Genomic DNA, 51,106 nt, shown 5'->3' with positions numbered 1-51,106 from the left:
CGACATCCACGCCCACCATCGGCTTTGTGACAGAAACCGGCATTGCCATTGAAAATTCTCCGGGCTAAGGTTTGAACACTTGAAGGGTTCTCCCAGAGACGCAGGCTTGTTCCTATCGTCGGTTTAGGCCAGATGCATTCTTTATCGGCGCTTGGGTGAAAGGAGGAGGGGCGAAATCTCCCACGGTCTGTACTGCGGCTAACAGTCAGAATCGAGCCTTGTCCCTCCTCCTCCCTTCAAGTCCTACCATACAAGCGAGCTTGCTCGCGATAGCGGAGGGTCAGCTTGCATCAATGCCGGATGTGTCGCCGCCATCGCGAGCGAGCTCGCTCCCACATTTGAACTGTGCAGTCATCAAGACCAGGCTGGATGTGGGACAATACCCGCCACTTTTTGAGCCACCCCGAATCGACCCGCCCATGACTGCCCCTCGCGCCCCAAAACCTGTCCGCCAGAAGCCCAAGCCCGCCATCGAGGCCAAACCTGTGGTGCCGCGGGAGAAGGCCAGCCTCCACCCGCGCAACCGCCACCAGGGCCGCTACGACTTCCCGGCGTTGATCAAGTCCACGCCTGAATTGGCCAGGTTCGTGATCCTCAATCCGTACGGCAAGGAGAGCATCGACTTCGCCAGCCCCGACGCGGTGCGGGTGTTCAACCGGGCGCTGCTCAAATCCTTCTATGGCATCGCCCATTGGGACATTCCAGCCGACTACCTGTGCCCCCCAGTGCCTGGTCGCGCGGACTATGTGCACTTCCTCGCCGATCTGCTCGCCAGTCATAACGACGGCGAAATCCCTCGGGGAGCGGCGGTGAAGGTGCTGGACATCGGCACTGGCGCCAACTGCGTCTATCCGTTGATCGGCTACAGCGACTACCGCTGGCACTTCCTCGGCTCGGAGATCGACCCGACCGCCATCGCCTCGGCCAAGGCCATCGTCCAATCCAACGGCTTGAGCAAGGCCATCCAGTTGCGCCAGCAAGCCAACCGCAAGCAGATCCTCCTGGGCCTGCTGGAGGACGGCGAACGGTTCGACCTGACGATGTGCAACCCGCCGTTCCACGCCTCCCTGGAAGAAGCCACCAAGGGCAGCCAGCGCAAGTGGCGGGCACTGGGCAAGGCCGATCCGAAGCGCAAGCTGCCGGTGCTGAATTTTGGCGGCCAGGCCGCGGAGTTGTGGTGCGAGGGTGGGGAAGCCCGGTTCGTGACGCAACTGGTCGGCGAGAGTGCCCAGGTGGCCGGACAAGTGTTGTGGTTCAGCACCCTGGTATCGAAGGCGTCGAACCTGCCGGCGATCCAGGCGGCGTTGAAGAAAGCCGGTGCGCTGCACAGCCACGTGGTGGAGATGTCCCAGGGCCAGAAGCAGAGCCGCTTCGTGGCCTGGACCTTCCAGACCGAGGCGCAGCAACAGGCGTGGCGCCAAATGCGCTGGGTCCGCAAAGATTAGAAGGACATTGCGCTAGCGTAGGAGCTGCCGAGCGAAGCGAGGCTGCGATCTTTTGATCTTTCGCTTGAAATTTAACAGCCAGGGGAAAGATCGCAGCCTCGCTCCGCTCGACAGCTCCTACGGGCGGTTTCCCAAGGCAATAAAAAACCGTGCCCGGATCGCTCCGAGGCACGGTTTTTTTACAGCGATCTTACTTGTTGACCGCGTCGGTCAGGCCTTTGGCCACAACCAGCTTGATCACTTTCTTGGCAGCGATTTCGATGGCAGCGCCAGTCGAAGGGTTACGGCCGGTACGGGCAGGACGCTCGGTGACTTTCAGCTTGCCGATACCTGGCAGAGTGATTTCGCCGCCGTTTTCCAGCTGATCGGCAACGATTTGGCCCAGTTGGTCCAAAGCGTTACGCGCGGTGGTTTTTGGCGCGTCGATAGCTTCAGCGATGTCAGCGATCAGTTGGTCTTTAGTAAGAGCCATGTAGTGTTCCTTCCCTATCAAATTCATATGGATTGCAGAGTGCAGTGTCAGCCATCGAGCCCGATCTCTCTGGATCAGGCACCCTCGGCAATCACCACGACGGATCGGGGTAATAGATGCCGAAAACCGGGTTTGGTTCGACCTGACAGATGCTGAATGCACGCTTAACGCAGTGACTTCGCGTAAGACCGGGCAAAACTAGCACAACGCCTCTGAAATATCCGCCTCTAGCTACCCATTTGGTCAGCTTTCTTGCACTAAAACGTTAAAAAAATGCATATAGGCAGTCGGACGGGCCTGAAAGGGCCTTTGCCGGGTTCCAAAACCAGTGATTGCGGTACACTGGGCCTTTTCGGGGAGCACGCCCTCCTCTCTTTCATCAGCCGAGAAATCCATGCCGATCCGTCATTGCATCGTCCACCTGATCGACAAAAAACCCGACGGCACCCCTGCCGTGCTCCATGCCCGCGACTCCGAACTGGCAGAGTCCACGGCCATCGAGAACATGCTCGCCGACCTCAACGAAAGCTATAACGCCAAGCAAGGCAAAGCCTGGGGTTTTTTCCATGCCGAGTCCGGGGCGCATCCGTTCAGCGGCTGGCTGAAGGAGTACCTGGACGGCGGGAAGGATTTCACCGCGTTCAGTCGAGTGGCGGTGGAACACCTGCAAAAACTGATGGAAGAGTCCAACCTGTCGGTGGGCGGCCACGTGCTGTTCGCCCATTACCAGCAGGGCATGACCGACTACCTGGCCATCGCCCTGCTGCACCACAGCGAAGGCGTGGCGGTGACCGATGAATTGGACGTGACCCCGTCCCGCCACCTGGACCTGGGCCAGCTACACCTCGCGGCGCGGATCAACGTGTCGGAATGGCAGAACAACAAGCAGTCCAGGCAGTACATCTCGTTCATCAAGGGCAAGAACGGCAAGAAGGTCTCGGAGTACTTCCGCGACTTCATCGGCTGCCAGGAAGGCGTCGATGGTCCCGGCGAGACCCGCACCCTGCTCAAGGCCTTCAGTGACTTCGTCGAAAGCGAAGACTTGCCGGAAGACGATGCCCGGGAAAAAACCAAGACCCTGGTGGACTACGCCAGCAGCCAGGCCAAGCTCGGCGAGCCCATGGGCCTGGAAGAACTGTCCGAGTTGATCGACGAAGATCGCCCGAAAGCCTTCTACGACCACATCCGCAACAAGGACTACGGGTTGTCGCCGGAAATCCCGGCGGATAAACGCACCCTCAACCAGTTCCGCCGCTTCACCGGCCGGGCCGAAGGCTTGTCCATCAGCTTCGAAGCGCATTTGCTGGGCTCCAAGATCGAGTATGACGAGGAAGCCGGAACGTTGATCATCAAGGGGTTGCCGACATCGCTGACGGATCAGCTCAAGCGGCGCAATTGATGCTCGGTGGCGTACTGAAGAAAGTTCTGCTGGTCTTGCTGGTGGTGGTGGCTTACCAGAACTGGGGCAAGATCGAGCGGGTGTTCAACCCGTCGCAGAGGGTTTCAGAACAGATTCGCAACAATGCCCGCGTGGTGTTGTATGCCACCGACTGGTGCGGCTACTGCAAAGCCACCCGACGGTTCCTGGATGAGAAAGGCGTGCCGTTTCGCGAGTTCGATATCGAGAAGGACCCCGAGGCGCGCAAGGCCTACGAGGCGTTGGGTGGCCGGGGAATTCCGATCCTCGACGTAAATGGCACGTTGATTCGTGGGTACGAGCCGGAGAATATTCTCAAGGCGTTGTCTGCCATCTAGCCATCATCGCCAATCCCCTGTGGGAGCGAGCTTGCTCGCGATGGCGATGGATCTGCTTGCATCAATGCTGGATGTATCGCCGCCATCGCGAGCAAGCTCGCTCCCACAGGTCATTCGTTGCTCAGCGAGCCTCGATCCGAAACCCGAACCGCGGAAAGTGCACATGCACTACCCCGCCACGCTCATCTTCGCGACGCAGAATCAATTCTTCGCTGCCAGCAAACAATAACTCCCCGACCACCGGATCAACACCATAGTCCGTCGCGGCGATGGTCACCTGCTGCCCTGCGGTGAACCCGTTCGGCTCTTCGAACGACTCATCCGGCAGCGCTGCCGGTGTCGCGTTGCGGGCAACGTCCAGGGCTTCTTCGGCACTTATCTGGCTCGACGCGCCATGGCCGAAACCCAGCACCCGTGCCAACCATGCCGAAACGGCCGGATACGCGTCCACCAGCGGCGAGGTCACGGGGGTGCCCTTGAGGAACCACAGCGGATGGGCCATGGCGAAGTCGGCAATCGACGGTTCCCCCAACAGAAAATCGCCCTCTTCGCGCTGCAACTGCTGCTCCAGGCGCGCCATGATCGTTGGCCACTGGTGCTTGGCCTGCTCGGCAGGCAAGCGCGTGGTCGTGCCGCCACTGAACAGCCCGGCGCGGTCGCTGATGAACGCCTTGATGGCTTCAGGCGATAGCTTGGCGAAACGCACCGCCACCGATTCAGGCTGGAACACCAGGCTCACCGCATGCTGGAACACCACCGAGTCGGCCCAGGCGGCAAAGGACGCAGCCAGCATTTCCCGGCCTTCGGGGAACAGGGCCGGCGAGGCTTTTTCCTGCTCCAGCCGACGGGCGATCAGGGACGTATCGCAATAGATGTCCGCGCCAATCTGCAATACCGGCGTCTTGCGATAGCCGCCCGTCAGCGCCGTCAGGTCAGGCTTGGGCATCATTGGCGGAATGCTCGCCGAACGCCAGGACAGGCCCTTGAAGCCCAGCAACAGCCGGGCCTTTTCCGCGAAAGGAGACGTAGGGTAATGATGAAGAATCAGCTCTGACATGAGACTCGCCACTGCAGGAATGAAGTCTTGCAGCTTAGCGCGACTGACCGGGCCAGCCTACCAGCCTGATAAAGGCCTATCAGCCAGGCTGATGAAGCGACAGCGCACTGGCCACCAGGCATTCCTTGGCGCTTTTCTTGAGCTTTTTGATCAGTCGCTCCTGGCGCAGGGCCTCGCCCTTGTCGCGACAGGCCTCGGTATACACCAGGGCCACTGCCGGGCTGGACAGGAAGAAGCGCGCGCCCTTGCCGCTTTGATGCTTGGCGAAGCGCCGCACCGGGTCATCACTGATGCCGCAGTACAGCGAGCCATTGGCGGCCCGTACCAAGTAGACGAACCAGGGTTTGTCCGCTTCGGAGGGACCTTGCGCAGGCAGATCGGGAGAGAGGTCGGCGGTCGTCACAAGATGTTCAACAGGTGGGCAAAGACAAGCCGCGATCTTATCAGCGACTGGCCTGGAACGCCCGCAACCCCTTCAGCGCCTGGGCCCTGACAGCGTTGCGCACCAGCGGCGTCCACCCCAGCAGCAGGCCCTTGGCGCCCAGCGCCTGGCGGGACCAGCGCCATAGATCGAAGCTGTCATGGTGCTCGCAGATCTTGCCATCGCGAAACACGAAGCGCGCCTGGATGTCGTTGATCACGATGTTGCCGGTCTGGCTGAACAGGTACGTCGCCACCCAGTGGGCACCGCCGGTACGCTCGTCGCTGCGCACGTTATCGAAGGTCAGGGAAAAGTCCTTGGCCCGGGTCGTCAACATGCGCCACATGTCGCCGGCATCGCGTCCGCGCAGCTCGCCAAACGCCGGATCGCTGAACAACACGTCGTCGGTGTAGCAAGCGCTCATGGCGTCGGCGTCCAGGCGCTGGAAGGCCTGATAAAAACGGGTGATCAAGGCGTTGTGGGCATCACTCATGGACCGGCTCCGAAAAACGTTTCAGTAGGCCTGCACGATAATCTGCCAACGCGGGGAAAACTATCGTCATTCGCCATGAAAATGATATCAACGAAGGTCGGTGACTCTTTCGCTCTCGACCCCGACGTACAGCGCCCGGCCTGCGCCGATGCCCGCGATGATCGCCCCCAGGCCAATCAGGCCGAAGATCCAGCCGAGGGCATTCCAGCCCCCGGTCAAGTCGTGGACCACCCCCACCGCGAAAGGCCCCAGCGATGCCAGCGTATAACCGAAGCCCTGGGCCATGCTGGACAGGTTGGCGGCCACATGGGCATCCCGCGAACGCAACACGATCAGCGTGAGCGCCAGGCTGAACGTCGCGCCCTGCCCCAAGCCCAGCAATATCGCCCAGCCCCACAAACCATCGATGGGGGCGTAGAGGCAACCGAACAGCCCGCTCAGGGTCATGACCATGACGATCACGATGGCCAGGCGCTGGTCCTTGCCGCGCGTTGCCAGCCAAGGCGCCGCGAGGGAGCTGATCAATTGCACGATGACCGAGCCGGACAGCACGAGCCCGGCCTGGGTCGGGGTCAGGCCACGTCCAATCAGGATCGAGGGCAGCCAGCCAAAGACGATATAGGCCAGTGACGATTGCAGCCCCATGTACAAGGTCACTTGCCAGGCCAGGGGATCACGCAGCAAGCCGCGTACCCGGTACGCCACCTGATGGGCACCGGGTTTCTCGCCCACTTGCGGCAACCAGAACACCGCAGCCAGCAGCGCCGGGACCACCCAGAACCCCAGGCCCGAGGCCCAGCCATGGCCAAGGTGCTCGCTCAACGGCACTGTCGCCCCGGCCGCCATCGCCGCGCCCAGGCACAGCGCCATGGTGTACACACCCGTCATGGCGCCGGCCTGTCTGGCGAAGTCGCGCTTGACGATGCCCGGCAGCAGCACGCCGATCACGCCGATGCTCGCACCGGCCAGGATACTGCCGGCGAACAGCCCAACCTGACCGAACGCACTGCGCAGGACAATCCCACCCGCCAGTGTCAGCAAGATCCCCAGCACCACGCGCTCGGCCCCGAAGCGCCGCGCCAGCACTGGCGCCAGCGGGGCGAACAGGCCCAGGCAAAGCACTGGCAACGTGGTCAGCAAACCGGCCTGGGCAGCCGACAGGCCAAGGCTTCTTGACACGTCGCTGAGCAGCGGCGCCATGCTCGACAACGCCGGACGCAGGTTCAGCGCCACCAGGATCAGCCCGAGCAGCAAGAGCCAAGGCCGGCGCACCAACGCCTGGCTCTGCTGGACCTGGGCGTCGTCGGCTTCGGCGTCGATCAACAGTTCTTCGAGTTCGGCGGCGCGTTTGCACGCCGTCGAGGTGGCTGGGTCAAGCAGATCGCGGGACATGGAAAGCTCGGGTTCAGGGTTCATTGATCAACTGCCGACACAGGGCCTTGGCCTGCTCCGGGTCTTGGCGTTCGACCGCTTCGAGAATGTCGACATGCAGGTCGAACACATGCTGATGGCGGGGGACGATATTGAGGCTCTGGCGCAACTGCGCGCCGATCACGCTGGAAAAGTAACGATAAAGCTCGCTGAGCGTTGGATTGTGCGCGGCATCCACCAGCAGGCGGTGGAACACCAGGTCGCAGGCGATGTAGTGCTCCAGGTCGCCGTGGTAATGCTCGCCACTGGCCTGGAGCGCCTTGCGCAAGGCCTGCAAGTCTTCTTCGGTACGCCGCAGCGCGGCCAGGCCGATGGCCTCGACTTCGAGGATATGCCGGGTTTCCCGGGCCTGGTCCAGCGAACAGCGCGACAGCACCTTGAGGGTATCGAGGGGGTCCACCGTCGCCCGTACATAACTGCCGTCGCCCTGGCGGATCTCGATCAACCCGGAAAACGCCAGCACGCGCATGGCTTCGCGCACGGTATTGCGGCTGATACCCAGCTCGGCCACCAACTCGGGCTCGGTGGGCAAACGCTGGCCCACGACCCACACGCCATCACTGATGCGCTGGCGCAGTTGGTCCAGGGCTTGATCGACCAAGGACCGCTTAATTAATGGAGAAATGTCTGACATGGAGCTCACCCTTTCATCCAATCATAGGATGAATTTTCTGACATGTTAGTCAGCTTCATGTGGGACGGCAACCGCCTAGGGTCAACGGGAGGTAAAGAAACGAGATTTTCGATTAGTCAAAATTACCCTTTGAGGGTAATTTCAAGGACAAGGCACACCGTTCCATGGAAAAGAACACACCTCACTACGCCTTGGCGGCGATACAGGCAGATGTCAGGCGGCTTAAAGGGAAAGCTTTCACCAGCACTGCGAAGAACACTGCCCGGACGCTCGGTTTAAACGTCTCGGACATGCAGCAGGTCATCCATGGGCTTGAGCGAAAACAGTTCTACAAATCGATGCCCCCCCATGACGATCATCGAGTCTGGCATGACGTCTACCACGCCAATTCACACGGTCTGCAGGTTTACCTGAAGGTGACGTACCGCCCCAGCGGAGGCCCACCGGTCGTTTCCTTCAAGGAGGAAAACTCATGAAACACCAGCAATGCTTCAGCTGTGGCGCCCCGGAAGGCATGTTGCATTTCGAAGGTCGCGGCGAAACCATGAGCGTCAAGGGACTGGAACGCCGGGTCGATGACTTGTCTGGCTGGGAATGTCAGATGTGCGGCGAAGTCGAGCTCGATTCAAGCTGCTCGGATCGCTACGACCACGCAGGTGATGAACTGGTCAACGCGGCCAGGCGAATGATCGGCGAAGAGATCAAACGTGTCCGGCGCAAACTGCATCTATCGCAAAAGGAAGCGGTACTGCTGCTATCGGGCGGTGGACACAATGCGTTTTCCCGCTACGAGCGCGGCGAGGTAGTGCCACCCAAGGCGTTGGTCTTGCTGATGCGCCTGCTTGATCGCTATCCGCACTTGCTTGCCGATGTCCATGCCTTCGCTGAAGACGCAGACTTGCGGCAATTCAAAACGACGGTGCACAAGGAACACGAGACCCTCACGGCTTGCTGAGCGGCCCATTAAAAACAAACCCGGAACACGTCCGGGTTTATTTCACTGCCTAAGACCGGATCAATGCAGAATCTGGCTCAGGAACAGCTTGGTGCGGTCGTTCTGCGGGTTGTCGAAGAAGTCGTTCGGCGCGGCCTGTTCGACGATTTCACCCTTGTCCATGAAGATCACGCGGTTGGCCACGGTGCGGGCGAAGCCCATTTCGTGGGTCACGCAGAGCATGGTCATGCCGTCTTCGGCCAGGCCGATCATGGTGTCCAGCACCTCTTTCACCATTTCCGGGTCGAGGGCCGAGGTCGGCTCGTCGAACAGCATGATTTTCGGTTTCATGCACAGGGCACGGGCGATGGCCACACGCTGTTGCTGACCGCCGGAGAGCTGGCCCGGATACTTGTTCGCCTGCTCTGGAATGCGCACGCGCTCCAGGTAATGCATGGCGATTTCCTCGGCCTTGCGCTTGGGCATCTTGCGTACCCACATCGGCGCCAGGGTGCAGTTCTGCAGGATGGTCAGGTGCGGGAACAGGTTGAAGTGCTGGAACACCATACCGACTTCACGGCGGATCGCTTCGATCTGCTTGAGGTCGTTGGTCAGTTCCACGCCATCGACCACGATGCGACCCTGCTGGTGCTCTTCCAGGCGGTTGAGGCAGCGGATGGTGGTGGACTTGCCGGAGCCCGACGGGCCGCACAGCACGATACGCTCGCCCTGCTTGACGTTCAGGTTGATGTCTTTCAACACGTGGAACTGGCCGTACCACTTGTTGACGCCCTGCATCTGAATAATGCCTTCAGGGCTCACAGGCTGTTTGATCGCTTCACTCATAAACTACGCTCCTAACGCTTGTGGCCAGTGTCCAGCTTGCGTTCCAAATGCATGGAATAGCGGGACATACCAAAACAGAAAATCCAGAACACCAGGGCGGCGAACACATAGCCTTCAGTGGCCATGCCCAGCCATTTCGGGTCGGCGGCAGCTTGTTTCACGCTGTTGAGCAGGTCGAACAGGCCGATGATGATTACCAGGCTCGTGTCCTTGAACAACGCAATGAAGGTGTTGACGATACCCGGGATCACCAGCTTCAAGGCTTGCGGCAGAATCACCAGGCCCATGCTGCGCCAGTACCCCAGGCCCATCGCCGCGGCCGCTTCGTACTGGCCCTTGGGAATGGCTTGCAGGCCGCCGCGCACCACTTCGGCCACATAGGCCGACTGGAACAGGATCACCCCGATCAGTGCTCGCAGCAGCTTGTCGAAGTTCATGCCTTCGGGCAGGAACAGCGGCAGCATCACCGACGACATGAACAGCACCGTGATCAACGGCACACCGCGCCAGAACTCGATGAAGGTCACGCAGACCACCCGGATCGCCGGCATGTTCGAACGCCGGCCCAGGGCCAGGACGATACCCAGCGGCAGTGCGCCGACGATACCGACGGTGGCGATCACCAACGTCAGCATCAGGCCGCCCCACTGGCTGGTCGCCACGGCATCCAGACCGAAAACGCCACCGTGCAACAGGCACCAGGCAATGATCGGGTACAGCACCAGGAAGCTCAGGCCGTAGATCGCCTTGCGCGGGAAGCGCGAGATGAACAGCGGTGCCACGCCGAGCACTGCCGCCCACACGGTCAGGTCTACGCGCCAGCGCAGGTCCACCGGGTAGTAGCCGTACATGAACTGGCCGAAGCGCTGCTGGATGAACACCCAGCAGGCGCCCTCCTTCGTGCAGTCGGCACGAGTGGTACCGACCCAGTTGGCATCGAGGATCGCCCATTGCAGCAGCGGCGGTACGATCAGGTAGATCAAGTAGAACGCGAACAACGTCAGCAGCGTGTTGAGCCAGCTGGAGAACATGTTGGCGCGCATCCACGCTACCACGCCGATGCTACTGCTCGGCGGGGGCATGTCAGGTTTGAAAGTATGAGTCGTCATGCGCGTTTCCTCACCGCTCGATCAGCGCAATGCGCTTGTTGTACCAGTTCATCAGCAAGGAAATGCTGATACTGATCGCCAGGTACACACTCATGGTGATCGCGATCACCTCGATGGCCTGGCCGGTCTGGTTCAACACCGTGCCGGCAAACAACGACACCATTTCCGGGTAGCCGATACCGGCAGCCAGGGAGGAGTTTTTCGCCAGGTTCAGGTATTGGCTGGTCAACGGTGGAATGATCACGCGCAGGGCTTGCGGGATGATCACCTTGCGTAGGGTCGGACCGTTGCGCAGCCCCAGGGAGCGGGCCGCTTCGGTCTGGCCGTGGCTCACCGACTTGATGCCCGAACGCACGATTTCGGCGATGAACGCCGCGGTGTACACGGTCAAGGCGAGGGTCAAGGCCAACAGTTCAGGAATCAGAACCCAACCACCGACGAAGTTGAAACCCTTGAGCTCCGGCATTTCCCAGTGCACCGGCGCACCAAAGAGCAGCGCGCTCACGGCCGGGATCACCAGGAACAGCGCCAGGCCGGCCCAGAATTTATGGAACGGTTCACCGGTCGCTTCGAAACGCTTGTTGGCCCAGCGGGCCATCAGCACGATAGCGACAATCGCCAGCACGATGCTGATCACGAACGGCCAGAACCCTTCGGCCACCAGCGCGGCAGGCATGTTCAGGCCGCGGCTGCTGACAAAGAAGGTGTCGCCGAAGTTATGGGCGGCTCGCGGTCCCGGCATGCTCAGGAACACGGCAAAGTACCAGAACAGGATCTGCAGCAGTGGCGGGATGTTGCGGAAAACCTCCACATAAACGGTTGCCAGCTTGGCGATGATCCAGTTCTGCGACAACCGCGCCACGCCGACGATGAAGCCGAGGATGGTCGCCAGGATCACGCCGATGAACGTCACCAGCAGCGTGTTGAGCAAACCGATGACAAAGACGCGGGCATAGCTGTCCGCTTCGGTGTAGTCGATCAGGTGTTGGGCAATGCCGAAGCCGGCACTGCGTTCCAGGAAGCCGAAACCGGAAGTGATGCCCCGGTGCGCGAGGTTGGTCTGCGTGTTGTCGAACAGAAACCAGCCCAGCGAAATGACCGCCACGATGGTGACGATCTGAAATACCCACGCACGCACTCGTGGATCGCTGAGGCTGAGCCTCTGCTTAGGTGCGCCGATTGAATTTTGCATGAAGTGCCCCGCAAGGAATGGAACAGAACATCACCCGGTGGTTGGCCCACCGGGTGACAGAACCATCAGCGCACTGGTGGTGCGTATTGGATGCCGCCAGCGTTCCACAGAGCGTTCAGGCCGCGGTCGATTTCCAGCGGAGTGCTCTTGCCGAGGTTGCGCTCGAACATTTCACCGTAGTTGCCGACTTGCTTGACGATCTGCACGACCCAGTCTTTCGGCAGTTTCAGATCCTTGCCGTATTCACCGTCAGCGCCGAGCATACGAGCCACGTCCGGGTTCTTGGTGGATTTGGCTTCAGCCTCGACGTTTTTCGAGGTCACGCCAGCTTCTTCAGCATTGAGCAGTGCGTAGCCAGTCCAGCGGACGATGGCCAGCCACTCGTCGTCACCGTTACGCACGACTGGGCCCAGGGGTTCCTTGGAAATGGTTTCCGGCAGAACCACATAGTCCTTCGGCGAAGCCAGCTTGCTGCGCTGGGCGAACAGTTGGGACTTGTCGGAGGTCAGCACGTCGCAACGACCGGATTCCAGCGACTTGGCGCTTTCATCGGAGGTGTCGAAGGTGATCGGGGTGTACTTCAGGCCGTTGGCGCGGAAGTAGTCGGAAACGTTCAGCTCGGTGGTGGTACCGGCCTGGATGCAGATGGTTGCACCGTCCAGTTCCTTGGCGCTCTTGACGCCCAGCTTGTTGTTGGCCAGGAAGCCGATCCCATCGTAGTAGGTGATGAAACCTGGGAATTTCAGGCCCATGCCCGCGTCACGGGAGCTGGTCATGGTGGAGTTGCGCGAGAGCATGTCGATTTCGCCGGACTGCAGCGCGGTGAAGCGCTCCTTGGCGTTCAACTGGCTGAACTTGACCTTGGTCGCATCGCCGAATACCGCAGCGGCAACGGCACGGCAGAAGTCAGCGTCGATACCGACGATCTTGCCGGTCGAATCAGGCACCGAGAAACCCGGCAAACCATCACTCACACCACATTGCACAAAACCTTTCTTCTGCACGGCATCCAGGGTTGCACCCGCCTGAGCGAACCCGCTGACACCGAGTACTGCTGCCGCAGTCACGACTGCCAGGGTGGATTTCAGTAACTTCATTCAAACCTCCAGTTTTGCTCTTGTTGTGTCGGAGCTCGAGTCCTGTCGCACCCTTTTGAGGCATTGCCGACCCTTGTTGGCTTTTTTTAGGGTCAACCGACGTCTGGACCTTCGCTATGAGTCTAATAATGAGGATGTCCGTAAACAGTGGTCATGCCCATCTCTCACCAATCGGCCGAACGGGCTGTAGCCCTTCACGTTCGCGAAGCCCGTAGCGGCTGCTGGCGAACATTCATCACCGGATTTCTGATATCCCATGCGGCGCGTCTAACTGATAGTGTTACCGCGCAGCGTAAGAATCATCACTCAGCAACCCCATAGCAAAGCCCGTACCAGACCGCTGCGCTTAGGCCATGTAGAACACGTCAAGACAAAAACTTTCAACTTTGCGACATCTAATTAACTGAGGCACCGGGAGCGCACTGTAATCACGCACTGATTGGGCGCACCCGCACAGATTTGGAGCACAACCATGACCGACCCCTTGATTCTCGAGCCCAGCGGCACTGTTGACGCGTGCGTTATCTGGCTCCACGGCCTGGGCGCCGATCGTTATGATTTCCTGCCGGTGGCCGAAATGCTGCAGCAAAAACTGCTCACCACACGTTTCGTTCTACCCCAGGCGCCAACCCAGCCAGTCACGATCAACGGCGGCTATGAGATGCCCAGTTGGTACGACATTCGCGCCTTGAGCCCGGCGCGAGCCATTGACGAACAACAACTCGAAGCCTCGGCGCAACGGGTCATCGACCTGGTCGAAACCCAGCGAGCCAGCGGAATAGACGCCTCGCGGATTTTCCTCGCCGGTTTTTCCCAAGGAGGCGCGGTGGTCTATCACACCGCCTTCGTGAAATGGCAGGGGCCACTGGGCGGCGTGATCGCGCTGTCTACCTATGCACCGACGTTCAGCGATGAACTGCAATTGTCGGCCAGCCAGCAACGCATTCCGGTCCTGGCCCTGCACGGCCAATACGACGAAGTGGTACTCAACCCGATGGGCCGGACCGCAAAAGAGTATTTGAAGCAGCATGGTGTCACCGTGACATGGCAGGAATACCCAATGGGCCACGAAGTGTTACCCGAGGAGATTCATGACATCGGCACCTGGCTGGCCGAACGGTTGCGCTAAGAGGCCAAACGCCACGCCGGTCCTTTGACGATCCCACTACGCCGCGCCCGTTTCTTGCATTACACTGGCCGGCGTACATTCCTTAACCAATCGATGAGATGACCGTGCTCAAAGCACTCAAGAAGATGTTCGGTAAAAGCGAGGCCGAGCAACTCGTGCCTGGCTCCACTGCGCCGACCCACGGCCCGAGCCGTACCGATGCGCAACAACCGCGCCGGACGGCCCCCGTCGCACAGGCGAAAAAAGAACCCGTCGCCCAGCCTGTTACGCCCCCCGAGCCCGAGACACCACGCAACGAAGCCCCCCGGCCGCGCCGCGAACGCGCACCGAAACCGCCGGTCGTCGCCTGGAAACTCGAGGACTTCGTCGTAGAACCCCAGGAAGGCAAGACGCGCTTCCACGACTTCAAGCTAGCCCCGGAACTGATGCATGCCATCCAGGACCTGGGTTTCCCGTATTGCACGCCGATCCAGGCGCAGGTGCTGGGTTTCACCCTCGCCGGCAAGGACGCCATCGGTCGCGCCCAGACCGGCACCGGCAAGACCGCCGCGTTCCTGATTTCCATCATCACCCAGTTGCTCCAGACCCCGCCGCCCAAGGAACGCTACATGGGCGAACCACGGGCGCTGATCATCGCGCCGACCCGCGAGCTGGTGGTGCAGATCGCCAAGGACGCCGCCGACCTGACCAAGTACACCGGCCTGAACGTCATGACGTTCGTGGGCGGCATGGATTTCGACAAGCAGCTCAAGCACCTCGAAGCCCGCCATTGCGACATCCTGGTCGCCACGCCGGGCCGTCTGCTGGACTTCAACCAGCGCGGCGACGTGCACCTGGACATGGTCGAAGTGATGGTGCTGGACGAAGCCGACCGCATGCTCGACATGGGTTTCATCCCGCAAGTGCGCCAGATCATTCGCCAGACCCCACCCAAAAGCGAACGCCAGACCCTGCTGTTCTCCGCCACCTTCACCGAGGACGTGATGAACCTGGCGAAGCAGTGGACCACCGACCCGGCCATCGTCGAGATCGAAGCCGAGAACGTCGCCAGCGAAAACGTCGAGCAACATATCTACGCGGTCGCCGGTGCCGACAAGTACAAGCTGCTCTACAACCTGGTCAACGACAACGGTTGGGAGCGCGTGATGGTGTTCGCCAACCGCAAGGACGAAGTGCGGCGCATCGAAGAACGCCTGGTGCGCGATGGCGTCAACGCGGCCCAGCTCTCGGGCGACGTGCCCCAGCACAAGCGCATCAAGACCCTCGAAGGTTTCCGCGAGGGCAAGATCCGCGTGCTGGTTGCCACCGACGTGGCCGGTCGCGGCATCCACATCGACGGTATCAGCCACGTGATCAACTTCACCCTGCCGGAAGTCCCGGACGACTACGTGCACCGTATCGGTCGTACCGGGCGTGCCGGGGCCGCCGGGGTGTCGATCAGCTTCGCCGGTGAAGACGACTCCTACCAGTTGCCGTCGATCGAGGCGTTGCTGGGGCGCAAGATCAGTTGTGAAATGCCACCGACCCACCTGTTGCGACCGGTCGAGCGCAAGCGCCCTTAACCGTCTCCACAGAGCAAAAAGCGCAGCCAGGACAGGCTGCGCTTTTTTTTGCCTCGGGATATTGCTCGACCAAACTAAAAGTCCATAATGGACAAATTAGTTTACAAAGTACCCGGAGCCTCCATGCCCAGCACGCCCTATGTGATGACCCAAGCCCAAGTCAGTGAACTGCTCGGGCAAATCGACGTGCCGCACATCCTGCGCCAGCTGTTTCGTGATCTGGCGGCCGGGCAAGCGGTGCAACCGCCCCAACAATGGGTGGTGTTTCCCAAAGGCGCCGGGGACTTCATCAACTACCTGGGCGTGTTGGCGCAAGACCAGGTCTATGGGGTCAAGACCTCGCCCTATATCGTGCGCGAGCAAGGCCCATTGGTGACCGCCTGGACCTTGCTGATGTCGATGCAGACCGGCCAGCCGCTGCTGCTCTGCGACGCCGCCGAGCTGACCACCGCCCGTACCGCCGCCACCACCGCCGTCGCCGTCGATGCCCTCGCCCCGCACAACGCCAGGCGCCTGGCGGTCATCGGCAGCGGCGCGGTGGCCCAGGCGCACGTGCACTACGTCAAGAACCTGCGGGACTGGCAAGGCATCCGCCTCTACTCGCCAGGCCTGAAAACCAAGTCGGCACAGGAACGTGCCTCGCTCACCGGCCTGGACCCGCGCCTGCACATCGCCGACACCCTCGAAGCGGCGCTGCACGACGCCGATGTGGTGATGCTCTGCACTTCGTCCGCCAAAGCCGTGCTCGACCCGCGGACCTTGGACAAACCGGCGCTGATCACCTCCATCAGCACCAACGCCCCACGCGCCCACGAAATACCGCCCCAGCGCCTCAACGACATGGACGTGTTCTGCGACTATCGTCAGACCACCCCGGGCTCGGCCGGTGAAATGCTGATCGCCGGTGAACAGCACGGCTGGGAGGCGTCGCGCATCGTCGGCGACTTGCCTGAATTGCTCAGCGAACACGTGGCGCGTCCCGATTACCAACGCCACGTGTTCTTCCGCTCCATCGGCCTGGGGCTGGAGGATGTTGCGCTGGCGAATGCGCTGTACCGACTTCGCACCTGACACACCCCAGTTTCCCTTGTGGGAGCGAGCCTGCTCGCGATAGCGGTTTATCGGATAAATATATGTGGCTGACACTCCGCTATCGCGAGCAGGCTCGCTCCCACAGGACTGCACTAACACCCGGCAATGTGCTCTACAGGAGAGCTTCATGACCTCAGCAGACTTCATCATCATCGGCGGCGGCATTGCCGGTGCTTCCACCGGTTACTGGCTGGCGCCCCATGGCCGGGTGATTGTGCTCGAACGCGAGTCCCATCCGGCCTATCACTCCACCGGACGTTCGGCGGCGCTGTACTCCGCCGCCTACGGCACCCCGCAGGTGCGGGCGCTGACCCAGGCCAGCCGGGACTTTTTCGACGCCCCGCCGGCCAGCTTCTGCGAGCACCCGTTGCTAAGTCCTCGGGGCGAAATGACCGTGGATTTCACCGGCGACCCGGCCGAGCTGAACAACCAGTACCTGAGCGCCAAGGCCACGGTGCCGCAAATGCAACTGCTCAGCGCCGATGAAGCCTGTGTGCGGCTGCCGATCCTGCGGCGGGACAAGGTCCACGGGGCGATCCATGACCCGACGGCCTGCGACATCGACACCGACGCCCTGCACCAGGGCTACTTGCGCGGTATTCGCCGCAATGGCGGTGAAGTGCACACCGACAGCGAAGTGCTGGGCCTGAGCCGCGACGACCAGGGACTTTGGCAGGTGAAGACAGCCAGCCAACGCTTCACCGCCCCCATCGTGATCAACGCTGCCGGTGCCTGGGCCGATCAGGTGGCCGACCTGGCTGGTGCCCGAAAGCTGGGGCTGCAACCCAAGCGGCGTGCGGCATTCATCTTCGCCGGCCCCGAAGGCGTGGATATCCATGACTGGCCGATGCTGGTGAGCCTGGACGAATCCTTCTACATGAAGCCCGACGCCGGCATGTTCCTCGGCTCGCCGGCGAACGCCGACCCGGTGGAGCCTCACGACGTTCAGCCGGAAGAGCTGGACATCGCCATGGGCATCTACCAGATCGAAGAAGCCACCACCCTGACCATCCGCCGCCCGACCCGCACCTGGGCCGGATTGCGCAGTTTCGTCCACGACGGTGACCTGGTGTCCGGTTTCGATCCACAGGTGCCCGGACTGTTCTGGGTCGCGGCCCAGGGCGGCTACGGCATCCAGACGTCACCGGCCATGGGCCAGGCCAGCGCGGCGCTGGTGCGTGGCGAACCGCTGCCCGAAGCCCTGGCCCGTTTCGGCCTGAGCAGCGCCATGCTCTCCCCCAAGCGCTTGGGGTGAGCCAACCGGCGTGACGCATCGCCACGATTGCGGCACACTTCCCGCGCCCCTGTTCCACGGGGCGCTGACGCTGCCTGGAGCCCTGTCATGACCGCTTCGCCATCCGATCCGGCGCTGGAAAACTTCCGCACCATCGCCGACGCCATCGCCACGCTGTTCTATCCCCACGCCGAAGTGGTGCTGCACGACCTGCGCAGCCAGAAAGTCGATTACATCGCCAATAACCTGTCCAAGCGCGAAATTGGCGATGACTCGTCCCTGGAAGACATGCTCAGTGAGGACGTCAACGAACGTAACATCGGGCCGTACGAGAAACTGAACTGGGACGGACAGAAAATTCGCAGCCTCAGCAGCGTCCTGCGCGACGCCCACGGTCATCCGCTGGCGGTGCTGTGCATCAACCTGAATATTTCGCTGTTCGAGAATGCCAAGGCCGCGTTGGATTTGTTCCTGTCGCCGGGCAAGTTGATTCCCCAGCCGGATTCACTGTTTCGCGATGACTGGCAGGAACGGATCAACACCTTCCTCCACGCCTGGATGCGCGAGCGTCAGCTGAGCCTGAACCTGTTGACCCGCGATCACAAACGCGAGCTGGTGCTGGCGCTGCATGCCGAAGGCGCCTTCAAGGGCAAGAGCGCGTCCAACTATGTGGCCAATGTGCTGAACATGGGACGGGCGACGGTGTACAAGCATTTGAAGGAGTTGAAGAGCTGAGGTTTTGAGTTGCCTGGTCTGGCCTCATCGCGAGCAAGCTCGCTCCCACATTTGATCTCATTGCACACAGATATCGTGTACGACACCAATCCTCTGTGGGAGCAAGCCTGCTCGCGATAACGATCAGTCAGTCGCCATAGATATCCGACTTGAAATACTTGGCCTGGATCTCCTGGTACTTCCCATTGGCCCGAATCCCATCGATGGCCTTGTTCAAGTCCGCCACCAGTTGGGTATTGCCCTTGCGCACCGCGATACCGGCGCCCTCACCGACGTATTTCGGGTCTTTGAGTTCGGGACCGACAAACGCGTAACCCTTGCCACGGGGCATCGACAGGAAGTCTTCCAGCGGGATGGTATCGGCGAAAACCGCGTCCAGGCGACCGGACGCCAGGTCCATGTAGATTTCTTCGTTGTTGCTGTAGCGCTTGACCGTCACACCCTTGGGTTCGAGCACTTCAGTGGCGTAGCGGTCGGTGGTGGTGGCCCGTTGCACACCCACGGTCTTGCCCTTGAGGCTGGCGTACTGATCATCGACCACCGCCCCTTCCTTCATGACCAGGCGCGAGGAGGTGAAGTAGTACTTGTGGGTGAAATCCACCGACTTCTTGCGCTCTTCGGTGATGGTCATGGACGACAGCGCCAGGTCGATCTTCTTCACCTTGAGCGACGGAATCAGCCCGTCGAACTCACCCTCGATCCATTGGCACTTGACCTCCATCTGCGCGCACAGGGCATTGCCGATGTCGTAGTCGAACCCCTCGATTTTCCCTTCCGAGGTCTTGGAAGCGAACGGCGGATAAGCTGCCTCGATGCCGATGCGCAAGGTTTTCTCAGCGGCGAACAGGCTGCTGGAGGCCAACAGGCTCAAGGCCAGGCCGGTGATGAGGGGGAATTTGCTCATGATGTTCTCTCGCGGGTTGTTGTTGGTCTGGCAGAGAAAGGTGGACGCGGCTACTTGTACTTATAAATCCATACTGGACTTTAATGTACACATCGTCAATCGGCGGGCGGGGGGATGTGATGGGTGGCTGATGGCCTCATCGCGAGCAAGCTCGCTCCCACACTGGATCTTTATGCATCAAGGATCCCCTGTGGTAGCGAGCTTGCTCGCGATGACGGACTCATTACTTGCGAAAAACTACAGGGGGACTTACTGCTTCCAGCGATCCGCCGCCGCATGATCACTGTCCCGCCCTTCAACCCAGCGCGGGCCGTCGACGGTGTTTTCCTTTTTCCAGAACGGCGCACGGGTCTTGAGGTAGTCCATGACAAAGGCGCAGGCGTCGAACGCCGCCTGGCGATGAGCACTGGCGGCCGCGACGAAGACTATCGGCTCGCCCGGTTCCAGGGCACCGATGCGGTGCAGCACTTCCAGCTTGAGCAACGGCCAGCGCTGCTCGGCCTCGGTGGCGATCTTGCCCAAGGCCTTTTCAGTCATGCCCGGATAGTGCTCCAGAAACAGCCCGGACACATCAAGGCCGTCATTGAAGTCGCGCACGTAACCGACGAAGCTCACCACCGCCCCCACGCCGACATTGGCGGCGTGCATCGCGTTGACTTCGACGCCCGGGTCGAACGGTTCGGCCTGCACACGAATCGCCACGGCTCAACCTCCGGTCACGGTAGGAAAGAACGCCACTTCGTCACCGTCCGCCAGGGGCTCGTCGAGCTGGCACAGGTCTTCGTTGCGTGCGCACATCAGGTTCTGCTCTGTCAGCACCTCGGCTCCGTCGCGCTGGGCGAGCAGCGCGCGTACATCGTCGACCGTGGCGAACTCGCCTTCTACCCTGATCGAATCCACGCCGAGCGCTTCACGGTAACGAGCAAAGAACTTCACAGTGATGTTCATGATGCATCCGCCTGGAAGTGGCCGCTCTTGCCGCCGAGCTTTTCCAGCACCCGTACGCCTTCGATGGTCATGCCACGGTCGACGGCCTTGCACATGTCGTAGATGGTCAGCGCCGCAACGCTGGCGGCGGTGAGGGCTTCCATCTCCACGCCGGTCTGGCCCGACAGCTTGCAGCGGGCGACGATGCGCACCCGCTCCTCTCCTTCGGCCGTGAGCTCGACCTTGACGCTGGTGAGCAGCAACGGATGGCAGAGCGGAATCAGGTCGCTGGTTTTTTTCGCGGCCTGGATACCGGCGATGCGCGCGACGGCGAACACATCGCCCTTGGGGTGACCGCCGCTGACGATCATCTGCAGCGTGTCGGGCAACATGCGCACAAAGGCCTCGGCCGTGGCTTCACGGAACGTCACGGCCTTGTCGGTCACATCGACCATGTTGGCGCGACCTTGGGAATCGAGATGGGTCAGCACAGGGTTACTCCTGATCGGGAGCCTCGATTGTAAACCTGTGGGTCAGATTCCGGCAGGGTTGATTGTCGCACCCCACTTGCGTATCGGACTCGAAAGTCAGCGCAAAACCTTGTGGGAGCGAGCTTGCTCGCGATGGCGGCGGGTCAGACACTTATTTTTTATCTGATACACCGTCATCGCGAGCAAGCTCGCTCCCACAGTTTTTTTGTACGACCATAAAAAACCGGGCGGCTTGAAGGCCGCCCGGTTGGGTTACAGGTGGGATTCGGCGTATTCGGCCAGGATCGAGCGCGGTACGCCCTGCAGGGTGATGTGGACCCCGTTGGGGAAGTCCTTGAAGCGTTCGGTCAGGTAGGTCAGCCCGGAGCTGGTCGCGGACAGGTAAGGGGTATCGATCTGCGCCAGGTTACCCAGGCACACCACTTTGGAACCGGCGCCGGCACGGGTGATGATGGTTTTCATCTGGTGCGGGGTCAGGTTCTGGCATTCGTCGATCAGGATCAGGCTCTGCTGGAAGCTGCGCCCGCGAATGTAGTTGAGGGATTTGAACTGCAACGGCACTTTGCTGAGGATGTAGTCGACGCTGCCATGGGTGCTTTCGTCATCCATGTGCAAGGCTTCGAGGTTGTCGGTGATCGCCCCCAGCCACGGCTCCATTTTCTCCGCCTCGGTGCCGGGCAGGAAACCGATCTCCTGGTCCAGGCCCTGCACGCTGCGGGTGGCGATGATGCGCCGGTAGCGCTTGCTGACCATGGTCTGCTCGATGGCGGCGGCCAGGGCCAGGATGGTCTTGCCGGAACCGGCGGCGCCGGACAGGTTGACCAGGTGGATATCCGGGTCGAGCAAGGCGAACAGGGCCAGGCTCTGGTAGATGTCGCGAGGCTTGAGGCCCCAGGCTTCCTGGTGCAGCAGCGGTTCCTGGTGCAGGTCGAGGATCAGCAGTTTGTCGACCTGGATTTCCTTGATCCAGCCGACGAAGCCTTGTTCGTCGATGATGAACTCGTTGATGTGCACGGCCGGCAGGTTGTCGATCAATTGCACCTGGTGCCAGGTGCGGCCATGGTCCTGGCGAGTCTCGACCTTGCTCACACGGTCCCAGAAGGAGCCGGTCATGGTGTGGTAGCCGTTGGGCAACAGCGAAACGTCGTCAACCAGTTGGTCGGTGCTGTAGTCCTCCGCCGCGATCCCACAGGCGCGGGCCTTGAGGCGCATGTTGATGTCTTTGGTCACCAGCACCACGGACTGGTCCTTGTTGCGCGCGTGCAGGTCGATCAACTGGTTGATGATGATGTTGTCGTTCAGGTGTTCGGGCAGCACCAGGTTGGGTTCGGTGCGCTTGCTCATCAGGATCGAAAGCAAGCCCTTGGGACCACTTTTGCCGCGCTGGATCGGCACGCCGAGCTCTACGTCTTCCGGGGAGGCATCCCCCAGGGTCTTGTCGATCAGGCGGATCGCCTGCCGGCATTCGGCCGCAACACTGTGGTGCCCGCTCTTGAGCTTGTCCAGCTCCTCAAGCACGGTCATCGGGATGGCGACGTGGTGTTCTTCGAAGTTCAGGAGCGCGTTTGGATCGTGGATCAATACGTTGGTATCGAGTACATAGAGGATTGGCTGGTTGGAGGAAAGGCTACGTCCGTGGTCATCCATACTCGGTCACCTATGTGGGGGCCATTCGACGCAATACCGTGACAGTGCTGCGCCTCGAGGTAGCCACCGAATCCACCCGCGAGGGTTCAGGTGAACTGCACACAATCTGGGTCTTGGAAGACGCCACCTGTGTTGCAGGTTTCGGCGGTCTGACTTCTTGATACTCCAAAAACCATGACAGGAAAAAGCACTTTGACGCTTTTTTGAAGTTTATTTTTCAGAGTGACGAATAACCCTTGGCGTACCGCCGTCGCGCCGTTAAAGTCGGAAGTCCGGTTGTCATGAATCTGTTCCGGATTTTCCTCCTTCCCCAATGTTTCCGGGCCTTTCCCGGTTTCAGCGAAACGCCTCCTGACAGTCCGCCCACCCGATCCCGCTCTGCGCCGTCTGCGCCATGAGCCAGGGCATCGCCGTTTTCACCCCATCCTGCTTGGCGTTGAAATTGATCACCCCGTGGCGCCACAGCAGCATCAGGGTCAGCACACGCTGGGCGCTTTGCTCAGGCTTGAGCCGATTGCCGCTATCCTGGGGATCGATGTCCCACAGCGCCACCTGCAGGCCCTGCTGTCGGAAAAACCCTTCGGCATCGCCACGGCGCTGGCCTTGGGGCGGCCGGAACAACGGCACATAATTTTCGGGCAGCTTGCCCTTGACCAGCTCGACACTGCGCCGGACCGAGTCTTGCCAGTCCTGCCAATGACTGTGGGAACGGAACTCCCAGCCCTGCACACCTACGCACTGCCCTGCATACAACATCTGGAGACTGTTGACCGAGCGCTCTTCCAACCGCGCCTGGATGTCCTTGCCCAGCACGAAGAAGGTGCCGTTCATGTTCGCCTTGCGCAGGTAGTCGGTCAGCCACGGGGTGTTGTCCGGCACGACGTTGGCGGCGCTGTCGAAGGTCAACAGGAACAGCCGGTCGTTCATCTCCTCGCCGTTGCGCTCGTATTCGCCAAAACGGGCGATTTCACTGCTGGTTTGCGGGAAAAGCGCGGCTTTACGTAGCAGTTCATCACGATATTGCGTATGAAAGATCTGGCTCGGTGCCGCCCATTTGATGTAGTAGGAGTCGTCATCGAGATGGAACCTGCGGGCCTCTTCACGCAGGGTCGCCATGTCCTCGACCAGGTAACAGAAGGACGCATCCTGATCGCAACTGCGCTGGGCGAAGTTGTAGTTGCTCAGCAACCGTTGCCACAGCCGGGCACGAAGAGCGTCGATCGCGACCATATTGACCGTGCGCAGCCCCAGGTACTGCTTGAGCGCGATTTCGTCCATGGCATCGACGTCCAGCAAGCCCCGGGCGAACATCAGGATCTCGGCCCGCGAGGCCACGTCGAACAGCGTCGGGCTGGTGAGTTGTTCCGGCCAGGTCGTGCGGTCCAGGGTGGCGACGTCGTTGGGCGCCGCGAGGGCGCCGAAGCTCAACAGCCAGGCCGATAACACAAGGGCGATGCGCAAAAGGGATGTCTCCATAACGAAACCCGCGCGGCATCATAGCCGATCTGTGACGAGGGGATTTATCCCCGCTGGGCTGCGCAGCAGCCCCAACAAAAGTGGAATCAATCTGATTAATGAGATTGCCGTGATTCAGGCGACACGGTCCATCTGCGAGACTGCGTCATCGTTCATCGCGAGCAAGCTTTGCTCCCACAGCCCCCTCGCCACAAAAGCCCATCAATGCTCGCCCCATCCATCACCTATTGCCTCGATAGCTGGAGTCCACCCGGACAACCCCCTAGAATCGCCGAACCTTCAAGGAGACGATTGCATGCTGATGGTGATTTCCCCCGCCAAGACCCTCGATTACGAAACACCGCCGGCCACCGCGCGCTTTACCCAGCCGCAGTACCTGGATCACTCCCAGGAACTGATCGAACAACTGCGCGCACTCTCGCCGGCACAGATCAGTGAACTGATGCACGTCTCCGACAAGATCGGCGGCCTCAATGCCGCGCGATTCGGCAGTTGGACGCCAGCGTTCACCCCAGCCAACGCCAAGCAGGCGCTGCTGGCCTTCAAGGGTGACGTGTACACCGGCCTCGATGCGCAAAGCTTTGGCGAAGCCGACTTCGACTATGCCCAGCAGCACTTGCGCATGCTCTCGGGGCTCTATGGCCTGCTGCGCCCACTGGACCTGATGCAACCCTATCGCCTGGAGATGGGCACGAAGCTGGCCAATGCCCGCGGCAAGGACCTGTATGCCTTCTGGGGCACGCGCATCAGCGAATGGCTGAACGAAGCCCTGGCCGAACAAGGCGATGACGTCCTGTTGAACCTGGCGTCCAATGAATACTTCTCGGCGGTCAAGCGCAGCGCACTGAAAGCGCGCGTCATCGATACCGAATTCCGCGACTTGAAAAATGGCCAGTACAAGATCATCAGCTTCTACGCCAAAAAGGCCCGGGGCCTGATGAGTCGTTTCGTCATTGAAGAGCGTATCAACGACCCTGCGGCACTCCGCCAATTCGATGTTCAGGGTTATCGCTTCAATGCACTACAGTCGAGCCAGGACAAACTAGTGTTCTTGCGCGATCATGCTCCCGAATAAGGCATAACCTTATATCGCCCCTGATCGGGGGCTTCGATCAAGCCCCGATCTGTCATCTTAGTTCCCCGCCTGTTTCGCCAGTTTCATGACGTCAATTAATCGCCCCACTCCCCCTCTAACTTTTCTTTCACTCGACACTCGTCAGTTTTTTGCGTAGTGGCACCGAAATTTTTTATAGGTAGTGGCACAAAACCATCTACCACTCCTAACTCCCCATTAATAAAGGATGAAACGGCAAGTGCCATCATATTGAGGGCAGTGCCATCTTGGATAATATTTCGAAAAATTTCGAAAATCGCGATGAGCGGATCGGAACTATGTGAAATTGCACGGCTCATACCACCCGTAACGATTCTCACGGAGCGTGTAAGAGATGACTTACACAGGCTGTCGATCCAAGTAACCAAGTTGTCATGGCAATTTAGCGAAACGGTCGCCTATCTGGATCCATCTTATAAAGGACAGGAGATAACGCACCATTACTATCCCCTACAAGGCCAAGGCTGCGCCCCTATAACGTGCTCACCCGAGCACACAAGCTTCTGATTTTGTGGGCTTTTGCCAGGAATCGGAGGTGAGAGACTTTTTGCACGAGCGTTCTTGATTTACAGGGACTGGCTGCATAACAGGGCAGGTCATAACAACTAGGCCGCTTTGCGCACAACTTGAGTGCACTTATTTAGACACTCGGAACTTAGTATGCCTGCACACGGCACTGTGGCGCCTGCATTCCACACTTCCGAGTGCTCGATGACCGCTGAACACTATTAACTCCGGCCATTTAATGGCGTGAAAACAGAGGTAAATGCGATGCGCATTAGCATATTTGGTTTGGGTTACGTCGGTGCAGTATGTGCCGGTTGCCTGTCTGCACGGGGCCATGATGTAGTTGGCGTGGATGTCGCCAAAGACAAAATCGACATGATCAACGCCGGTAAATCGCCGATCGTTGAACCGGGTCTTGGTGAGCTATTGGCGCAAGGCATTCAAACTGGCCGACTGCGCGGCACGACCAACTTCGCCGAGGCGATTCGCGATACTGACCTGTCGATGATCTGCGTCGGTACACCGAGCAAAAAGAACGGCGACCTGGAACTGAACTACATCGAAGCGGTGTGCCGCGAGATCGGTTTTGTCCTGCGTGACAAGACCACCCGCCACACTATCGTAGTTCGCAGCACCGTATTGCCGGGCACCGTGGCAAACGTTGTCATCCCGATTCTCGAAGACTGCTCCGGCAAGAAAGCCGGCGTCGATTTCGGTGTCGCGGTCAACCCTGAGTTCCTGCGTGAAAGCACCGCGATCAAGGACTACGACCAACCGCCGATGACCGTTATCGGTGAGTTCGACACCGCCTCCGGCGACGTCCTGCAGTCGCTGTACGAAGAGCTCGATGCGCCGATCATCCGCAAGGACATCGCCGTCGCCGAAATGATCAAGTACACCTGCAACGTGTGGCACGCCACCAAGGTGACCTTCGCCAACGAGATCGGCAACATCGCCAAGGCCGTCGGCGTCGACGGTCGTGAAGTGATGGACGTGGTCTGCCAGGACAAGACCCTGAACCTGTCCCAGTACTACATGCGCCCAGGCTTCGCCTTCGGCGGCTCCTGCCTGCCCAAGGACGTTCGCGCCCTGACCTACCGCGCCGGCGCCCTGGACGTGGAAGCACCGCTGCTCAACTCGCTGATGCGCAGCAACGAGTCCCAGGTGCAAAACGCCTTCGACATCGTTACCAGCCACGACAAGCGCAAGGTCGCCCTGCTGGGCCTGAGCTTCAAGGCCGGCACCGACGACCTGCGCGAAAGCCCGCTGGTGGAACTGGCGGAAATGCTGATCGGCAAGGGTTTCGACCTGAAGATCTACGACAGCAACGTCGAATACGCCCGCGTCCACGGTGCGAACAAGGATTACATCGAGTCGAAGATTCCTCACGTCTCGTCCTTGCTCAACGCCGACTTCGACTCGGTGATCGACAGCTCTGACATCATCATCCTGGGTAACCGCGACGAGAAGTTCCGCGCGCTGACCGAAAACGTACCGGAAGGCAAGCAGGTCATCGACCTGGTCGGCTTCATGTCCAAGGCCACCAACCCGAGTGGCCGGACCGAAGGCATCTGCTGGTAAGTCTGTTTGCCGGCCGGGGCATGCCCCGGCCGGCCTTTCGCCTGCCTTAACCCATCGGGCCGCCCACAAGGCCCGCCCGAGATAGAGACGGATGCAGATTATGCACAGGCTAAAGCACGGCCTGCTTCAGGCCGCCGGTTGGCTGTTTTACTTGAGTTTATTGATGGGCATCGCCATGGCGCTGCCCACGTCCACGTTCGACTCCGAATCCAAGGACTTCATCTTCCTGATCGGCGCCGTGGGCATCTGGCGTTACTCCATGGGAGCGACGCATTTCGTGCGCGGCATGATCTTCCTGTACATCGTCTACCCACACCTGCGCCGCAAGGTCCGCAAGCTGGGCAAGGCGGCGGATCCGTCCCACGTGTACCTGATGGTCACCAGCTTCCGGATCGATGCGCTGACCACTGCCCAGGTGTATGGCTCGGTGATCCGCGAGGCCATCGACTGCGGGCTGCCCACCACCGTGGTCTGCTCCATCGTGGAAATGTCCGACGAATTGCTGGTCAAGAGCCTCTGGACCCGCATGAACCCGCCTGAGCGAGTCAAGCTGGACTTCGTGCGTATTCCTGGCACCGGCAAGCGTGACGGCCTGGCCTACGGCTTCCGCGCCATCTCCCGCCACCTGCCGGACGACCGCGCCGTGGTCGCCGTGATCGATGGCGACACCGTGCTCGCCGAAGGCGTCGTGCGCAAGACCGTGCCGTGGTTCCAGCTGTTCGGCAACGTCGGCGGCCTGACCACCAACGAGTTCTGCGAAGTGCGCGGCGGCTACATCATGAGCGAGTGGCACAAACTGCGCTTCGCCCAGCGGCACATCAACATGTGCTCCATGGCCTTGTCCAAGCGCGTGCTGACCATGACCGGGCGCATGTCGGTGTTCCGCGCCACCGTGGTCACCAACCCGGACTTCATCGCCGACGTGGAAAGCGACTCGCTGCAACACTGGCGCCTGGGCCGCTTCAAGTTCCTGACCGGTGACGACAAGTCGAGCTGGTTCAGCCTGATGCGCCTGGGCTACGACACGTTCTACGTTCCCGACGCGGCGATCAACACCGTCGAGCATCCGCCGGAGAAGAGCTTCATCAAGGCCAGCCGCAAGCTGATGTTCCGCTGGTACGGCAACAACCTGCGGCAGAACTCCCGGGCCCTGGGCCTGGGCCTGCGCCGTCTGGGCCTGTTCACCTCGGTGGTGCTATTCGACCAGCGCGTGTCGATGTGGACTTCGCTGCTGGGCTTGACCGTGGCCTTGATCGCCAGCTTCAAGTACGGCACCGCGTTCATCCTGGTGTACCTGCTGTGGATCGGCATCACACGGTTGATCCTGACCTTGCTGCTGTCGTGCTCCGGTCACCGGATCGGCCCCGCCTACCCGGCGATTCTCTATTACAACCAGATCGTCGGCGCGTTGGTGAAGATCTACGTGTTCTTCCGCCTTGACCAGCAGTCCTGGACTCGCCAGCCCACCTCACTGACCCGTGATCTCGCCAGCTTTCAACGTTGGTTCAACACTTGGTCGTCTCGGACCATGACCTTCTCCGCCGGCAGCATTTTTGTCGCCGTGCTGCTGACGATGGTCTGACCGGACTTGAATGAATTAACTAGGAAATCGCCCCTATGAACACCGCCGTGAATGTCAACGTAGTGCATGAATCCGAAGCCCAGCGCCAACATGCCCGGGTCAAAATCCCGGCCAAGCTGCGCTTCTTCGGCCCCGACCGTACGCCCATGGAAGTCAAGGTCCTGGACCTGTCCGCCGGTGGGCTGTGCTTCAACGCCGGCCAACTGCCGCTCAAGGTTGGCGAGACCTACAAGGCTCGCCTGCAGTTCGTGATCGACAACCTTGGCCTGGCCATGGACGTGGAGTTGCAGATCCGTTCCTACGACCGCCAGACCGGCCGCACCGGTTGCCAGTTCCAGAACCTGGAGCCGCGGGACATCTCGACACTGCGTCACATCATCACCTCGCACCTGGCCGGCGACATCGTCGGTGTCGGTGACGTGCTGGCGACCCTGCAACGCGACAACTTCACCAAGGCCCGCAAGCAGAAAGACGAAAACGGCGGCATGAGTGCCTTGGGTCGCCTGCGCGCCGTGACCTTCAGCCTGGGGGTCTTCGTCGTTGGCCTGGCGGCGTTCGGTTTCATCTTCAAGTCGGTGTACGGCATGTACTTCGTCAGCCACGCCCAAGCCGGCCTGGTGAACGTACCGGGCATGGCCATCACCATGCCGCGCGACGGCACCGTGCAGAGCCTGGTCAAGACCGACGGTGTGGCCGCCAAAGGCGCCCCGCTGGCGACCTTCAGCACCAGCATGCTCGACGTGCTCAAGGGTCACCTGGACGACAACCAGTTGCAGCCGGCCAAGGTCGAGGAGCTGTTTGGCAAGCAAATGACCGGCACCCTGACCTCCCCGTGCGATTGCATCGTGGCCCAGCAAATGGTCGCCAACGGCCAGTACGCCAGCAAGGGCGACGTGATCTTCCAACTGGTCCCACGAGGCACCGAAGCCAACGTCGAAGCGCGCTTCTCCTATCGCCAGTTCAACGACGTGCGCCCAGGCACCCCGGTCAACTTCCAGGTCGCCGGCGAAGACACCCTCCGTACCGGCAAGATCGTCAGCAGCACCAGCCTGAAAAGCGAAGACCTGTCCTCCGATATCCGCGTGCTGATCAAGCCTGACGAACCGCTGGACAGCGCGCTGGCCGGCCGTCCGGTAGAAGTCACCAGCGACCGTGGCCCGAACCTGAACTGGCTGATCGACAAAGCCATGGCTGTCGGTATTTAAGTCGAGGATATGCCCGTGACCACTCCACAAAACAACAATGCACCGCATTCCCTGTGGGAGCGAGCTTGCTCGCGATGGGATCGACGCGGTCTGTCTGGTACACCGAGCGGCCTGCATCGCGAGCAGGCTCGCTCCCACACAGGATATGCGTTGTGTGCTCTGGCGCTGGCAGTCAGTCTCAGTGGCTGTGCCGGCCTGCCCGACCAGCGCCTGGCCAACGAAGCGCTCAAGCGCGGCGACACGGCGCTGGCGCAGCAGAACTACCAGCAACTGGCCGACCTGGGCTACAGCGAGGCCCAGGTGGGCCTGGCCGACATCCAGGTGGACAGCCGCGACCCCGAGCAGATGAAAAAAGCCGAGGCGACTTACCGCGCCGCGGCCGATATCTCGCCACGGGCCCAGGCTCGCCTGGGTCGCCTGCTGGTGGCCAAGCCCGGTTCCACCGAAGCGGAAAAACACGAAGCCGAAGGCCTGTTGAAGAAAGCCTTCGCCAACGGCGAAGGTAACACCCTGATCCCGCTGGCGATGCTGTACCTGCAATATCCCCACAGCTTCCCGAACGTCAACGCCCAGCAGCAGATCAGCCAATGGCGCAGCGCCGGCTACCCGGAAGCGGGCCTGGCGCAGATTCTGCTCTACCGCACCCAGGGCACCTACGACCAGCACCTGGATGAAATCGAGAAGGTCTGCAAGGCTGCGCTGGCGACCACGGACATCTGCTACGTCGAACTGGCCACGGTCTATCAGAAACGCGGCCAGCCGGAACAGCAGGCCGCATTGCTCAAGCAGATGCAGGACGGTCACGCCCGTGGCGTCGTATCCGCCCAGCGCGTGGACAGCGTCGCCCGTGTCCTGGCCGATGCCAGCCTGGGCAAGACCGACGAAAAGACCGCCCAGTCGTTGCTCGAAGGCATCGCCCCTGGCTACCCCGCAGCCTGGGTCAGCCTGGCGCAACTGCTCTACGACTTCCCGGAACTGGGTGACGTCGACAAGATGATGCAATACCTGGAAAACGGCCGCGCCGCCGACCAGCCTCGCGCCGAGCTGTTGCTGGGCAAGCTGTACTACGAAGGCAAGTGGGTCCCGGCCGATGCCAAGGCCGCCGAGGCGCATTTCCAGAAAGCCGTGGGCCGCGAAGTGGCCGCCGATTACTACCTCGGCCAGATCTATCGCCGCGGCTACCTGGGCCAGGTGTACTCGCAAAAAGCCCTGGACCACCTGCTCAAGGCCGCCCGCAACGGCCAGAACAGCGCCGACTTCGCCATTGCCCAGCTGTTCTCCCAGGGCAGGGGCACCAAGCCCAACCCGGTCAACGCTTATGTGTTCAGCCAGTTGGCCAAGGCGCAGAACACCCCGCAAGCCATCGAGCTAGCCCAGACCCTCGAAGCACAATTACCGCCGGAACAACTTGCACAAGCGCAACGCCTGCTACAACAAGAGCAGGCCATTCGCGGCGCAATGAGCCCCGATACGCTGGAACTGCAAGCCCTAAAAGAAGATGACGGCGAGGAACCTCTATGAAGCTTTTGAAGCTCAATCCTTTTGTGCAGGCTGGTATTGGCCTGTCGTTTGCTCTGCTGTGGTCCTGCCCGACCCTGGCGGCACTGACCGAGAGCAAGAATTTCGGCCTGGAAGTGAAGATCACCGGCCAGTCCGAAGACGACCGTGACCTCGGCACCCAGAGCGGTGGCGACGTCAACGGTGTCGGCCTGGACCTGCGTCCCTGGGTCTACGGTGAAAGCGAAAGCGGTGCCTGGAGCGCCTATGCCATGGCCCAGGCCGTGACGTCCTCCGACATCATCGAGACCGACACCCTGCAACAGTCCGATGGCAGCACCCAGCAAACCGACAGCGGCGATCGCGAAGCCAAGAAAAGCTACCTGGCCATGCGCGAGTTCTGGATCGGCTACCGCGGCCTGACCCCCTACCCGGGCGAGCAGTTGAAGTTCGGTCGCCAACGCCTGCGCAACGACGACGGCCAATGGCGCGACACCAACATCGAAGCCCTGAACTGGACCTTCGACACCACCTTGCTGCGGGCCAACCTCGGCGTGGCCGAACGCTTCAGCGAATACCGCACCGACCTCAAGGAACTGTCCCCCAAGGACAAGGACCGCCTGCACGTCTATGGCGACGTGGGCTACCAGTGGATGCCAGGCCAGTGGGCCAGCATCCGTGCCCACCATTCCCATGACAACGGCAGCCTCGACTACCCGACCCCGGGCGAGCCCACCGACACCCTGGACAAGACCCAGAACGGCGACATCTCCTGGCTGGGCCTGGAAGCCAACAGCGATGCCTACAACTGGCGCAACACCAACACCGTCAACTACTGGGCCAGCATCACCGGCATGAGCGGCGAGCGCGACACCGTCAACCCGCTCAACGCCGACGGCACGCGCCCGACAGAAGCCAAGCACAGCGATGATGTGGACGGCTGGGCCACTGACCTGGGTATCCGCTTGCGTCTCGACCCGCAATGGCAAGTCGGTGCGGCCTATGCCCGCGCCAGCGACGAGTACCAACAGAACGGCCTGCAAAGCAACCGCTCGAACTTCACCGGCACCCGCTCGCGGGTCCACCGTTTCGGCGAAGCGTTCCGGGGCGAAATGGCCAACACCCAGAGCGCCAGCCTGTTCGGTTCCTGGCAGTTGCGTGACGAATACGATGCCAGCCTGGTGTACCACAAGTTCTGGCGCGTGGACGGCAACAAGCCCGTGGGCAGCAACGGCATCAACGCCGTGGAAAACAACACCGACGACGTGACCGGCGCGATCCTGTCCACCTCGACCCTGCCGCTGCGTGACGGTGACAAGGACCTGGGCCAGGAAGTCGACCTGGTGGTCACCAAGTACTTCAAGCAAGGCCTGCTGCCGGCCGCGCTGAGCCAGTCCATCGATGAGCCGTCGGCGCTGGTGCGCTTTCGTGGCGGTGTGTTCAAGCCAGGCGACGCCTACGGCAAAGAGGTCGATTCGTACATGCATCGCGCCTTTGTCGACGTGATCTGGCGCTTCTGATGCGAATGGCCATGGGAGTGCCCGATATGAACCGCTACCTCAGGAACAGCCAGGCGATGAAAGGTTCGATCAGCCTGTTGGTCGCAGCCATGCTGCTGGCTGGCTCGCCGGCGTTCGCCAACGTTGAACCGGCGGTCAAGCCGGGCAACGTGGTCAAGGAACTGCAACGGGCCAAGACCTACACGGTCAGCAGCGCGCCGACCGCACCGCTGGAATTGGCCAAGCCGACCCTGCCCGACCTCAAAGGCTTCACCGCCGAAGCGGCCGCGGCCAAGATCGTGCGCACCAAGCCCGGCAAGGTCAGCGTGCGCCGGATGATGCAGGAAAACGCCTTGAAGGACTTCATTGGCGGCGACAACAAGATGGCCGAGTGGGTCGTGCGCCAGCACGGTATCCCACAGGCCATCTTCCTCGACGATGGCTACATGAACCTCAAGGACCTGGCCAAGAAACAGCCCAAGTACATCATCGAAACCTCGCCGGGTGTCTACCTGGCGAGGATTCCGATCGTGGTCGGCCAGAAAGGCATCCTGGAGATCGACAAACAGACCCAGGAACTGCGCCTGTCCCAAGAGGGCGGCTCATTCCTGGTCAACGATGGCCAGATGTTCATCCGCGACACCAAGGTCACCGGCTGGCGCGAAAAGGACAACGGCCCTGCCACGTTCCGCTCGCCCAAGGAGTTCCGTCCATTCCTGCTGGCCTGGGGTGGCACCGAGACCTACATCGTCAACACCAAGATGGCCAGTTTCGGCTACGCCAACAGTAAGTCGTACGGGGTGAGTATTTCCCAGTACACGCCGAACATGGCCAAGGTCCTCAAGCGCCCGGAACCGACTGGCTGGATCATCGGTTCCGAGTTCTCGGACATGTGGTACGGCTTCTACTGCTATGAGACCCGCGACTTCGTGGTCAAGGGCAACACCTACAAAGACAACATCGTCTACGGCATCGACCCCCACGACCGTTCCCATCGGCTGATCATTGCCGACAACACCGTCTACGGGACCAAGAAGAAGCACGGGATCATTATTTCCCGAGAGGTCAACGACAGCTTCATTTTCAACAACCGCAGCTACGACAACAAACTCTCGGGCCTGGTGATCGACCGTAACAGTGTGAACAACATCATCGCCTACAACGAGATCTACAAGAACCACACCGACGGCATCACGCTCTATGAGAGTGCTGACAACCTGCTGTGGGACAACAAGGTGATCAGCAACCGCCGCCACGGCATCCGTATTCGTAACAGCGTGAACATCCGCCTCTACGAAAACGTCGCCATGGCCAACGGCCTGACCGGTATCTACGGCCATATCAAGGACCTGTCCAACACCGACCGGGACATCAAGCTCGACCCGTTCGACGCCGAGGTCTCGCTGATCGTGGTGGGTGGCGAACTGGCTGGCAACGGCAGCGGCCCGCTGACCATCGACTCGCCGCTGAGCGTCGAGCTGTACCGCGTGTCCATGCTCGCGCCGACCAAATCCAGCGGCATCACTTTCACGGGAGTTCTGGGCGAACGCCAGGATGAAATTCTCGACCTGTTGGTGCGCCAGCAGAAAGCCGTGCTGATCGACCCTGTCGAACGCCAGACCGAATTGCGGGACTGAGGATGACCTTTATGAACCCACAGATGATCAAACTCCTGGGCCTGTCCGCCCTGACTGCCGGCATCCTGGCCGCTGCAAGCGGCGCGCGCGCCGACGACATCAAGGCCCCGACCTTTACGGCCGAACCGTGCTGCAACCTGTGCCCCGCGGCTCACGATCCGAAGAACTACACCACGCGCTACCAGCAGAACTTCACCACGCTGGTGCAGGCCCAGGGCGACTGGCTGTTCCGTACCCAGGAAGACCTGCGCACCGAATTCAACACCACGCCGGCCGGCTACCAGCGCATGCAGCAGTTGCACGATGCGTTCAAGAAAAAAGGCATCGAGCTGGTGATCGTCTACCAGCCGACCCGGGGCCTGGTGAACCGCAACAAGCTCAACCCACAGGAAAAGGCCGCCTTCGACTACGAGAAAGCCCTGACCAACTACAAATCCATGCTCGGCCGCTTCGCCCAGATGGGTTATGTGGTGCCGGACCTATCGCCGCTGACCAACGAAAACCTGCCCGAGACGCTGCCGGCCCACGATTTCTATTTCCGTGGCGACCAGCACTGGACGCCGTATGGCGCCCAGCGCACGGCCAAGATCGTCGCCGAGAAGATCAAGCAGATCCCGGCCTTCGCCGACATTCCCAAGCGTGAGTTCGAGACCAAGAAATCCGGCCGCATGGGCAAGACCGGCACCCTGCACAACATGGCGGGGCAACTGTGTGGCACCAGCTATGCGATCCAGTACATGGACCAGTTCACCACCGAGCCCAAGGGCGAGGCCGGCGACGGCGACCTGTTCGGCGACTCCGGCAACCCGCAGATCACCCTCGTGGGCACCAGCCATAGTGGCAAGAACTACAACTTCGCCGGTTTCCTGGAAGAAGCCATCGGTGCCGACATCCTCAACGTGGCCTTCCCCGGCGGTGGTTTCGAAGGCGCGATGATCCAGTACCTGGGCAGCGAAGAATTCCAGAAAAGCCCGCCGAAAATCCTGATCTGGGAGTTCTCGCCGCTGTATCGCCTGGACCAGGAAACCATCTACCGCCAGATGATGGCGCTGCTGGATAACAACGGTTGCGAAGGCAAGCCGGCACTCATGAGCAGCAAGACCGCGCTCAAGCCAGGCAAGAACGAATTGATGGTCAATAGCAAGAACATGGATCTGCGTAACAGCAGCCACCAGGTCGACATCCGCTTCGCCGATACCTCGGTGAAAACCTTGCAAGCCACCCTCTGGTACATGAATGGGCGCCACGAGGATATCAAGATCGAAAAACCGGATACCTCCGACACCGACGGACGTTTCGCCTTCCAATTGCGCACCGACGCGGACTGGGCTTCGCAGAACCTGCTGGCTGTCGAAGTCCAGGGTCCCGAAGCCGGCGCAGCGCCACAGCAAGTCGAGGCGAAAATCTGCAAACGCAACGCATCTCCGCAAGCCGAACAAACGGCTCAAATCGGACAATGAGGTCTCGTCTCATGACCAGAACCATGCGCACCCGAACGTTGAAAACACTGCTGGCACCGTCCCTGCTGACCCTGGCGATGTTCGCCGGGGCCACGCAGGCCGCGGCCCCGCTGCGCCCGCCACAGGGCTACTTCGCACCGATCGAGAAGGTCAAGGTCGGCGATGCCGCCCAGGGTTGCGACGCCACGCCGACGCCCTACACCGGCTCCCTGCAATTTCGCAGCAAATACGAGGGCTCCGACAAGGCCCGCGCGACGTTGAACGTGCAGTCGGAAAAAGCCTTCCGCGACAGCACCGCCGACATCACCAAGATAGAGCGTGGCGTCAGCAAGCAAGTCATGCAGTTCATGCGTGACGGCCGCCCCGAGCAGCTGGAATGCACGCTGAACTGGCTGACCGCCTGGGCCCAGGCCGATGCGCTGATGTCCAAGGACTTCAACCACACCGGCAAGTCCATGCGCAAATGGGCGCTGGGCAGCATGGCTTCGGCCTATGTGCGCCTGAAGTTCTCCGAATCGCGCCCACTGGCCAACCACCAGGAGCAGGCGCAACTGATCGAAGGCTGGTTCAGCCGGATGGCCGATCAGGTCGTCAGCGACTGGGACAACCTGCCGTTGGACAAGACCAACAACCATTCCTACTGGGCCGCCTGGTCGGTGATGGCCACCTCCGTGGCAACCAACCGCCGTGACCTGTTCGACTGGGCTGTCAAGGAATACAAGGTCGGCGTCAACCAGGTCGATGCCGACGGTTTCCTGCCCAACGAACTCAAGCGCAAGCAACGGGCCCTGTCCTACCACAACTATGCCCTGCCGCCGTTGGCGATGATCGCCAGCTTCGCCCAGGTCAACGGTGTGGACCTGCGCCAGGAAAACAACGGCGCCCTCAAGCGACTGGGTGACCGGGTGCTGGCGGGGGTGAAAGACCCGGACATCTTCGAAGAGAAGAACGGCGAAGAGCAGGACATGAAAGACCTGAAGGTCGATTCGAAATTCGCCTGGCTCGAACCGTTCTGCAGCCTCTACACCTGCTCCGAGGATGTGCTGGAGCGCAAGCATGAAATGCAACCGTTCAAGACCTTCCGCCTCGGCGGGGACTTGACCAAGGTGTACGACCCTTCGCGGGATAAGGGTGAGAAAGGAAGCTGAGCCCACCCTCCCCGCCTGGCGGGGAATCCTGTGGGAGCAGGCTCCCACAGGGAATGTGGTTTGTTTCGAATGTAATCAACCCCCCGGTTTTCATGGGGGGGTTTGGGGGGGCTCTGGCCCTTGACTGTTGATTCAACATGGAGAGATCGGGATGGTATTTTCATCCAACGTGTTCCTGTTCCTGTTCCTGCCGATCTTTCTCGGCTTGTACTACTTGAGCGGGCAACGCTATCGCAACCTGCTGCTGCTGATCGCCAGCTACGTGTTCTATGCCTGGTGGCGGGTGGACTTCCTCGCCCTGTTCGCTGGCGTGACCCTGTGGAACTACTGGATCGGCCTGAAAGTCGGCGCCGCCGGTGTGCGCACCAAACCGGCCCAGCGCTGGCTGTTGCTCGGCGTGGGCGTGGACTTGGCCATCCTGGGCTATTTCAAGTACGCCAACTTCGGCGTGGACAGCCTCAACGCCATCATCACCGGCTTCGGTCTCAACCCGTTCATCCTGACCCACGTGTTGTTGCCGATCGGGATCTCGTTCTACATCTTCGAGTCCATCAGCTACATCATCGACGTCTATCGCGGTGACACGCCGGCAACCCGCAACCTGATCGACTTCGCAGCGTTCGTGGCGATTTTCCCGCACCTGATCGCCGGCCCCGTGTTGCGTTTCCGCGACCTGGCCGACCAGTTCAACAACCGCACTCACACGCTGGACAAGTTCTCCGAAGGCTGCACCCGCTTCATGCAGGGCTTCATCAAGAAAGTGTTCATCGCCGACACCCTGGCGGTGGTGGCCGACCATTGCTTCGCCTTGCAGAACCCGACCACGGGCGATGCCTGGCTCGGCGCCCTGGCCTACACCGCGCAGCTGTACTTCGACTTCTCCGGCTACAGCGACATGGCCATCGGCCTGGGCCTGATGATGGGTTTCCGTTTCATGGAAAACTTCAAACAACCCTACATCAGCCAGTCGATCACCGAGTTCTGGCGCCGCTGGCACATCAGCCTGTCGACCTGGCTGCGCGATTACCTCTACATCACCCTGGGCGGTAACCGCAAAGGCACGCTGATGACCTATCGCAACCTGTTCCTGACCATGCTCCTTGGTGGTCTGTGGCACGGCGCGAACATCACCTACGTGATCTGGGGTGCCTGGCACGGCATGTGGCTGGCCATCGAGAAAGCGGTGGGCATCAACACCACGCCACGCAGCATCAATCCGATCCGCTGGGCGCTGACCTTCCTGCTGGTGGTGATGGGCTGGGTGATCTTCCGGGCCGAGAACCTGCACGTGGCCGGTCGCATGTACGGCGCCATGTTCAGCTTCGGCGACTGGTCGCTGTCGGAACTGACCCGCGCCAACCTCACCGGCCTGCAGATCGCCACGCTGGTGGTGGCCTACGTCACCCTCGCCTTCTTCGGCCTGCGGGACTTCTACACCAACCGTCCGCCGGTCAAGACCAAGCCTGAAGTCAACACCGAGGCCAACGGCCCGGCCACTGCGCAACCGGGGCTGATCAAGGCGGTACCGGGCGACAACCCGGCGTCGATCCATGAACCCGGCTACACCGTGGGTGTCGAAGCCCAGGTGCAACCGGCCTACTGGACCGTGGACTGGTCGCGCTACGTGATGCGCGCCCTCGTGCTGCTGCTGTTCATCGCTTCGATTCTCAAACTCTCGGCGCAAAGCTTCTCGCCGTTCCTTTACTTCCAGTTCTGAGGGATCTGAACATGACCCGCTCATTACGCATCTTTTACATCGCACTGTTCCTGCTGATCCTGACAGCACTGGGCCTGTGGTCGATGCGCAGTTTCTTCGGCTTCAGCACCAACCCCGACGCGACCGTGCTCAACGGTCGCTGGGCCAAGGCCGTGGAAACGCACTATGACGACCAGTTCCCGATCAAGCGCCTGGGCACCAACATCTGGGCCGCACTGGACTACAAGCTGTTCAACGAAGGCCGCAAAGGCGTGGTCCTGGGCCGCGACCAGTGGCTGTACAGCGACGAAGAGTTCAACCCGATCGTCAACGAAGAGCTGAACCTGCAAGGCAACTACGCGCTGGTCGAAGGCGTGCGCCAGAAGCTCAAGGAACAAGGCATCACCCTGGTCATGGCGATCGTGCCGGCCAAGGCGCGGCTGTACCCCGAGCACCTGGGCGAAGTGAAGCCATCGAGCATTCACACCAACCTCTACCAGGATTTCCATGCTCGCGTCGCGGCCGACAATATCCTCGCGCCTGACCTGCTCGGCCCGCTGCAACAGGCCAAGCAAAGCGGCCAGCAAGTGTTCCTGCGCACCGACACCCACTGGACGCCGGAAGGCGCCCAGGTCGCTGCCGAGAACCTGGCCAAGGCCATCGCCGAACGCGCGCCGCTCAACGGCGAGCCGCAGCGCTTCGTCACCGAGCCGGCAGAAAAAATCACCCACAAGGGCGACCTGCGCCAGTTCCTGCCGCTGGACCCGCTGTTCGAAAACCTGATGCCAGCCCAGGAGCCGCTGGTCAAGCGCAACACCCGCGAAGTCGACGACCAGCCGGCCGGCGACGACGCACTGTTCGCCGATGCCCAGGTGCCCGTGGCCCTGATCGGCACCAGCTACAGCGCCAACCCCAACTGGAACTTCGTCGGTGCACTCAAGCAAGCCCTGCACAGCGACGTCGTGAACTACGCCGAAGACGGCCACGGCCCGATTCTGCCAATGCTCAGCTACCTCAAGAGCGATGCCTTCAAGAACAGCCCGCCGCAGGTGCTGATCTGGGAGTTCCCTGAACGTTATCTGCCTGTAAACAACGAAATCGGCGACGCCGACCCGCAGTGGGTCGCAGAGCTCAAGCAAGCCGGCGCTCGCCAACAGAACGTAGCCGCCAACACCCCATCCGAGACGCCCGAACGGGCGCAAAACTGAAAGAGAGGTCCACCATGACTTTCAACACTACTCCTCGCCGTCTCGCTGCTCGCTCCTTCAAGGCCGTAGCCCTCGTCGCCAGCATGAGCGCCCTCTCGTTGTCCGCCTTTGCCGGTGACTCGGCCCTGTACGGCCCGGTCGCACCAAAAGGTTCGAGCTTCGTACGCATCTACAACGCCAGCAACACCGAAGTCAGCGCCACGGTCGGCAGCACCAACCTCAACGACGTGGCGCCCCTGGCCAGCAGTGATTTCAGCTTCATGCCCGGTGGCGACTACAGCGCCAAGGTTGGCAGCCAGACCGTCCCGGTAAAACTGGCCCCCGACCACTATTACACCCTGGTCAACAACGCCAGCGGCCAGCCTCAGCTGATCGAAGAGCCGCCGTTCAAGAACAAGCAGAAGTCCCTGGTCCGCGTGCAGAACCTCAGCGACAAGGCGCTGACCCTCAAGACCGCCGATGGCAAGACCGAAGTGGTCCCGAACGTGGCGGCCAAAGGCCGTGGCGAACGTGAAATCAACCCGGTGAAAGTCTCCCTGGCGCTGTTCGAAGGCGACAAGAAAGTCGGCGACCTCAAGCCTGTGGCCCTGGAACGCGGCGAAGCCGCGGTGCTGTACGTCACCGGTTCGGGCAGCAGCCTGTCGCCAGTTTGGGTGAAACGCCCGGTGTCGACCCGCTGATGAGTTTTCCTGACTGACGCTGTGCCCTGTGGGAGCGAGCTTGCTCGCGATAGCTATCTGACATTCAACATGACTGTCGACTGATACGCCGCCATCGCGAGCAAGCTCGCTCCCACACTGGACACAGGTGTCATTCGGGTACGGAACAACAACAAGAGAGTGAAACGACAGAACGCAGTAGCTCTATAACCATTTCGATTTGTAGGAGTAACAAACATGATTCCGGTGATCTTGTCAGGTGGTAGCGGCTCACGTCTTTGGCCGCTTTCGCGTAAGCAATTCCCTAAACAGTTCCTGGCCCTGACCGGCGAACACACCCTGTTCCAGCAGACCCTCGAGCGCCTGGTGTTCGAAGGCATGGACACGCCGATCGTGGTCTGCAACAAAGACCACCGGTTCATCGTCAACGAGCAGTTGGCCAACCGCAAACTCGAAGCCCAGCGCATCCTGATGGAACCGTTCGGGCGCAACACCGCACCGGCCGTGGCCCTGACGGCCATGATGCTGGTCAACGAAGGCCGCGACGAGCTGATGCTGGTGCTGCCGGCCGACCACGTGATCGAAGACCAGAAAGCCCTGCAACGCGCCCTGGCCCTGGCCACCGTGGCCGCCGAACGTGGCGAGATGGTGCTGTTCGGCGTGCCGGCCACCAAGCCGGAAACCGGCTACGGCTACATCAAGTCGACCAACGACGCGCTGCTGCCTGAGGGCGTGAGCCGCGTCTCGCACTTCGTCGAAAAACCCGACGTCAAGCGTGCCACCGAGTTCGTCGATGCCGGTGGTTACTTCTGGAACAGCGGCATGTTCCTGTTCCGCGCCAGCCGTTTCCTCGAAGAGCTGAAAAAGCACGACCCGGACATCTACGACACCTGCCTGCTGACCCTGGAGCGCAGTGAACAGACAGCCGACACCATCACCTTCGACGAAGCCACCTTCGCCTGCTGCCCGGACAACTCCATCGACTACGCCGTGATGGAAAAAACCCAGCGCGCCTGCGTGGTACCGCTGTCGGCCGGCTGGAGCGACGTCGGCTGCTGGGCTTCGCTGTGGGAAGTCAACGAAAAAGACGCCAACGGCAACGTCACCAAGGGCGACGTGGTAGTCCAGGACAGCCGCAACTGCATGATCCACGGCAACGGCAAGCTGGTGTCGGTGATCGGCCTGGAAAACATCGTGGTGGTCGAAACCAAGGACGCCATGATGATCGCCCACAAGGACAAGGTCCAAGGCGTCAAGCAGATGGTCAACACCCTCAATGCACAGGGCCGCACCGAGACCCAGAACCACTGTGAGGTCTATCGTCCGTGGGGTTCCTATGACTCGGTGGACATGGGCGGTCGTTTCCAGGTCAAGCACATCTCGGTCAAGCCGGGCGCGTGCCTGTCGCTGCAGATGCACCACCACCGAGCCGAGCACTGGATCGTGGTCAGCGGCACCGCCGAAGTGACCTGCGACGAGAACGTGTTCCTGCTCTGCGAAAACCAGTCGACCTACATCCCGATCGCGTCGGTCCACCGCCTGCGCAACCCGGGCAAGATCCCGCTGGAAATCATCGAAGTGCAGTCCGGCAGCTACCTGGGCGAAGACGACATCGAGCGTTTCGAAGACATCTACGGTCGTTCCACCCCGGTTGAGCGCGGCGTCTCGGTGAAAACCATCGCGCAGTAACCTTGGCAAAAGAGAAGCCCCCGTCCAGCCCACTGCGTCCCCTATCCGCAGTGGGTTGGGTGGGGGCTTTTTTTTGAGTCGGGTGATGGCCTGATATCATTGCTTCAACATTGCCCGCGCCCTTCGGTAGGATGTGCCTACGGTAACGGAGGCTTCCACCATGCTTATCGGCGTCTTGCTGGTCATCACTTGGCTCATCCTGCTGTTGCGCTACCCGGCCAAGGCCTTGCCGGTCTCCCTGGCGGCCTTCATCGGGCTGGGACTGGTCGCCGCGTGGGTGCTCTGGCAGGAGAACCGCGAGACCCGCCAATTGGAGCGCCTGGAACTGCGCATCCGCTACGCCCCCGAACAATGCCCCGCCGACCGGCCGCTGTCGCTGACCCTGAAAAACAACAACGACGTGCCGCTGATCGAGCTGCGCTGGCGGGTCGCGGCCTATGCGCCCGGGGACACCATCAACCTGGCCGACAGTCCCTACGACGCTCCGCGCTACCGTGGCCCCGGCGAATTGCAAGCCGGCGCCGACTGGCAAGACTGCCTGCCGCTGCCGCCCTTGCGCCCGGGTTATCGCCCGCAGACCCTGGAGTTTCGCGCCGAACGATTGCACGGTAGCTTTTCCAACTGATTGCCCTCCCCCAACTTTTGCACAAGGACCGCGCCATGCCTGTTGCGTTGATTACCGGATGTTCCAGCGGCATTGGCCGCGCCCTCGCCGACGCCTTCAAGGCCGCGGGTTATCAGGTCTGGGCCACGGCGCGCAAGGCTGAAGACGTGGCGACACTCGCCGCGGCCGGGTTCACCGCCGTGCCACTGGACGTCAACGATGGCCAGGCCCTGGAACAGCTGGGCGAGCGGATCAACCAGCAATGTGGCGGCCTGGATGTGCTGGTCAACAATGCCGGCTACGGCGCCATGGGCCCGCTGCTGGACGGCGGCGTGCCGGCCATGCAGCGTCAGTTCGAAACCAACGTGTTCGCCATCGTCGGGGTCACTCGGGCGCTGTTCCCGGTGCTACGCCGGGCCAGGGGGCTGGTGGTGAACATCGGCAGTGTTTCCGGGGTGCTGGTCACGCCGTTCGCTGGCGCCTATTGCGCTTCGAAGGCGGCGGTGCATGCCTTGAGCGATGCCTTGCGCATGGAACTGGCACCGTTCGGCATCCGCGTGATGGAGGTCCAGCCCGGCGCGATTGCCTCCAGCTTCGCCAAGAATGCCGGTCATGAGGCCGAACAATTGATCAGCGAACAATCGCCCTGGTGGCCCCTGCGCGATGGCATCCGCGCCCGGGCCAAGGCTTCCCAGGACAACCCGACCCCCACCCACGAATTCGCCGCGGCGCTGCTCAAGGCGGTTCAACAACCCAAGCCACCCCGCTTGCTGCGTCTGGGCAACGGCAGCCGGGCGCTGCCGTTGATGGCGGGTTTGTTGCCCAAAGGGTTGCTGGAGAAGGGGTTGATGAAGCGGTTCGGGTTGGGAAAATCGCTGTAATCCACGCTGGTTTTTTTGCTGTCATGGCCAGGCTGAACGCCAATCCCTGTGGGAGCAAGCTCGCTCCCACAGGAGACTTGTGGTGTACAGCAAATCTCGCCATCACCCCGGAAAAAAATGTGGGAGCGAGCTTGCTCGCGATGGCGGAGTGTCTGTCACCCTCGATGCGGCGGAACCACCGCTATCGCGAGCAAGCTCGCTCCCACAGGGGATTTGTGGTGCACATAAATCTCGCCATCACCCACAGATGATGCAATGCCTCAGCCCTTGGCATGAGGTTCGACCACCACCGTGCAGGTCATTCCCGCCGCCAGCAGCACGCCGTCCGGCACTTCGTCCAGATGGATGCGCACCGGCACTCGCTGGGCCAGGCGAACCCAGTTGAACGTGGGGTTCACATCGGCGATCAGTTCGCGGCTTTCGGGGTTGTCGCGGTCGTAGATGCCTCGGGAAATACTTTCCACATGGCCCTTGAGCGTCTCACCGCTCATCAACTGCAACTGCGCCGAATCGCCGACCCGCACCTTGGGCAATTTAGTCTCTTCGAAGAAGCCGTAGACCCAGAAAGAATGCATGTCCACCACGGCCATTTTCGCCTCGCCGATGCGCGCATAGTCACCGCGGTGCACGTTGAGGTTGGTGACGTAGCCATCCACCGCCGCGCGAACGTCGGTGCGCGAAAGGTTCAGCTCCGCGGCTTCCAATTGGGCCTGGGCCTGCTGGTAGTCGGCCAGGGCCGAGTCGGCGATGTTGCTGGCGTCGTCGCGGTTTTCCCGGGAGATCACCAGGCTGTCCAGATCGGCACGGCGATGGGCGTTGACCTTGCGCATCTCCCAGGTGGCCTTGCGCGATGCCACCAGGGAACGCGCCTGCTTCACGGCGATGCGGTAATGCTCGGGGTCGATGCGCATCAACAAGTCGCCCTTTTTCACCAACTGGTTGTCGCGCACCGGCACCTCGACCACCTCGCCGCTGACATCGGCGGCCACATTGATGATGTCGGCCCGCACCCGGCCATCGCGGGTCCAGGGCGTGTTCATGTAATGGACCCACAGCGTACGGCCGATCCACAACGCCAGGGCCAGTACCAACAGCGTCGCCAGCAGGCTGAAAAACTTTTTCATCGCATCGATCTCAACGGTAGACCGTCAGCGCCAGCGCGCCGAACAGACAGGTGAACAGACTCAGGCGCAACAACGCCGGGTGCCAGAAGAAACGGTACAGGTCCAACCCCGACAGGAAGCGGTCCAAGGCCCAGGCCAGGCCGGCGGCGATGAAAAACATCAGGGTCATGGTGGGCATGTACACGCCATGGAAGGCGATCTCACGGGGCATGTTCAGGTTCCTGGGGAAGCGATGTGGCATGCGCCATGGCATAGCCGGCCAATGGCGATTGCGGGTCCAGCAGCGAAGTGCGGATGAAATGCAGGTAGCTCTTCACCCGGCGCAGGGCCGAGGTGTCGAAATGCGGGGCGAAGGGTTCGTCGGTGGCCTGCACGCGGCCGATGGCATGATCCACCGCCACCAACGCACGCTCCAGATTGCTCTGGCCCGGCTGGCGGAACAGCCGCACCAGCGCCCGCCCCATCACCCGAATCGCCTGGCGCCATGGCTGGCTTTCGGCATACGCCGGGTGCACCGGCAAGATGGCCTGCTCCTTGCGCAACTCAATGATCGCGTGACCGACTTCCAGCACTACGAACATCCAGCGCAGCAAGTCCCGTTGCACCCGCGGCTGCCCGGCCGCCAGTCCGTAGGCCTGATGCAGCAAGTCGCGGGTACGGCTTTCGAAACCCGAGGCCAGCCCCTTGAGCCGGCCACTGATGGCATACACCACCTGCTCGCGCAGGTCCTGCTCCAGCCGGCGCCACAACCAGCTGCTGTTGGGCGGCAAGATGATCGCCCCGGCGGCGGCGCACACCAGCATGCCGAGGATCATCGCGATGTAGTCGTTGATGAAGGCGTAAGGGTTGTAGAGCGTCAGGTTGTCCGGCACCGAGCCGGTGCAGAAAAAGATCAGCAGCCCCAGCCCGACCCCGGCGTATTGCGGCCTGGAACTGAGGAACGAACCGAACATGATGACGGGGGCGAGCATCACGCAGAGCAACGGAAAACCATCGATCAGCGGGAAGATGAAGAACATCTCGACGAAGCCGACCAGCGCCCCGAACAACGTACCGCAGGCCATCTGGAAGGCCATGCGCTTGGGGTTCGGCGTCGCGGCCGACAAGCCTACGGTGGCGGCGGCGATCATCGTCATGGTCGCGCCGCTCGGCCAGGCCGTGGCGACCCAGTAGCTACCCAGCACCAGCAGAATGAAAGCGGCGCGAACCCCCGATGCCGTGGCGGCCAGCCAGTTGGTCTGCGGCACGAACGGTTCGTCCCAGCGCTCGCGTTCGTGGCGATGTTCGGCCAGGGAGGCATGGGTCTGGGCGTAGCCGTGCAAGTCGTCGACAAAGCGATAAAGCAGCTCATAAGCGGTATGAAAGTCCAACTGCTCGCCATCGTTTGGCGCGGTGTCCTGGAACGCTGCCCGCAAGCACCGTACCTGGGCCGGCAGGCCAGTCTTGTAGTCCGCCAGCGCCGCCGCCAACCGCGCTGCGTCGGCGTCGGTCAAGGCCCTTGCGCTAAAGCCGTCCAGCAGCTCGGCAAGGTTTTGCAAACCAGGCTTGATGGCGTTCACCACATGATCCGCCGCCCCGCTGCGCAAGCGTTCGAGCAATTGGTGCAGGGCATTGAAACGGGTGGTGACCCCCATGAATTCGCTGTTCAAGCGACTGAGCCGACCATTGCGCCGACGCATGTGCGGGTCTTCGAACACCGTCACGCTGCGCAGGCTCTCCAGGCCGACGGCTTCGGCGATGAAACGCACGTTACCGGCCTCGAAGGCCTCCCGCTTGCTGCGTCCGCGCAAGCCGTCGGTGACAAACAGGGCGAACACGCCAAAGCGCTGGTACAAGGCGTTGCGCATGGCAGCGCTGGCGGTTTGCGGCAGAATCGCGGCACTGACCAGGGTCGAGCAGAGAATTCCCAGGGAAATCTCCAGCACCCGCCAGACCGCCGCCATGAACGCCCCTTCGGGGTGGGCCAAAGCTGGCAAGCCGATCATCGCCGCGGTGTAGCCAGCCAGCACGAAACCATAGGCGCGGAAGTTACGATACCGCGCCGCCCCTGCCGAACAGATGCCGACCCAGATCGCCAGGCAACCAAGGAACAGTTCGGTGTTCTGGGCGAACAGCGCGATCAGCGCCACCATCACCGCAGAACCCGCCAGGGTGCCGAGGAAACGGTAGAAGCTCTTGGCGAACACCTGCCCGCTCTGGGGCTGCATGACGATGAACACGGTGATCATGGCCGTGCGCGGTTGCGGCAATTCCAGGCGCATCGCCAGCCACAAGGTCAGGAACGCGGCAAACAGGACCTTGAAGATATAGACCCAGGTCACCCCGTCGCTGCGGGCCCAGTCGAAGAAACCACGGCGCCATTCGAGGCGATACAGCCGGCGTGCGGGGGCAAGTAAGGACATCACGACAGGCCTACTCAGCATGGTGGTTCAGGTCGGGGCTGTCGCTGCCGGCCTCCAGCCCACCGCCCAACGCCGTCACCAGATCGGCATGGGCCGTCAGGCGAGCCGCCTCCACCCGTTGTTGCACCTGTTGCTGCTTGAACAACAGGCTTTGGGCGTTGAGCACATTGAGGTAGTCCGTCAGGCCACGTTGGAACGCCACCTTGGCGATGTCGTAGGTACGCTGGGCCGCGGCCACCGATTCGGCGGCGAAGGCCTGCTGCTTGTCCATGGATTCGCGACGGATCAACTGATCGGAAATGCTCTTGAGCGCGTTTACCAGTGTCTGGTTGTAGTGCGCCACGGCGATGTCATACCCGGCGGCCGCCTCGCCCAACTGCGAACGCAGGCGCCCGCCGTCGAAGATCGGCAACGTGATCGCCGGCCCGACGTTGTAGGTGAGTTTCTTGCCGGTCAAAAACTCCAGCGCCCCGCCACCGGTGGCCATGTAGCCGAGGCTCCCCACCAGGTCGACGTTGGGATAGAAGCCGGCCCGGGCCACATCGATGCCCCGGGCCTGGGCCGCCACTTGCCAACGCCCGGCCACCACATCCGGACGCTGGCCAAGCAGTTCGGCGGGCAAGGCCGACGGCAGCTTCAAGGGCGCGCCGAGGGCCAGGGTCGGACGTTGCAGTTGCGCACCCGCTCCCGGCCCCTGGCCCGCCAAGGCCGCCAATTGATTGCCGCTCAAGGCGATGGCCTCGTCCAGGGCGTCGAGTTGACGATGGGTCTCGGGCAGCGGCGCCTGGGCCTGGCTGACTTCGAAATGGGTGCCGATGCCACCGTCCAGGCGCTTCTGCGCCAGGTCGAGAATCTGCTCTTGTTGGCGCAGGGTCGCGGCGACGATATCGCGCTGGGCGTAGTGCAACGAAAACTGGATGTAGGCGCGCACGATGTTGTTCTGCAATTCCAGTTGCGCCTGCCGTGCCTCGGCGACGCTGACATGGGCCAGGTCAACCGCTCGTTCGCTGGCATTGCGCTCACGGCCCCACAGGTCCAGGGCATAACTCAAGCCCAGGGAGGCATTGTTGTCCCAGGTCGTGGTGTCGGCCAACTCGCCCGGGCCGTAGAATTGATCGGTGGGCCAGTTATGCCGCTTGAGGGTCGATTCGCCATTGATCTGCAACGACTCGGCGGCCTCGGCAATGCCGGCCATGGCCTTGGCCTGACGTACTCGCGCCGCGGCCATGGCCAGGCTCGGGCTGCCTTGCACGGCCAGGTCGATCCAGCGGTCCAGTTGCCGATCGCCATAGGCTTGCCACCACTGGCGGGTGGGCCAGTGGGCGTCGCGGGCGGCCTCGCGGATCGCGGCATCGGTGGCCAATTGATTGGCCGACAGCGCCTCGCCTTGCGGTGCGATACCCCCCGTGCCGATGCAACCGCTGATGGTTAACGTTAAAACCCAAACACTGAGAGTCTTCAGCTCTCTGCTGATGCAACGCGGCACTTGCGCAAGATTCCTGAGGTGAGCACGACGACGAAATGAAAGTGGTTGCCAGTTCATGCACAACCTGTGGGAGCGAGCTTGCTCGCGATAGCGGAGTGTCAGCTTGCGAAGAAGTTGAAGGCCACGCCGCCATCGCGAGCGAGCTCGCTCCCACAGGAGTCCCGCGCGCCCACAGTGCCGGCAATTCTAGGCACCCCGCCGAACGGCGATAAGCCGACCTTTTTGCGAATCTTTGTTACCGTTAACGCGATAATCCATTAGTCGGGTCCCGCACCTCTGTAACTTCATGTCACAATTTGCCACCTCCCAAGAGAGCCCTCCATGGACACCTTGCAAAACATGCGCGCGTTCAGCTGTGTGGCCGAAGCCGGCAGTTTCACCGCCGCCGCCGTGCAACTGGATACCACCACAGCCAACGTCTCGCGTGCGGTTTCCAACCTGGAAGCCCATCTGCAAACCCGCCTGCTCAACCGCACCACACGGCGCATCGCCCTGACCGAGGCGGGTAAACGCTACTTGCTGCGTTGCGAACAGATCCTGGCTTACGTCGAAGAAGCGGAAGCCGAAGCCAGCGACGCCCACGCGCGACCGGCCGGGCAGTTGAAGGTCCACACCATGACCGGCATCGGCCAGCATTTCGTGATCGACGCCATCGCCCGCTACCGCAAGACACATCCGGACGTGACCTTCGACCTGACCCTCGCCAATCGGGTGCCGGACATCCTCGACGAGGGCTACGACGTCTCCATCGTGCTCGCCAGCGAACTGCCGGATTCGGGCTTCGTCTCCCAGCGCCTGGGGATCACCTACAGCATCGTTTGCGCCTCGCCCGCCTACGTGAAAGCGAGCGGCTGCCCGCAAAAACCCAGCGACCTGCTCAACCACGCCTGCCTGCGCCTGGTCAGCCCGGTCATTCCGCTGGAAAAATGGGTGTTCGACGGCCCGGAAGGCCAAGAGATGGTCACCATCAACAGCTCACCGTTCCTGGTGAACTCCGCCGATGCGATGAAAACCGCGATCACCAGCGGCATGGGCGTGGGGGTATTGCCGGTGTACGCGGCCATCGAAGGCTTGCGCAACGGCACGCTGGTGCGGGTCATGCCCAACTACCGCTCCCAGGAACTGAACCTCTACGCCATCTACCCGTCGCGCCAATACCTGGATGCGAAGATCAAGACCTGGGTCGAGTACCTGCGCGGCTCGTTGCCGGAAATCCTCGCGGCGCACCAGGCTGAGCTGACGGCTTACGAATTGAGTGGCAGCCTAGCAGGCGCACGGGTCACGAGTTGAAGTCGTCCCCGTGCTCGAAGGAGCAATTCAGCGCTTGCCCATGGAACGCCGCGTACCGGGAGGCGCCGCGCCCGGGGTCTTGGTATGGCCATTCTTCGCGCCGTTCTTGTACCACGGCTGTTGCCCGGCGCCCTTGGCCGCCGCCAGTTCACCGGGTTTGAATGGGAATTTGAAAGCCGGGATCGCCGCCTTGATGTCCTCGCTGCTGGAAACATCGCTGACGGGCAAATCGGCCTGTTCGCCGCCGGGGAGTTCGTCCGCGGGCGAAGGTGTCGGGGAAGTCATGTAAGGCTCCGGGTCATGCATGCAAGTCGGGCCCGAAGGGCGAGCCGCGAAAGGCGGCAGTATACCTGCCCGATATCACCGCGCGCTGGCAGTTTCATCCGGCATATGCATTCATCCGACAGCAAGCCGGGACAAAACTGACAAGCCTGTCAGTTAGGCGTCACCTTCCTGACCGGCTCGCAACGCTATATAAGAAAGCTCCAACTCCTGTGTCTTGAACCGGCCCTTCATATCCATGCGCATCCAGAAGAAAACTGTCCTGATTGTCGTGCTGTTGATCGCCCTGGCGGCCCTCGCCCTCTGGTTTTTGCTCAAGCCCGCGACCGCCAGGCCCGGCGCTCCCGCCGCCGTTCCGGTACGGGTCGTCAGCGTGATGCAAAAGGACGTACCGCGCTTTGCCAGCGGCATCGGCACGGTGCTGTCGCTGCACAGCGTGGTGATCCGTCCGCAGATCGACGGCATCCTCACC

General features: G+C 61.4%; 49 protein-coding genes (1 of these 49 only partly in view). 27 read left to right on the top strand and 22 right to left on the bottom strand.

What is annotated here, in order from left to right; translation table 11 throughout:
- Window positions 1-419 precede the first annotated feature (419 nt).
- Entirely contained in the window at window positions 420-1,445 is a 1,026-nt protein-coding gene (gene rlmF / locus BLU85_RS24035; protein WP_092204093.1) for a 23S rRNA (adenine(1618)-N(6))-methyltransferase RlmF, read from the top strand.
- A gap of 190 nt (window positions 1,446-1,635) precedes the next feature.
- Here rlmF and BLU85_RS24030 read toward each other — a convergent pair whose 3' ends face one another.
- The gene (locus BLU85_RS24030; protein ID WP_007905514.1) at window positions 1,636-1,917 is read right to left on the bottom strand and encodes an HU family DNA-binding protein; all 282 of its coding nucleotides are present in this window, start codon (window positions 1,915-1,917) and stop codon (window positions 1,636-1,638) included.
- Between the two features lie 394 nt (window positions 1,918-2,311).
- Here BLU85_RS24030 and yejK point away from each other — a divergent pair, with 394 nt between their 5' ends.
- Window positions 2,312-3,316 carry a nucleoid-associated protein YejK gene (yejK, locus tag BLU85_RS24025; RefSeq protein WP_024777637.1) on the top strand — a complete coding sequence of 335 codons (1,005 nt, stop codon included), beginning with the start codon at window positions 2,312-2,314 and terminating at the stop codon, window positions 3,314-3,316.
- The gene (locus BLU85_RS24020) at window positions 3,316-3,672 is read left to right on the top strand and encodes a glutaredoxin family protein (protein WP_092204094.1); all 357 of its coding nucleotides are present in this window, start codon (window positions 3,316-3,318) and stop codon (window positions 3,670-3,672) included. Before yejK ends, BLU85_RS24020 begins: the two co-directional genes overlap by 1 nt.
- A 121-nt stretch (window positions 3,673-3,793) precedes the next feature.
- On the opposite strand, the gene BLU85_RS24015 is transcribed toward BLU85_RS24020, so the two are convergent.
- From BLU85_RS24015 to BLU85_RS23995, 5 genes are all read right to left on the bottom strand, one after another.
- Complete coding sequence (locus BLU85_RS24015) at window positions 3,794-4,729, bottom strand: glutathione S-transferase family protein (RefSeq protein WP_092204095.1); 936 nt, start codon at window positions 4,727-4,729, stop codon at window positions 3,794-3,796.
- Between the two features lie 79 nt (window positions 4,730-4,808).
- Window positions 4,809-5,132, bottom strand: a complete 324-nt coding sequence (locus tag BLU85_RS24010; RefSeq protein ID WP_092204096.1) for a GIY-YIG nuclease family protein — start codon at window positions 5,130-5,132, stop codon at window positions 4,809-4,811.
- Window positions 5,133-5,172: 40 nt separating this feature from the next.
- Window positions 5,173-5,643, bottom strand: coding sequence for a nuclear transport factor 2 family protein (locus BLU85_RS24005; RefSeq protein ID WP_092204097.1), 471 nt, complete (start codon window positions 5,641-5,643; stop codon window positions 5,173-5,175).
- Window positions 5,644-5,730: 87 nt separating this feature from the next.
- Entirely contained in the window at window positions 5,731-7,059 is a 1,329-nt protein-coding gene (locus tag BLU85_RS24000) for a CynX/NimT family MFS transporter (protein ID WP_092204098.1), read from the bottom strand.
- Window positions 7,049-7,708, bottom strand: coding sequence for a FadR/GntR family transcriptional regulator (locus tag BLU85_RS23995; protein WP_092204099.1), 660 nt, complete (start codon window positions 7,706-7,708; stop codon window positions 7,049-7,051). Before BLU85_RS23995 ends, BLU85_RS24000 begins: the two co-directional genes overlap by 11 nt.
- A 164-nt stretch (window positions 7,709-7,872) precedes the next feature.
- On the opposite strand from BLU85_RS23995, the gene BLU85_RS23990 reads away from it, so the two are divergent.
- On the top strand, window positions 7,873-8,184 hold the full coding sequence (locus BLU85_RS23990; protein WP_092204100.1) for a type II toxin-antitoxin system MqsR family toxin: 312 nt from the start codon (window positions 7,873-7,875) through the stop codon (window positions 8,182-8,184).
- Window positions 8,181-8,663: a type II toxin-antitoxin system MqsA family antitoxin gene (locus tag BLU85_RS23985; protein WP_092204101.1), complete on the top strand. Its 483-nt coding sequence runs from the start codon at window positions 8,181-8,183 to the stop codon at window positions 8,661-8,663. The genes BLU85_RS23990 and BLU85_RS23985 overlap by 4 nt, the downstream gene beginning before the upstream one ends.
- A 60-nt stretch (window positions 8,664-8,723) precedes the next feature.
- Here the strand turns inward: BLU85_RS23985 and BLU85_RS23980 are convergent, their stop codons facing one another.
- From BLU85_RS23980 to BLU85_RS23965, 4 genes are all read right to left on the bottom strand, one after another.
- The gene (locus BLU85_RS23980; protein ID WP_003205299.1) at window positions 8,724-9,488 is read right to left on the bottom strand and encodes an amino acid ABC transporter ATP-binding protein; all 765 of its coding nucleotides are present in this window, start codon (window positions 9,486-9,488) and stop codon (window positions 8,724-8,726) included.
- A gap of 11 nt (window positions 9,489-9,499) precedes the next feature.
- Window positions 9,500-10,597: an amino acid ABC transporter permease gene (locus BLU85_RS23975; RefSeq protein WP_092204102.1), complete on the bottom strand. Its 1,098-nt coding sequence runs from the start codon at window positions 10,595-10,597 to the stop codon at window positions 9,500-9,502.
- A 10-nt stretch (window positions 10,598-10,607) separates the two neighbouring features.
- Entirely contained in the window at window positions 10,608-11,789 is a 1,182-nt protein-coding gene (locus BLU85_RS23970) for an amino acid ABC transporter permease (RefSeq protein ID WP_092204103.1), read from the bottom strand.
- Between the two features lie 65 nt (window positions 11,790-11,854).
- Entirely contained in the window at window positions 11,855-12,886 is a 1,032-nt protein-coding gene (locus BLU85_RS23965) for an amino acid ABC transporter substrate-binding protein (RefSeq protein ID WP_060740792.1), read from the bottom strand.
- Window positions 12,887-13,358: 472 nt separating this feature from the next.
- On the opposite strand from BLU85_RS23965, the gene BLU85_RS23960 reads away from it, so the two are divergent.
- The 5 genes from BLU85_RS23960 to BLU85_RS23940 all read left to right on the top strand — a co-directional run bounded on the left by BLU85_RS23960 (window position 13,359) and on the right by BLU85_RS23940 (window position 18,638).
- Window positions 13,359-14,015 (top strand): alpha/beta hydrolase, encoded by a 657-nt coding sequence (locus BLU85_RS23960; protein WP_092166252.1) that lies wholly within the window; start codon window positions 13,359-13,361, stop codon window positions 14,013-14,015.
- 98 nt (window positions 14,016-14,113) lie between these two features.
- Window positions 14,114-15,577 (top strand): ATP-dependent RNA helicase RhlB, encoded by a 1,464-nt coding sequence (gene rhlB / locus BLU85_RS23955; protein WP_092204104.1) that lies wholly within the window; start codon window positions 14,114-14,116, stop codon window positions 15,575-15,577.
- A gap of 123 nt (window positions 15,578-15,700) precedes the next feature.
- The gene (locus BLU85_RS23950; protein ID WP_092204105.1) at window positions 15,701-16,648 is read left to right on the top strand and encodes an ornithine cyclodeaminase family protein; all 948 of its coding nucleotides are present in this window, start codon (window positions 15,701-15,703) and stop codon (window positions 16,646-16,648) included.
- A 148-nt stretch (window positions 16,649-16,796) separates the two neighbouring features.
- The gene (locus BLU85_RS23945; protein WP_092204106.1) at window positions 16,797-17,924 is read left to right on the top strand and encodes an NAD(P)/FAD-dependent oxidoreductase; all 1,128 of its coding nucleotides are present in this window, start codon (window positions 16,797-16,799) and stop codon (window positions 17,922-17,924) included.
- A gap of 87 nt (window positions 17,925-18,011) precedes the next feature.
- Window positions 18,012-18,638 carry a helix-turn-helix transcriptional regulator gene (locus BLU85_RS23940; RefSeq protein ID WP_092204107.1) on the top strand — a complete coding sequence of 209 codons (627 nt, stop codon included), beginning with the start codon at window positions 18,012-18,014 and terminating at the stop codon, window positions 18,636-18,638.
- Between the two features lie 127 nt (window positions 18,639-18,765).
- Here BLU85_RS23940 and BLU85_RS23935 read toward each other — a convergent pair whose 3' ends face one another.
- From BLU85_RS23935 to BLU85_RS23910, 6 genes are all read right to left on the bottom strand, one after another.
- Window positions 18,766-19,542 carry an ABC transporter substrate-binding protein gene (locus tag BLU85_RS23935; protein WP_092204108.1) on the bottom strand — a complete coding sequence of 259 codons (777 nt, stop codon included), beginning with the start codon at window positions 19,540-19,542 and terminating at the stop codon, window positions 18,766-18,768.
- A 249-nt stretch (window positions 19,543-19,791) separates the two neighbouring features.
- Window positions 19,792-20,244 (bottom strand): molybdopterin synthase catalytic subunit MoaE, encoded by a 453-nt coding sequence (gene moaE, locus BLU85_RS23930; RefSeq protein WP_092204109.1) that lies wholly within the window; start codon window positions 20,242-20,244, stop codon window positions 19,792-19,794.
- Between the two features lie 3 nt (window positions 20,245-20,247).
- A complete protein-coding gene (moaD, locus tag BLU85_RS23925; protein ID WP_092204110.1) occupies window positions 20,248-20,490 on the bottom strand; it encodes a molybdopterin converting factor subunit 1 in 243 nt (80 codons plus the stop codon).
- On the bottom strand, window positions 20,487-20,960 hold the full coding sequence (gene moaC, locus BLU85_RS23920; protein WP_092204111.1) for a cyclic pyranopterin monophosphate synthase MoaC: 474 nt from the start codon (window positions 20,958-20,960) through the stop codon (window positions 20,487-20,489). The genes moaD and moaC overlap by 4 nt, the downstream gene beginning before the upstream one ends.
- 252 nt (window positions 20,961-21,212) lie before the next feature.
- On the bottom strand, window positions 21,213-22,607 hold the full coding sequence (locus tag BLU85_RS23915; RefSeq protein WP_092204112.1) for a PhoH family protein: 1,395 nt from the start codon (window positions 22,605-22,607) through the stop codon (window positions 21,213-21,215).
- Window positions 22,608-22,943: 336 nt separating this feature from the next.
- Entirely contained in the window at window positions 22,944-24,068 is a 1,125-nt protein-coding gene (locus BLU85_RS23910; protein WP_092204113.1) for a polysaccharide deacetylase family protein, read from the bottom strand.
- 310 nt (window positions 24,069-24,378) lie between these two features.
- On the opposite strand from BLU85_RS23910, the gene yaaA reads away from it, so the two are divergent.
- Window positions 24,379-25,158, top strand: a complete 780-nt coding sequence (gene yaaA / locus BLU85_RS23905; protein WP_092204114.1) for a peroxide stress protein YaaA — start codon at window positions 24,379-24,381, stop codon at window positions 25,156-25,158.
- A gap of 95 nt (window positions 25,159-25,253) precedes the next feature.
- Here yaaA and BLU85_RS30815 read toward each other — a convergent pair whose 3' ends face one another.
- Window positions 25,254-25,496 carry a hypothetical protein gene (locus BLU85_RS30815; RefSeq protein WP_139208025.1) on the bottom strand — a complete coding sequence of 81 codons (243 nt, stop codon included), beginning with the start codon at window positions 25,494-25,496 and terminating at the stop codon, window positions 25,254-25,256.
- Window positions 25,497-25,968: 472 nt separating this feature from the next.
- Between BLU85_RS30815 and BLU85_RS23900 the strand changes: the two genes are divergently transcribed.
- The 14 genes from BLU85_RS23900 (at window position 25,969) to BLU85_RS23830 (ending at window position 44,050) form a co-directional block, all read left to right on the top strand.
- Complete coding sequence (locus BLU85_RS23900) at window positions 25,969-27,285, top strand: nucleotide sugar dehydrogenase (protein WP_092204115.1); 1,317 nt, start codon at window positions 25,969-25,971, stop codon at window positions 27,283-27,285.
- Window positions 27,286-27,385: 100 nt separating this feature from the next.
- Complete coding sequence (gene alg8 / locus BLU85_RS23895) at window positions 27,386-28,867, top strand: mannuronan synthase (protein WP_371128509.1); 1,482 nt, start codon at window positions 27,386-27,388, stop codon at window positions 28,865-28,867.
- Window positions 28,868-28,902: 35 nt separating this feature from the next.
- Window positions 28,903-30,072, top strand: a complete 1,170-nt coding sequence (locus tag BLU85_RS23885) for an alginate biosynthesis protein Alg44 (RefSeq protein ID WP_092204117.1) — start codon at window positions 28,903-28,905, stop codon at window positions 30,070-30,072.
- Window positions 30,073-30,081: 9 nt separating this feature from the next.
- Window positions 30,082-31,593: an alginate biosynthesis TPR repeat lipoprotein AlgK gene (gene algK, locus BLU85_RS23880; protein ID WP_092204118.1), complete on the top strand. Its 1,512-nt coding sequence runs from the start codon at window positions 30,082-30,084 to the stop codon at window positions 31,591-31,593.
- A gap of 5 nt (window positions 31,594-31,598) precedes the next feature.
- Window positions 31,599-33,089, top strand: a complete 1,491-nt coding sequence (locus BLU85_RS23875) for an alginate export family protein (RefSeq protein ID WP_092204161.1) — start codon at window positions 31,599-31,601, stop codon at window positions 33,087-33,089.
- 26 nt (window positions 33,090-33,115) lie between these two features.
- Window positions 33,116-34,705, top strand: a complete 1,590-nt coding sequence (gene algG, locus BLU85_RS23870) for a mannuronan 5-epimerase AlgG (protein ID WP_092204119.1) — start codon at window positions 33,116-33,118, stop codon at window positions 34,703-34,705.
- 11 nt (window positions 34,706-34,716) lie between these two features.
- Window positions 34,717-36,165, top strand: coding sequence for an alginate O-acetyltransferase (locus BLU85_RS23865; protein ID WP_092204120.1), 1,449 nt, complete (start codon window positions 34,717-34,719; stop codon window positions 36,163-36,165).
- Between the two features lie 23 nt (window positions 36,166-36,188).
- On the top strand, window positions 36,189-37,313 hold the full coding sequence (locus BLU85_RS23860) for a mannuronate-specific alginate lyase (protein WP_092204162.1): 1,125 nt from the start codon (window positions 36,189-36,191) through the stop codon (window positions 37,311-37,313).
- 151 nt (window positions 37,314-37,464) lie between these two features.
- The gene (locus BLU85_RS23855) at window positions 37,465-39,030 is read left to right on the top strand and encodes an MBOAT family O-acyltransferase (protein WP_092204121.1); all 1,566 of its coding nucleotides are present in this window, start codon (window positions 37,465-37,467) and stop codon (window positions 39,028-39,030) included.
- Between the two features lie 11 nt (window positions 39,031-39,041).
- Entirely contained in the window at window positions 39,042-40,217 is a 1,176-nt protein-coding gene (locus BLU85_RS23850; protein WP_092204122.1) for an alginate O-acetyltransferase, read from the top strand.
- 14 nt (window positions 40,218-40,231) lie between these two features.
- A complete protein-coding gene (locus BLU85_RS23845; protein WP_092204123.1) occupies window positions 40,232-40,897 on the top strand; it encodes an alginate O-acetyltransferase AlgF in 666 nt (221 codons plus the stop codon).
- A gap of 216 nt (window positions 40,898-41,113) precedes the next feature.
- Window positions 41,114-42,565, top strand: a complete 1,452-nt coding sequence (locus BLU85_RS23840; RefSeq protein ID WP_092204124.1) for a mannose-1-phosphate guanylyltransferase/mannose-6-phosphate isomerase — start codon at window positions 41,114-41,116, stop codon at window positions 42,563-42,565.
- Between the two features lie 160 nt (window positions 42,566-42,725).
- Complete coding sequence (locus tag BLU85_RS23835; protein ID WP_092204125.1) at window positions 42,726-43,190, top strand: multidrug transporter; 465 nt, start codon at window positions 42,726-42,728, stop codon at window positions 43,188-43,190.
- A 35-nt stretch (window positions 43,191-43,225) separates the two neighbouring features.
- Window positions 43,226-44,050 carry an SDR family oxidoreductase gene (locus tag BLU85_RS23830; RefSeq protein ID WP_092204126.1) on the top strand — a complete coding sequence of 275 codons (825 nt, stop codon included), beginning with the start codon at window positions 43,226-43,228 and terminating at the stop codon, window positions 44,048-44,050.
- Between the two features lie 260 nt (window positions 44,051-44,310).
- Here BLU85_RS23830 and BLU85_RS23825 read toward each other — a convergent pair whose 3' ends face one another.
- From BLU85_RS23825 to BLU85_RS23810, 4 genes are read right to left on the bottom strand one after another with little or no spacing between them, the layout of a single operon-like run.
- On the bottom strand, window positions 44,311-45,174 hold the full coding sequence (locus BLU85_RS23825) for an efflux RND transporter periplasmic adaptor subunit (RefSeq protein WP_092204127.1): 864 nt from the start codon (window positions 45,172-45,174) through the stop codon (window positions 44,311-44,313).
- A gap of 10 nt (window positions 45,175-45,184) precedes the next feature.
- Window positions 45,185-45,385, bottom strand: coding sequence for a DUF1656 domain-containing protein (locus BLU85_RS23820; RefSeq protein WP_003205331.1), 201 nt, complete (start codon window positions 45,383-45,385; stop codon window positions 45,185-45,187).
- Entirely contained in the window at window positions 45,375-47,579 is a 2,205-nt protein-coding gene (locus tag BLU85_RS23815; protein ID WP_092204163.1) for an FUSC family protein, read from the bottom strand. Before BLU85_RS23815 ends, BLU85_RS23820 begins: the two co-directional genes overlap by 11 nt.
- Window positions 47,580-47,586: 7 nt before the next feature.
- Window positions 47,587-49,062 carry an efflux transporter outer membrane subunit gene (locus BLU85_RS23810; RefSeq protein ID WP_092204128.1) on the bottom strand — a complete coding sequence of 492 codons (1,476 nt, stop codon included), beginning with the start codon at window positions 49,060-49,062 and terminating at the stop codon, window positions 47,587-47,589.
- 321 nt (window positions 49,063-49,383) lie between these two features.
- Between BLU85_RS23810 and BLU85_RS23805 the strand changes: the two genes are divergently transcribed.
- Window positions 49,384-50,352, top strand: coding sequence for a LysR family transcriptional regulator (locus BLU85_RS23805; protein WP_060740766.1), 969 nt, complete (start codon window positions 49,384-49,386; stop codon window positions 50,350-50,352).
- A 27-nt stretch (window positions 50,353-50,379) separates the two neighbouring features.
- On the opposite strand, the gene BLU85_RS23800 is transcribed toward BLU85_RS23805, so the two are convergent.
- Window positions 50,380-50,637, bottom strand: coding sequence for a hypothetical protein (locus BLU85_RS23800; protein WP_092204129.1), 258 nt, complete (start codon window positions 50,635-50,637; stop codon window positions 50,380-50,382).
- A gap of 235 nt (window positions 50,638-50,872) precedes the next feature.
- Between BLU85_RS23800 and BLU85_RS23795 the strand changes: the two genes are divergently transcribed.
- A protein-coding gene (locus tag BLU85_RS23795) for an efflux RND transporter periplasmic adaptor subunit (protein WP_092204130.1) crosses the window boundary here: on the top strand, window positions 50,873-51,106 show its 5' end (the start). The gene runs 924 nt beyond the window's last position; 234 of the gene's 1,158 nt are visible here — the first part of the coding sequence; its start codon is at window positions 50,873-50,875; its stop codon lies off the right edge, out of view.

It is taken from the genome of Pseudomonas sp. NFACC14, from assembly GCF_900106885.1.
Lineage (GTDB): Bacteria > Pseudomonadota > Gammaproteobacteria > Pseudomonadales > Pseudomonadaceae > Aquipseudomonas > Aquipseudomonas fluorescens_AA.
This window is presented reverse-complemented; position numbering and strand designations above follow the sequence as displayed.

Coding starts and splice junctions, on each gene's coding strand:
- rlmF (WP_092204093.1), top strand. CDS start 420: ATGACTGCCCCTCGCGCCCCAAAACCTGTCCGCCAGAAGCCCAAGCCC.
- BLU85_RS24030 (WP_007905514.1), bottom strand. CDS start 1,917: ATGGCTCTTACTAAAGACCAACTGATCGCTGACATCGCTGAAGCTATC.
- yejK (WP_024777637.1), top strand. CDS start 2,312: ATGCCGATCCGTCATTGCATCGTCCACCTGATCGACAAAAAACCCGAC.
- BLU85_RS24020 (WP_092204094.1), top strand. CDS start 3,316: ATGCTCGGTGGCGTACTGAAGAAAGTTCTGCTGGTCTTGCTGGTGGTG.
- BLU85_RS24015 (WP_092204095.1), bottom strand. CDS start 4,729: ATGTCAGAGCTGATTCTTCATCATTACCCTACGTCTCCTTTCGCGGAA.
- BLU85_RS24005 (WP_092204097.1), bottom strand. CDS start 5,643: ATGAGTGATGCCCACAACGCCTTGATCACCCGTTTTTATCAGGCCTTC.
- BLU85_RS24000 (WP_092204098.1), bottom strand. CDS start 7,059: ATGAACCCTGAACCCGAGCTTTCCATGTCCCGCGATCTGCTTGACCCA.
- BLU85_RS23995 (WP_092204099.1), bottom strand. CDS start 7,708: ATGTCAGACATTTCTCCATTAATTAAGCGGTCCTTGGTCGATCAAGCC.
- BLU85_RS23990 (WP_092204100.1), top strand. CDS start 7,873: ATGGAAAAGAACACACCTCACTACGCCTTGGCGGCGATACAGGCAGAT.
- BLU85_RS23985 (WP_092204101.1), top strand. CDS start 8,181: ATGAAACACCAGCAATGCTTCAGCTGTGGCGCCCCGGAAGGCATGTTG.
- BLU85_RS23980 (WP_003205299.1), bottom strand. CDS start 9,488: ATGAGTGAAGCGATCAAACAGCCTGTGAGCCCTGAAGGCATTATTCAG.
- BLU85_RS23975 (WP_092204102.1), bottom strand. CDS start 10,597: ATGACGACTCATACTTTCAAACCTGACATGCCCCCGCCGAGCAGTAGC.
- BLU85_RS23970 (WP_092204103.1), bottom strand. CDS start 11,789: ATGCAAAATTCAATCGGCGCACCTAAGCAGAGGCTCAGCCTCAGCGAT.
- BLU85_RS23965 (WP_060740792.1), bottom strand. CDS start 12,886: ATGAAGTTACTGAAATCCACCCTGGCAGTCGTGACTGCGGCAGCAGTA.
- BLU85_RS23960 (WP_092166252.1), top strand. CDS start 13,359: ATGACCGACCCCTTGATTCTCGAGCCCAGCGGCACTGTTGACGCGTGC.
- rhlB (WP_092204104.1), top strand. CDS start 14,114: ATGACCGTGCTCAAAGCACTCAAGAAGATGTTCGGTAAAAGCGAGGCC.
- BLU85_RS23950 (WP_092204105.1), top strand. CDS start 15,701: ATGCCCAGCACGCCCTATGTGATGACCCAAGCCCAAGTCAGTGAACTG.
- BLU85_RS23945 (WP_092204106.1), top strand. CDS start 16,797: ATGACCTCAGCAGACTTCATCATCATCGGCGGCGGCATTGCCGGTGCT.
- BLU85_RS23940 (WP_092204107.1), top strand. CDS start 18,012: ATGACCGCTTCGCCATCCGATCCGGCGCTGGAAAACTTCCGCACCATC.
- BLU85_RS23935 (WP_092204108.1), bottom strand. CDS start 19,542: ATGAGCAAATTCCCCCTCATCACCGGCCTGGCCTTGAGCCTGTTGGCC.
- moaD (WP_092204110.1), bottom strand. CDS start 20,490: ATGAACATCACTGTGAAGTTCTTTGCTCGTTACCGTGAAGCGCTCGGC.
- BLU85_RS23915 (WP_092204112.1), bottom strand. CDS start 22,607: ATGGATGACCACGGACGTAGCCTTTCCTCCAACCAGCCAATCCTCTAT.
- yaaA (WP_092204114.1), top strand. CDS start 24,379: ATGCTGATGGTGATTTCCCCCGCCAAGACCCTCGATTACGAAACACCG.
- BLU85_RS30815 (WP_139208025.1), bottom strand. CDS start 25,496: ATGAGCCGTGCAATTTCACATAGTTCCGATCCGCTCATCGCGATTTTC.
- BLU85_RS23900 (WP_092204115.1), top strand. CDS start 25,969: ATGCGCATTAGCATATTTGGTTTGGGTTACGTCGGTGCAGTATGTGCC.
- alg8 (WP_371128509.1), top strand. CDS start 27,386: ATGCACAGGCTAAAGCACGGCCTGCTTCAGGCCGCCGGTTGGCTGTTT.
- BLU85_RS23885 (WP_092204117.1), top strand. CDS start 28,903: ATGAACACCGCCGTGAATGTCAACGTAGTGCATGAATCCGAAGCCCAG.
- algK (WP_092204118.1), top strand. CDS start 30,082: ATGCCCGTGACCACTCCACAAAACAACAATGCACCGCATTCCCTGTGG.
- algG (WP_092204119.1), top strand. CDS start 33,116: ATGAACCGCTACCTCAGGAACAGCCAGGCGATGAAAGGTTCGATCAGC.
- BLU85_RS23865 (WP_092204120.1), top strand. CDS start 34,717: ATGAACCCACAGATGATCAAACTCCTGGGCCTGTCCGCCCTGACTGCC.
- BLU85_RS23860 (WP_092204162.1), top strand. CDS start 36,189: ATGCGCACCCGAACGTTGAAAACACTGCTGGCACCGTCCCTGCTGACC.
- BLU85_RS23855 (WP_092204121.1), top strand. CDS start 37,465: ATGGTATTTTCATCCAACGTGTTCCTGTTCCTGTTCCTGCCGATCTTT.
- BLU85_RS23850 (WP_092204122.1), top strand. CDS start 39,042: ATGACCCGCTCATTACGCATCTTTTACATCGCACTGTTCCTGCTGATC.
- BLU85_RS23845 (WP_092204123.1), top strand. CDS start 40,232: ATGACTTTCAACACTACTCCTCGCCGTCTCGCTGCTCGCTCCTTCAAG.
- BLU85_RS23840 (WP_092204124.1), top strand. CDS start 41,114: ATGATTCCGGTGATCTTGTCAGGTGGTAGCGGCTCACGTCTTTGGCCG.
- BLU85_RS23835 (WP_092204125.1), top strand. CDS start 42,726: ATGCTTATCGGCGTCTTGCTGGTCATCACTTGGCTCATCCTGCTGTTG.
- BLU85_RS23830 (WP_092204126.1), top strand. CDS start 43,226: ATGCCTGTTGCGTTGATTACCGGATGTTCCAGCGGCATTGGCCGCGCC.
- BLU85_RS23825 (WP_092204127.1), bottom strand. CDS start 45,174: ATGAAAAAGTTTTTCAGCCTGCTGGCGACGCTGTTGGTACTGGCCCTG.
- BLU85_RS23820 (WP_003205331.1), bottom strand. CDS start 45,385: ATGCCCCGTGAGATCGCCTTCCATGGCGTGTACATGCCCACCATGACC.
- BLU85_RS23805 (WP_060740766.1), top strand. CDS start 49,384: ATGGACACCTTGCAAAACATGCGCGCGTTCAGCTGTGTGGCCGAAGCC.
- BLU85_RS23800 (WP_092204129.1), bottom strand. CDS start 50,637: ATGACTTCCCCGACACCTTCGCCCGCGGACGAACTCCCCGGCGGCGAA.